This window comes from Gelidibacter salicanalis (assembly GCF_016469035.1).
GTDB classification, from domain to species: domain Bacteria; phylum Bacteroidota; class Bacteroidia; order Flavobacteriales; family Flavobacteriaceae; genus Gelidibacter; species Gelidibacter salicanalis_A.
Genome location: NZ_JAEHJZ010000052.1, coordinates 1 through 57,671 on the forward strand (window position 1 = coordinate 1; position 57,671 = coordinate 57,671).

Sequence of the window (57,671 nt, forward strand, 5' to 3'; positions counted from 1 at the left end):
CCGTGAAAACGGGAATCTAATTACAGAATTTTGATTTTTGACCTTTTTCAGGTCAAAATGAAACCAGCGAAATACCTCTATGATAGTTGGTTTCAAAAAATTCTTTAATATAATGATGTCTCTTAAAAATTACTGTTTTTTATCGCCAAACAAGCCTCCAAGGAGGCCTCCAAGACCACGTTTTTTAGTGTTGCCCAAAACCATTCCTGTTACGTCATCAATAACGCTACCGTCACCATCAGCGTCAAGAATGGATTCTAAAAAGCTTTGTTCATTTTGTGGCGAATTTCCTTTTAAAAGACCACTCAACATGCCTTCTAATCCACTAGGGCTATCCACATTTTGCTGTTTAGCTTGGTTGCTCAACATGCCCATTAAAATGGGGGCAGCAACTTTTAAGATTTGAGCTACAGATCCTGTATCGATTCCTGATTTTGCACTTATAGCATGTTCGACAGTATTTTGTTTGTTACCAAGCACATGGCCTAATATTTTACTGCCGTCATTGATCACTTTATCATCAACGCCACCACTGAATAAACTGCCCAAATCATTTAAAATACTACCATCGTGCTGGCTGTTTATCGCATTTAATAAACCTTGAGCCCCTTCAGGTGAAGCTGCATTGCGTTTCATGGCCGCCATTAAGACTGGCATTGCCATCATTAGTACATCTTGTGTCTTGTTTTTTGGCTGATTGGTTTGACCAGCAACCCCACTGACAATGGATTTACCCATTTCACTATTTAAAAGATCTAAAATTCCAGACATATCTATTTAAGTTTTAAGAGGTTAAAATACAAAAAATGCTTACAACACACATTGGCTATAAGCATTAATAATTATATAAAGTTAATAGTTTTAAGCTTCCTGTGTTTTTAAGATGCTTACTATTTGAGAAGCTAGTTCAGTCCCTATTCTATCTTGCGCTTCGTTAGTGGCAGCACCAATGTGTGGGGTTAATGAGATGCTTCCATTCATTAGCACCTGAACAGCTGGGGTTGGTTCGCTTTCAAAAGTGTCCAATCCGGCAAAAGCAACCTTGCCACTTTCTATAGCTTTAACCAGTGCAACTTCATCAATCACACCACCTCGGGCAGCATTAACAATACCGACTCCATCTTTCATTAATTCAAATTGCTTGTCGCCAATGACGTATTCATCTTGTGCTGGCACGTGTAAAGTGATAAAATCAGAATGTTTAAGAATCTCCTTCATAGGTTCTGTCTCAATTTCGACATTGATAAACTGACCATTGTAAAAATCGACTTTAATGGTTGCTTTACCTACAAATTTATCAGCCGCAACAACTTTCATTCCTACACCCAGTGCAATTTTAGCAACTTCCCGACCAATCCGTCCAAAACCTATGATTCCTAAAGTTTTGCCTCTTAACTCGGATCCTTTGGCGTAACTCTTTTTTAGGTTGTTAAATTTGGAGTCGCCATCCAATGGCATGTTTCTGTTGGCGTCATGTAAAAATCTTACACCACCAAATAAGTGCGCAAATACCAATTCAGCAACAGACTGTGAAGAAGCGGCAGGAGTATTGATAACGTGTAACCCTTTGCTACGTGCATAGTCTACATCAATATTATCCATGCCTACGCCACCGCGTCCAATGATTTTAATACTCGGACAACTATCAATAAGATCTTTCCTGACTGTGGTCGCACTTCTTACCAATAGCACATCAATGGCTTTATCATTGATGTAATTAACTAGTTGTTCTTGTGCCACGGTAGTGGTGATTACTTCGAATCCAGCTTCCTTTAAGGCGTCTATTCCACTTTGAGAAATACCGTCGTTTGCTAATACTTTCATGAAATTGTTTTTTTTATTCCCGTGTTCCGGTTACAATTGTTGGAGGGAAATCTTTATTTTTCAGTTATTTTATGCTTTTGTCTCCAATTCGCTCATGACTTCAACAAGTGCCTTTACACTGTCTAAAGGAAGCGCATTGTACATGGAAGCTCTGTAGCCGCCAACACTTCTGTGACCATTCAATCCGCTTATTCCTGCTTCTTTTATCATGGTTTCAAAAGTTTCTTTTAAATTGTCATTAACCAAAGTAAATGTAGCGTTCATCATTGAACGATCGTCTTTTGCAGCATATCCCTTAAACAAAGGATTGAGGTCTATTTCTGAATAGATGACACGTGATTTCATTTCATTGGCCTTCTCCATTGCTTGAATGCCACCCAGGTTTTTAATCCACTCTAAGGTCAACATAGAAGTGTAAATAGCAAACACAGGAGGCGTATTGAACATGCTACCTTTTGCTATGTGCACCTGATAGTCAAGGATGGAAGGGATTTTTCGAGACACTTTGCCCAAAATATCTTCTTTTACCACCACTAGAGTTGTTCCTGCAGGTCCCATGTTTTTTTGAGCTCCAGCATAAATAAGATCAAATTTGGAGAAATCCAACTGACGCGAAAATATATCGCTACTCATGTCGCAAACCATTGGGATTGGCGATTTCGGGAATTGTTTCATTTGAGTTCCGAAAATCGTATTGTTGGAGGTGCAATGGAAATAATCATAATCTTCAGGAATTGTATAACCTTTAGGAATGTAATTGAATCCTGCTTCTTTTGATGACGCTACTTCGTGAATATCGTCATAAATTCTAGCTTCCTTAATGGCATTATCACTCCACGTACCGGTATTTAAATAGCCAGCACGTTTTTCCAGTAAATTTTGGGCAACCATGATAAACTGCATGCTTGCACCACCTTGTAAAAACAAGGCTTTGTAACCTTTGCCTTCAAGACCTAAAAGCTCTAAAGCCAACGCTCTGGCGTTCTCCATCACATCCACAAAGTGTTTGCTTCTGTGAGAAATCTCTAACAAGGACAAGCCTATATTATTGAATTCCACTACAGCCTCTGAGGCTTTTTGTAAAACCTCTTGAGGTAATATTGATGGACCAGCGCTAAAATTATGTATTTTCATGGGTTTGTGGTTTTGGAAAGTTACAAAGGTGCTAAATTCATAGAGAAAAGAGGTTGATAATTTGATAATTTATCCGCTAAATTTTTGTCAAAAATGCAATAGTGTCTACATTGTCTGCATAGTCCCATAACTGCGGATGTTGGGTTTGTCCGAAGGGTACGGAATTTTCTGTAATGCCCTTAGAGACTACGCACTGGATGTTCTCTTGGTTGTTTTTTAATACTGTTTTTAGAGTGTCTAAATCGTTATAGTACTCATAAAATAGGGTAGCAATTGGAGATCCGTAACTCGCATCTTCCTTAATCATTAAAAAGCCATTTTCTAAAAGGTCAAACTCGCTCATTAAATATACGGCCTTATTGTAGTCATAATTATTGGCGTATTTGTGTTGGTTAATAATAGGGTGCCATTCGTATAATCCGTTAAAAAACGCGTCAAAATTGTAATCTTTTGGCACAAATAATTTGGAAACGTTTCTACAGCCTAATCCATAATATCTAAAAATATCTTCTGATAATGCTTTAAGTTCTTCGTCATTTTCCTCACCGGTTAAAATGGCTACAGAATTTCTGTTTTTTCTTATTATTGAGGCTTTTCCTTTAAAATAATGTTCAAAATAACGTGAAGTATTAGTGCTTCCAGTAGCTATAACCGCATCAAAATGGGTTAATTTTTCTTCGGTAAATGTAATTCTTCCTTTAAATTCAGGCTCCACATGTTCCAAATATTTGGCTAAATAGGGCAGTAGATGCTTGTCATTTGAAGATTGTTTTACAATGACGTGATGACCAGAAATGAGTACAGACATAATATCGTGGAAACCTACCAACGGAATATTGCCAGCCATAATAATAGCTACTTTTTTTGGTGAGATTTCTTTAAAGTTATACTGCTCCACCCATTGGTTAATAACAGTGTCTGTTAATAACTTGGACCATCCTTGTAAAGTGAATGTGATATTCTCTTTTGTAAACCAGCCGTTGTGTTCATGAGCCAGTTTTATTTGATGCTTAAACCCGTCAAAAAAGTGGTCATTGGCACTGTCATTATCATAATTTTGATAGCCTTCTGCAGAGAATTGTCCGATAAATTCTCCCAATTTCACAAAAGCGGTAATTCTTTTCTGTAAATCCATTCTGTATTTGGTTATGAATAGTTTTGGCGTTATTTTTGCATCGCAAAGTTAGAAAAATGAAATGAACGAGATTATTTAAGTCCCACTTTTTATAAAAGGGTTTGAAAATCTGCTAAATCGGTCTTAAATCTATAAAATCTCATCATTTTTTCTATAGTAAAAATTTAAATGTAAACGATGCTATGGCAATTATAATAACAGACGAATGTATCAATTGTGGTGCTTGTGAACCAGAATGTCCAAACACCGCTATATATGAAGGAGCTGACGATTGGAGATATAAAGATGGTACCAGTTTAAAAGGTAAAGTCGTCCTTCCTGACGGAAAGGAAGTTGATGCTGAAGAGTCTCAAGAACCTATTAGTGATGAAATATATTATATCGTTCCTGATAAATGTACGGAGTGTAAAGGCTTCCATGATGAGCCCCAATGTGCAGCAGTATGTCCTGTAGATTGTTGCGTGCCCGATGACGACCATATGGAAACTGAAGAGCAGCTGCTCAGTAAGCAGCGTTTTATGCATCCTGAAGGGTAAATTAAATCCAAAATATAATAAAAAAAACCGAGCAATTTGCTCGGTTTTTTAGTATCAATAACTATTGGAAATTAGAATCTGTAATTCATTTTAGCATAGTAGTATGTGCCTCCAAAGCCCATTTGTACCGCATCCCAATAGCCCCCGCCTTCAGTCCAATCATCTTGCTGGTCTGGGTAAATATTGAATAGATTATTACTTCCAATATTCAATTTAAGGCTTTGAGAGAGTTTGAAACCAAGATTAAGGTCGGTAACCATCTTTGCTCCATAAGTATCTGTAGCCGCAGCAATTTGTTGCGCAAAGCCACCATAATCGGCTGGGTCTTCAAATGTTTGGAAGTCCAACAATTGCACTTCACTAAAACGAGTAAAGGATAAACCAGCATCAAACCAATTTTTGTCGTAGGTGAAGGTTAAACTCAATTTACTATCAGGCGCTGATGCCAATAAAAATGCTTTGTCGCGTTCACCAAAAAAGGTTTGTTCATCTAAATTACCATTAAGTACTTTGTCAATTTTCATATCATTGAAGTTCCCCAAGAAGGTCGCTCCAAATGAACTGTCTTCACCAAGGTCTGTTTTCCAAGATAAGATGATATCCAATCCTGTGGTTTTTGTGTCAACCCCATTTGTAAAGAACTGTGCGGTATCTACACCTTCAATATCGGGGGCATCAAATGTACCTGTTAAAACAATTCGGTCTTGAACATTGATATAGTAACCATCAACAGTTGCTGAAAACTGTCCGAATTTGGCAGTGAAACCTAAGGCCGCATTAAAGGCTTTTTCTTCATGTAATGGGCCTATTCCAAAAGATGCGGTCACCGGACTGTTGTTAGGTGACAACAATTGGTCACTGGCAACACCTCCAATAAAATTGGTAAATCGTAAATTATAATAAATTTGGGCTAAAGATGGAGCCCTGAATCCTGTACTGACAGAGCCACGAATGTTAATGTTGTCTGTCGCTTTTAAGCGGGCAGCCAATTTACCATTGATGGTGCTCCCAAAGTCACTGTAATCTTCAAATCGTGCAGCCAAATTTACTAAAAACTTTTCAGAGATATCGAATTCGCCATCAGCATAAAAACTTATGTTACTTCTACTTCTATCAACTTCATTGGCTGGCGCATACCCAGGAAACCCTTGAGAGCCACCTGGGCGTGGAATAGCGTTTCCATCATCATCTAAAATAAGATCACCATTGTCATCCATATAATTAACGGTCAATGAATCAGGTGTATTGGCATTAAATGGCACACCATTACTATCATAGGTAGCCCAAGAGCCTACTTCACCTGCAAAAATCATAAAGTTTTCGGTTCTATATTCTGCTCCAAAAGCCAAGTTCATGCCACTTAACACCGCATCATAATATTTAGAAATATCAAAATTGACCGTATTTTGGCTTAAACTATGTCCGCCTGCATCAAAGTCGGTTGGAGAAACATCTACCAAGGAGGCGTTGAGCGTTCCTTTAATATAGTAATGAAATTTGTTAAGACCGTAAGTATTACTAACGTCAATTTTCCAACCACCAGCAGTCTCAGTTCGCACACCAGCAACAATGGAATTATCTATAATGATGGATGTGATGCGCGGCGTAAATCCGTTAGGATATATAGATTCCACCACACGTTCCCCGCCATTTCTGGTGAAGGCGTAGGCATTAGTATCTCTATAATTCCGTCCACCAAATGCATAAACTTCTGTATTCTCCGAAACAGGCACGGCAAAATTCCCAAAGAAATTAAAGCCATCAATAGCAGCTTCCCCAAAACCTTTTCTAAAATCGAACGTAGGACGTAAGGTGTGATTTTTGCTTAGATACTCGGTTGTGAAATTAGCAAATCCTCCTTTGTCACCCACTTTAACTCCATAATTGGCAGTTACTTTAAGGGAGCCTCCATCAAAATTTTTGTCTTTTCCAATGGCATTACCATCTCTTTCAGTATCTAAATAGAAACCGTCAGTATTCCAGAGACCATAATTGTCTTCTTGGAAAGCACTCGTATCGACATCAGCGTTGGTACTATAAAAACCATAATTGACGCTACCTGTTGCTACATTTACTTCATCCTTCAACACAATATTGATAACCCCTGCAATGGCATCTGAGCCATATTGGGCGGATGCACCATCACGTAAAATTTCAATACGTTTAATGGAAGATGCTGGAATTGCGTTCAAGTCTGTTCCTGTATTTCCGCGACCACGCGTTCCAAACAGATTGATCAATGACGATTGATGGCGTCGCTTTCCATTAATTAATACGAGCGTTTGGTCAGGTCCCAAACCGCGCAGTGAAGCTGGGTCGATGTGGTCAGCACCGTCACTACCAGATTGCTTGTTGGCATTGAAAGAAGGAGCCGCGTATTGCAACAGCTCATTGATTTCTACCTTTCCAAGCTGTGTGGTTACTTCGGAAACGTCAATAACATCAATGGCCACAGCGGTATCTAGTGAAGTTCGTTTAGGACTTCTGGACCCAACTAAAACAACTTCTTCCAAACTAACGCCACCACCAAGAGAGACATCGATTATCGTTCGGTTATTTACGGGAATTTCTTGGGTGTTGGAGCCTACATAGCTAAATACCAAAGTGGCTGAACCACTGACGGCAATGCTGTAATGGCCTTCAAAATCTGTTTGCACACCATGTGTGGTGCCCTTTTCAATCACATTTACGCCAGCCATTAGATTGCCTTCGGAATCCTTTACGGTCCCAGATACATTCTGTGCTAAACAAAAATGGATGCTAAACGTGGTTAGCATTAATGTAAAGATGTATTTCATATCTGAATTATTATGAGTTAGTTAACATAAATATACAGGAAATTTGTCAAGCTGTTATGTTTGCATAATAAATTGATCAAATATTTAATAATGAAATTTTAGAATAGAAATCATTGTTGTCTGGTAAAGAATTAAGACCCTGCCTCAAGAACGGCAGGCAGGCGCTGCGCTAATAGAATCAACCTGCCTGAGCCGGCAGGCAGGGAACAAAGACTTGAGTGTAACTAAAAGACTTGAGTGTAACTAACTGATAAATAGACATGATTTAAAGGTGAAATTGGTGGCTCAACCTCCATAACATCATTTCCAAAAAGATAGATTTCATTTTAAATAACTTGTGAAATCCTTTATTAAGCTAGGGTTCATTAAATAATAATAATATTTTAACTGGACAATAATGAATAGAAATGAAAAATATAACTGAAAAGTATAATGAAATCAAGTTAGCCTTTGAATTTTTTCATGCAATTTATTCAGATAATTGACTAAATTTGCACTCGCAAAAATCGCGATGTATTTTAATGAGATTCCCTCAATTGTGGGGATTAAAAACAAGTTTTTCAATGAAAGCCGGAATTGTAGGATTGCCAAACGTAGGGAAATCAACCCTTTTTAACTGTTTATCTAACGCCAAAGCGCAAAGTGCCAACTTTCCGTTTTGTACCATTGAGCCAAATATTGGCATTGTCAACGTGCCAGACCCGAGGCTAGAGCGTCTGGAAGCATTGGTGAAGCCTGTGCGTGTACAACCCGCAACTGTAGAGATTGTGGATATTGCCGGCTTGGTAAAAGGAGCGAGTAAAGGTGAAGGCTTGGGAAACCAATTCTTGGCCAATATTAGAGAAACCGATGCTATTTTGCACGTCTTACGTTGTTTTGATAATGACAATATCATACATGTTGATGGCAATGTAAATCCTATTAGAGACAAAGAGACCATTGATATGGAACTTCAGTTAAAAGATTTGGAGACGGTAGATAAAAAACTTGAAAAAGTAAAACGTGCCGCGAAAACCGGCAATAAGGAAGCACAGAAGGAAGAAGCTGTATTGTTGAAAATTAAATCAGCATTAGAAGCAGGAATCTCTGTAAGGACTTTGGAGTTTGATAAGGAAGATTACGAGGAGTTTGTTGATCCTGCACAATTTATCACTGATAAACCAGTGATGTATGTCTGTAATGTAGATGAAGGTTCAGCGGCAACAGGTAATGCATATGTAGACCAAGTAAAAGAGGCTGTTAAAGATGAAGATGCTGAAATTCTAGTATTGGCAGTCGGTACAGAAGCTGATATTAACGAATTGGACAGTTATGAAGAACGGCAAATGTTTCTTCAGGACATTGGTTTGGAAGAACCAGGATCTTCAAAATTAATTAGATCAGCATATAAACTCTTAAAACAACAAACCTATTTTACGGCTGGTGTTAAAGAGGTGCGTGCTTGGACCATTGATGTTGGCGCAACTGCACCACAAGCGGCAGGCGTCATTCATACCGATTTTGAAAAAGGTTTTATTAGAGCAGAAGTTATCGCTTATGAGGATTTTTCGGCTTTAGGTAGTGAAGCTAAAGTAAAAGAAGCGGGCAAAATGCGTGTAGAAGGAAAGAACTATGTGGTTAAAGATGGTGATGTGATGCATTTTCTGTTTAACGTATAAGGATATAAAAAATATAATTGCTGTTGTTTAAAAAAATTACTACATCAGTAATGTTTTTTTAGCATTAATTATTTAGTTGTTAGATAAACATTGTTGTCCGATTAAAATCTTATACAATTTGATTTTGCTAACAGCAGCAAGCTGTCAGGGAAATTTAAAAACATATCACCTTGCTAAAGCCCTAAAGGGCGTTTTAGTTTTTGAGCTTAAAAATGAAAATCAGATGGGCTTAATTTTCAAATGTTTGCGAATCAAGTCTTATGTCTTATGTCTTATGTCTTTCAGCGCAGCGCCTGCCTGCCGTTTTTTAGGCAGGGTCTTAAGTCTTTTGTCGGACACTAATGTTAGATCAATAGTATTGTTGCACCAAATGAGTTTTCAAGAGCATCTGGATTAACAATTTTTGATTTCACATCAATTTTATGCTTATCTTTCAATCGGATAAAAAAAATGAAATTTATGAAAATTATATTATGGCTAGCCGGAGCAATCATCTTCTTTGTGGTGCTTTTTTATGTGTTTAAATTTGTGTTTTTCACCTCATTAATTGTTGCGGCAGCACTTCTTATCATTCCTATTGTGTATTTTGTTATAAAAAGAAAAACTAAGGACTAAAGCTCCAAGATAGTGGTGCTTTTAGCAATGGACACTCCAATTAATAAACATTGTTAATTACTTTAGACCCATGCGGTATTATATTTTATAGCGAAATGTTATATTAGCAACCTATCTAAATTTTTCACGCTTTTATGTCTCAAGAAACCGACTATACCGAAGATAATATACGATCGCTCGATTGGAAAGAGCATATTCGTATGCGTCCTGGGATGTATATTGGTAAACTTGGTGATGGCTCTTCACCTGATGATGGTATTTATATTCTTCTAAAAGAAGTTTTGGATAATTCCATTGATGAATATGTGATGGGTTCTGGCAAAACCATTGAAGTTTCCATCCAAGGTAACAAAGTTATTGTGCGCGATTACGGTCGTGGTATTCCCCTTGGTAAAGTAGTAGATGTGGTTTCTAAAATGAATACTGGTGGTAAGTATGATTCTAGAGCATTTAAAAAATCAGTAGGTCTTAACGGTGTTGGTACGAAAGCAGTCAATGCGCTGTCTCATTTTTTCCGTGTAGAATCTACGCGTGATAATAAGTCCGCTTCCGCAGAATTCTCACAAGGAAATCTCATCAACCAGGAATTATTGGATGATACTTCAAGACGAAAAGGTACCAAGGTTTCTTTTATTCCGGACGAAGCCATCTTTAAAAAATACAAGTACCGTAACGAATATGTTGAGAAAATGCTCAAAAACTATGTGTATCTCAACACAGGTTTGACCATTCTTTTTAACGGCGAAAAATATTATAGTGAGCATGGATTAAAGGATTTGTTAGAAGAAAACATCAACGTATCTGATATGGTGTATCCTATCATCCATCTCAAAGCTGAAGATATTGAAATAGCGCTTACCCATAGTAGAACACAATATAGTGAAGAGTATCATTCTTTTGTAAATGGACAAAACACCACCCAAGGGGGGACGCATTTAGCAGCCTACCGCGAAGCACTGGTTAGAACCATACGCGAATTTTACGGTAAAAATTACGAAGCCTCTGATGTTCGGAAATCTGTAGTTACTGCAGTTGCCGTAAAGGTTATGGAGCCTGTTTTTGAAAGTCAGACCAAAACCAAGTTGGGATCTACTGACATGGGAGGCGATTTACCCACGGTAAGAACTTTTGTTAACGACTTTGTAAAAACGCATTTAGATAATTTTTTACACAAAAACCCTGATACTGCTGATAAAATCCAGCGAAAAATTCTTCAGGCAGAACGCGAGCGTAAGGAATTGTCGGGGATTAGAAAATTGGCAAAAGACAGAGCCAAGAAAGCTAATTTACACAATAAAAAGCTACGTGATTGTCGCGTACATTTTGGAGATACAAAAAATGATCGCTATTTAGAGTCCACCTTATTTATCACCGAGGGAGATTCAGCATCAGGTAGTATTACCAAATCTAGAGATGTTAATACACAAGCAGTTTTTAGTTTAAGAGGTAAACCTTTGAATTCTTACGGCATGAGCAAGAAAATTGTTTATGAAAATGAAGAATTCAATCTGCTGCAAGCCGCTTTAAACATTGAAGAATCTATAGAAGACCTACGTTACAATAATATTGTAATTGCTACAGATGCTGATGTAGATGGAATGCATATTAGGTTATTGTTGATCACATTTTTTTTACAGTTCTTTCCAGAATTAATTAAGGAAGGTCATTTATATATCTTACAAACGCCATTGTTTAGGGTGAGAAATAAAAAGGAAACTATTTATTGTTATTCAGAGCAAGAGCGTCGTGATGCTATTGAAAAATTAAAACCTAAACCAGAAATTACCCGATTTAAAGGTCTTGGTGAGATTTCGCCAGATGAATTTGTCAATTTTATTGGAGAAAGTATCCGTCTGGATCCTATCATGCTTGATAAAGACATGTCCATTGAAGCGCTCCTTGAATTTTACATGGGTAAAAATACACCAGACCGACAAGAGTTTATTATCGACAATCTTAAGGTAGAATTAGATATAGTAGAGGAAGTTCATGAGAACTAATAATGCGAAAGTAAAAAATATCATCGTTTCAGTCTACTTTATACTGATTGTACTCGCCATAGTGTTAGCTACCGTTTTTAGTGCTTTCAGTCATTTAACATCCAATCCATTTCTTACTTTTCTAATTCTTTTGGCGGGATTTTTAATTCTATTCTTTTCCGTGCATGCCATTTCAAAATTTTTTGAATATGATAGTGATGGTGTTAAAGTGGTCGTCCTCAATAAAGGACTTTTGTTGTCAGAACATTTCAATTACAGAGAACATAAGTTGGAATTTGATAAAGACCGATTAATAGCTTTTAAATTCAAAAATTATATTGTTTATAAAAGCCTGACATTTTATATAAAAAACTCTAAAGGACAAATCAAAAAGGAAACCTTTAATGTAACGCTGATTCCGAAAAAGAAAAGACGTTACATTAGTCAATCCTTAAGCAAGATCGTCAAAAACAATATAAAACCTACACCCTAAATACCCGCTAAATTGGAAGAAGATCACCTACATAATGAAGACGAAAACATTCAGGAAAACGCCAGCAATGAAACCATTACAAGGGTTACTGGGATGTTTAAGGATTGGTTTTTAGACTATGCTTCTTATGTTATCCTTGAGCGTGCAGTTCCGGCTATAGAGGACGGATTTAAACCCGTGCAACGACGTATCATGCAATCTATGAAAGATTTGGATGACGGACGTTATAATAAAGTCGCCAATATTGTTGGTCACACCATGCAATACCATCCACATGGTGATGCCAGTATTGCGGATGCCATGGTGCAAATTGGCCAAAAAGACATTTTAATTGACACCCAAGGTAACTGGGGGAATATTCTTACCGGAGATAGTGCCGCCGCCTCGCGTTATATAGAAGCACGTTTGTCGAAATTTGCTTTAGAGGTGGTGTTCAATCCAAAAATCACGGCATGGCAATCGTCATATGACGGCAGACGAAAAGAACCGGTCAATCTTCCGGTCATGTTTCCTTTGTTATTGGCACAAGGAGGCGAAGGTATTGCAGTCGGGCTTTCTACGAAAATCCTACCTCATAATTTTATTGAATTGATTGATGCATCAATCAAACATCTTAACGGCAAGAAATTCACCATTTATCCAGACTTTCCTACCGCAGGTATAATCGATATTACTGATTATAAAGATGGTTTGCGCGGTGGAAAGGTGCGGGTCAGGGCTAAAATTTCTCAGCTCGATAAGAGTACTTTGGTTATTAATGAAATTCCGTTTAGCACTAATACCTCGTCATTAATTGATTCAATTTTGAAGGCTAATGATAAAGGGAAGATAAAAATCAAGAAGATTGAGGATAACACTTCGTCTTCAGTAGAAATTCTAGTGCATTTACCTTCCGGAATTTCACCTGATAAAACTATCGACGCGTTGTACGCATTTACCAATTGTGAGGTATCCATTTCGCCATTAGGTTGTGTAATTGAAGATAACAAGCCGCTTTTTGTAGGGGTTACTGAAATGCTACGTCGTTCAACAGACAATACCGTTGAGCTTTTAAAACAGAATTTAGAAATTAAACTAAATGAGCTTGAAGAGCAATGGCATTTTGCATCATTGGAGCGTATTTTTATCGAGAATAGAATTTACCGTGATATTGAGGAAGAAGAAACTTGGGATGGTGTCATAACCGCTATTGATAAAGGGTTGCAACCTCATATCAAACATTTAAAACGTGCCATAACTACTGAAGATATTGAGCGATTGACGGAAATCCGTATCAAGCGTATTTCTAAATTTGATATTGATAAGGCACAACAAAAAATTGATGCCCTCGAAGATCAAATTGCACGAGTTAAACATGATTTGGCGCATTTGATTGATTATGCCATAGCCTATTTTACTCGGCTTAAAAATGAGTATGGCAAAGGTCGTGAGCGTTTAACAGAAATCCGTTTGTTTGATGATGTAGACGCTACAAAAGTGATTATAAGGAACACCAAACTTTATGTAAATCGTGAAGAAGGATTTGTTGGTACCTCACTTAAAAGAGATGAGTATGTAGGCGAATGCAGCGATATTGATGATATTATCGTTTTTACTAGAGATGGCAAAATGATGGTCACCAAGGTAGATGCCAAAACGTTTATCGGTAAAGATATCATCAATGTAGAGGTATTCAATAAAAAGGACAAACGCACCATTTACAACATGATATACCGCGATGGGGCAAAAGGCCCTTCATACGTGAAGCGTTTTGCCGTAACCGGCGTTACACGCGATAAGGAATACGATTTGACCAACGGGAACAAAGGCTCTACCGTGTGGTACTTTTCATCCAATCCAAATGGTGAGGCTGAAGTTATCAGTATCTTTTTGAGACAGGTGGGAAGTGTTAAAAAGCTGAAATGGGATCTTGATTTTGCTGATATTCTTATAAAAGGCAGAAACTCCAAAGGAAACCTGGTTACAAAATATGCGATCAAAAAAATTGAACTCAAAGAGAAAGGTATTTCTACCTTAAAACCACGTAAAATATGGTTTGATGATACCATCCAACGGTTAAATGTTGATGGTAGGGGCGAGCTGATTGGTGAGTTTAGGGGTGAAGACCGCTTGTTGATCATCAATCAATCCGGTATTGTAAAAACAATTCTGCCAGAATTGACTACTCGTTTTGATAACGACATGATCGTTTTAGAAAAATGGGTTCCTAAAAAGCCAATCTCTGCTATTTATTTTGAAGGTGAAAAAGAACGGTTTTACGTGAAGCGATTTTTTATAGAACACGAAGGCCGAGAAGAGTTGTTTATCTCAGAGCATCCCCAATCGCATCTTGAAATTGTTTCAACCGATTGGAAACCTATTGTAGAAGTGGAATTCACCAAAGAACGGGGCAAAGACAGGAAAGATAATTTGGAAGTCAATTTGGAAGAGTTTATCAGCATCAAAGGAATTACCGCCTTAGGCAACCAATTGACCAAGGAGAAAGTGAACCAAATTAATTTGTTGGAACCATTGCCGTATGAAGCGCCAGAAGAAGTGCCTGCTCAGGAAATTGAAGTGATTGATGAGGACGACGTTTCAGAAGGTAAAGCTTCTAAGGCCGAATTGGATGATGACCAATTGGAAGATAATGGACAAGGAAAGTTATTTTAGTATTTTTTCCTTGTACTGTTGAGATAGATAGGTAGAAAAGGCTTCTGCTCCATTTTTTGTCATATGCGTAGCGTCTTTCCAATAGGCGTTATTCTTTTCGTCTTTATAGAGGTTGGAGAAATCCCAATACGTTAAGCCCAGATTTTGCATTATATTATTCAGTTTGATATTGTCAATATCACAACTGTCATTATATAATGGTGATGTCACAAATAAGAATGTCTTATGGGGTGTTATATCGATAAATGCTGCTATAGATTCTAAGTAGTGTAAAGCCACTTTATTTACTTTATGATCATCTTTGCATTCTTGGGGAGTATCTGCTTTAGATAATACCTGATCCCTCATTGATGCTTGCATTTCACTTACTATAATAGGGTCATAGCCATTGTAATTATGGAAGTTATAGCTTGGTCTTAAAAAATTTTTAATTATGCCAATGGCGTTACCGTTATAATTGATACTGCTGTAAAACTTCTGTAAAACAGATAACTGACCAGATTCTTTAAGTGCTTTGGTAATATCGTCGTTTCTTTGATATTTTGTTTTTAATGCTGTAATATCCGACCCATCATAATCATTATCAAAGAAATTTTTAGTGTCAATATGGACCAGAATAAGCTGCTTACTCTTAATTGGTAATGTGCTTATTAATGCGCTATTGTACGCAATACCAACACCATCAGTTCCCATGTTAAAACCATTAGTGCTGAATAAATCAACATCTATATGTCTGTTGGCTCTCGAATTCCCGAAAACTATAAAATCTGCACTGTCTTTTTTAGATAAGAAATGATTCAACTTGCCAATGGCTTGCCCAGTCATCACTTTATCGCTCATTTTATTAAAACTAAAAAACACAACCTTATCAAGTGCATAACTGAACAATAGTATTAGTGCCACCATTTTAAGAATCTTATATGTAATTTCTGAGTTCATAATCTAGAATTGAAAGTATATAAAATTTTCAGTTGTTGAATAGAATAAACATAGCATTATAATAATAATAGATACGATAATAGATAGTTTTACTGTATTAAAACGAACCCCGTAATCTTCTAACGGAATATCTGATCTGAAAATTTTTAGATCAATTAAAATTCCAATTGAAAGCAGAATTACTGCATTGACGAAAGAATTGATATTTCCAATAAAAAGTGCGCCATAGTTAAAACTAAATATTTCAGTAAAAATGGCTAATGCGGATGTTAGGTCTTTAGCCCTGAAGAAAATCCAAGTAATGAGGACAACAATAAACGTGTAAAGATATCCAAAGGCATTAAAGGTTTTAATTTTAAATGCTGAAAACGCGTATTTCTCTAAGCTCAAGAATATGCCGTGGATACCACCCCAAATGACAAAATTCCAAGAACTACCATGCCACAAACCTCCAATAAGCATTGTTAGCAAAAGATTGCGATAAGTAATAACAATACCTTTTCTGTTACCACCCAATGAAATATATAAATAATCCCTTAACCAAAAAGAAAGCGTCATATGCCATCGTCTCCAGAATTCAGTCAAAGTTCTGGAGAAGTAAGGAAAATTAAAATTCCGATTAAAATTGAAGCCCATGAGTTTTGCACTACCAATTGCGATATCAGAATAGCCAGAAAAATCGAAGTATATTTGAAAAGCGTAAAAAATGGTGGCAACCAAAAGAGTTGAACCGTTGTGAATATCATAATTGCCGTACACAGAATCTACATATACTCCTAAATTATCAGCAATTGCAACTTTTCGAAACAACCCAATAAATATTTGAAAAACCCCAGTTTTTATCAATGTGATATTGAGACGTCTTTTACTTTCAATTTGAGGTATTAAGTTTGAGGCCCGCTCAATTGGACCTGCTACCAATTGAGGAAATAAACTTACAAATGTAAAAAAAGCGACAATGTTTCTGCTCGGTTTAATATGCCCTCTATAGATATCTATACTATAACTGAGCGTCTGGAATGTATAAAAGCTAATACCTACCGGTAGGATAATCTGTAATGTAAGATCATTAACCTCCCATCCTAAGGTAGACATGGAACTAGAAAATGAACTTGCAAAAAAGTTGTAGTATTTAAAGACACCAAGAAGTCCAAGGTTAGAGAATAAACTCACTAGGAGCCAACGGTATTTGTTCTTTTCTCCTTGGGCTTCCTCAATTTTCAAACCCACAAAATAATCGAGGAATGAACTAAATATGATCAGCGATAAAAACCTATAATCCCACCAGCCATAAAAAACATAGCTAGAAATAAGCAATAAAATGTTTTGGCTTTTATATCTATTCTGAAGTAACCAATAGCAGATAAAAACAATTGGAAAAAATACGAGATATTCTATAGAGTTGAAAAGCAATATCTTAGAGTTTTATAAGTGTGAGCCATTGTTGTGATGTTTTCTCTTATTAAGATACTAAATGCAAATGTACAGACACCATAAATATTCTTTTTTTAGGTGTACAGATGAATTTAACGTCCTAATGGTTTTATTAACAATTTTTAAATCTCTTTCAGTTGAACTTAATATTTACAAATGCCAATCATATTGAAAGCCTATGATCAGCACATTTTTAAATAACAAGCCTACTCTATTTTAGTAGCAGTACCTTGTTCTACTCGCTTTTTTTGACTACCTGGCTGAATCGCTAAACTATATTCAAACGTATAAGAGTCCTCTGACGTGGTCAAAATCTTCATGTGGATGGCTTTTTCCTCACTCATGTTTTTTGGATTGATGTGTTTCATGATAAACTCACAGTCGTTGATCCAACGTATAGAAGCGGTATCAATTTTATTTTCATAATAATCGATATTCAAATCTTCGGTTCGTACAAACCGTCCCGTTTTTTCGATACCATCAGTAACGTACGTAAATTCAAATGTACCTGTTTTAAAATCTTTACAATTTCTTTCCTTGTTATAACAGCTGGTTAGAAGAAGTAAAAAGATAAGGGATAAGAACAATTTCATGAATATAGGTTTAATTGCAAAATTAGTCAAAAGAAAGCTAACCTAAGCTTAAATTTAAAAGATGACGCCTTGATTAGCGGCCATAGTCTTTAATCCTTAACAAAATCCTTAAACGTTCCATCCGTGTAAAAAATGACAATTTTTTCGATGCTTTTGTCGGCAGTATCGATTCTTGGAAGTGGTGTTTCTTCAGGTGCCTTTTCCTTGGGTTTTTCCTGCGATTGTAAAATTGGAGTGGAATGAGAGGGGAATTCACCCTTACCATTTAACAGCCAATAGAGTTCAACTTCAGGATAGGAGGACAAAATCTTCAGCACAAAATCCAGGCTAGGTTTGTTTCTTCCAGAAAGAATATGGGAAATACTGGAACGCTGAACACCTATTTTTTCAGAGAATGAAGAGGCACTTTCAGAGTAGTAATCGATGACTTTTTGAAGTCGTTTTGAAAACTCATCACTGTTGATCATTGTAAACTAATATTTAAAAGTTCAGACGTTACAAATGTAACAAATACTGCGTAATCGCCATGCTTATTTGTGGTATATTGTTTTTTTTAGTTAAATTAAAAGATCATGTAATAACATGTATTTATTTGATCATAAGTTTTTTATACTTAAAATTATAAAACCTAAATTACACATCTATTGAGCAGTGTAGTGGATCTTAAGATTTAAAACAAAGTTGTATAACAATGTAAACAATCGAGAGGACTTTTGATGTTTACAATTGTAAATTATCAATTGTTTACATTTGTCATCATAATTATTGAACATGGAAATAGCGCACTTACAACACCCTTATAATTACTATCAGGAGTCCTTACTTTTTGGTCGGTATATCAACGCAGACCACTTGCAGCCTTTACTTAAAAAGCACAGTGGAAATTTTGAGATTGCGGTCATTGGCAAGTCGGTGTTATTGGAGGATATTCATTTTATTAAAATTGGCACTGGTACAATAAAAGTCTTAATGTGGTCTCAGATGCACGGCAATGAAAGCACAACTACCAAAGCACTGTTTGACTTGTTGAATGTGTTTTCTGATCATGAAACACTCAGTGTTCAGGATCTTTTGAGTAAGGTTACTCTGGGTATTATTCCTATGTTGAATCCGGATGGTTCGAGGGGCTATACACGGGTAAATGCTAACCAAGTAGACTTAAATAGGGATGCCCAAATGCTTACACAGCCAGAAAGTAAGGTGCTGAGAACATGTTTTGATAGTTTTAAACCTCATTACTGTTTTAACCTTCACGGTCAGCGCACAATTTTTAGTGCGGGTGCAACTGATAAATCTGCCACTGTATCTTTTCTGTCGCCCGCACAGGATGCCGATTGTACGGTGACCATCACTCGAAAAAAAGCAATGGATGTTATTGTTAAGATGGACCAGGTGCTTCAGGAGTACATTCCGGGACAGGTGGGGACCTATGATGATGCTTTTAACCTAAATTGCGTTGGCGACACTTTTCAGACCTTAAATGTGCCTACGATTTTGTTTGAAGCGGGTCATTATCTTCAGGATTATGACAGAGAGGTTGTAAGAGGCTTCATATTTCTATCGATATGGACGGCTTTGGTCGAAATAGCTTTTGAAGATGTCGCGGGGGTTAGGGAAGAGGAATATTTTGCAATTCCAAAAAACGATAAACTGTTTTATGACATCATTATCAGGAATGCGAAATTAAAAATTGGGGATGTTCATCAAATTATAGACATAGCTGTTCAGTATGTTGAGCGATTAGAGCAAAATGAGGTTATTTTTATCCCTAAAATTGAAAAAATCGCAGACTTAAGAAATTTTTATGGACATAAGGAGATTCAGGCTAATGGACATCTAGTGATTTCAGAAAGTCAGGAGGCGCTAAAAGAGGGTTTCGAAATCGATTTCGTATTTATAAATGACATAAAATACCTGCTTAATGTGTAAAATAAGTAGCATTCTATATATTATCTTCAGTAAATTTCCATTATTTTTGTAAAAAATTTAATAATACACTAAAAATGGGAAAGTTCAAATTAGATGAAATAGATCATCAAATTTTAGACATGTTAATTGATAATACGCGAATTCCGTTTACGGATATTGCTAAAAAATTAGTAATTTCTGCAGGGACAGTTCACGTAAGGGTCAAAAAAATGGAAGAAGCAGGGATTATTCAAGGGTCCTCACTTACTCTAGATTACAAAAAATTAGGCTATTCGTTTATTGCCTACGTGGGCGTTTTTCTAAACAACACCTCTCAAACCAAATTTGTTTTAGAGCGTATCAATGAGATCCCGTTTGTTACAGTAGCGCATATTACTACTGGTAAATTTAATATTTTTTGCAAAGTGAGGGCTAAAAACACCTCTCACGCCAAAGATATTATCTTTATGCTGGATGATATTGAAGGTATTTACAGAACTGAGACCATGATTTCATTGGAAGAAAGTATTAACGACAAAAAGCGTCTCATGCATTCTATTTTTAACGAACTATAATCGTTTTAATAATTATAAGTCTATACCCTTTGTTGAGAAATCAATAAAGGGTATTTTTATAGATGGAATATAAATTGTAACTATGACTATAAATGACTTGAAACCCGATGAATATCATCCGTATTACCAGCCTTATGTCAGCAAGGTGGGGCAGGGAAATGTATTGGATATTCTGAAAAACAATAGCGAACTCGTGTCGTCTTTTTTAAATACTATTGACCAAGGCAAACTGGGTTTTCGATATGCTGAGGGAAAATGGACTATCAAGGAGATTGTGCTGCACTTAATTGACACAGAGCGTATATTTGCTTATCGTGCTTTATGCATCGCCAGAAAGGATAAAACCGACCTGCCTGGATTTGATCAGGATGCCTATGTGGTAAACAGTCAAGCTGACACACGGAGTATCAAAAGCTTATTGTGGGAATACAGTACTGTAAGATCGGCTACAGTCTCTTTATTTGAGAGCTTTGATAATCAGGCTTGGATGCATAGCGGTGTTTCAAGCGAGAATAGGCTTTCTGTCAGAGCTATTGCCTTTATTATTGTTGGTCATGAAAACCATCATCTTGAAATAATAAAAGCGCGCTATCTATGATCTATAATACTCAAAAGCTTTAATTATCAATCCGTTTTCTACCAAGCAATCAATTTTAGGTTTTCCAATCTCTTCTAAGAGCACAAAGTTGATGTTGCCATGTTCATTCTTTTTATCAAACTTCAAAAGATCGATAATGGCATCATGATCCGAATTGTCAATTCTTACTTTTTTGAAAATTTTCAGGAAGGCCTCCTTTATGATTTCTAAGTCAGTTTTAGGGAAACCTAACAATTCAGCTGAGATGTATGCTTCCATGATCATGCCTATGGCAATGGCTTCTCCATGGAGTAATTCCTCTTTATCTGTTTGAAGTAAAAAATAAGACTCGATGGCATGACCTAAAGTGTGTCCGAAATTGAGCGTTTTACGCATTCCATGTTCATAAGGGTCTTCGGTGACGATGGTGTTTTTTATTTCAACAGATTGATGAATTAACTGGTCTAAATCCTCTAAGGTTGAGTTGTCTAAGTCTAAGAGGTTATTCCAATAAGCTGCATCGTAGATAAGTCCGTGTTTTAGCATTTCTGCCAGTCCACTTTTTAAATGATTTTGTGGTAGCGTGTCTAAATAGCTTGTGTCTACCAATACCATGTCGCCGGAAGAAATCACGCCAACCTGATTTTTAAGAGCGCCCAGATCAACACCGGTTTTGCCGCCAACAGAGGCATCTACCATTGCTAAAAGTGAAGTAGGCACATTAATATACTTTAAGCCGCGCTTGAAAGTGCAGGCTACAAAGCCGCCAAGATCAGTTACAACGCCTCCGCCAACGTTAATGATAAGCGCTTTTCTGTCGGCACCTAACTCTGACAAGGCATTCCATACGCCAACACAAGTGTCAATATTCTTATGGACTTCTCCTGCTTCAACTTCAATAATTTCACAGTCCAAATTAGTTTCTAATTTAGACATGAAATTTGGCAAACAATGGGTGTGCGTATTGTTATCTACAATGATAAAAATTTTAGATAAATGATTGTCTTTCAGGTAGTTGTTAAGCTTTTCGTATCCTGTAGTATTGAAGTGAACAGTGTATGTATCGTTGGTAATTGAGGTCATTGTAGATATGGCTTTTAATTAAGGATGAAAATAAGCAGTTTTTAATTAATTAATCAAGAATGAATAATTAAATTTGTGTTTATTTTTCCACAATGGCTATACCTAAAATTTTTGAAAATACAGAAGTCGCTTTTAGTCTTAAAAGTGATTCTGAGCTCGAACGAGCGTACTTTTTATTTAAGATGATATCTTATGAGCCTTTGGTTAAGATAGGCACAGCCGCTACCAATTTTGCTTTAAAGACCAATTTACCGGTAGAGGGCTTAATTCGCTCAACTGTGTTTGACCATTTTTGCGGTGGCGTCAACGAAGAAGATTGTTTGCCCGTTATTGATGGTATGTACGCAAAGAATGTGAGCTCTGTTTTAGACTTTTCTGTTGAAGGCAAAGAAATTGAGTCCCATTTTGACGCAGCAATGCAAAAAACACTCAAAATCATCAATTTTGCCGATGAGAAGAAGTCCATGCCAATTGCTGTGTTTAAGCCCACTGGATTTGGTCGTTTTCATCTCTACCAGAAAAGAGGAGAAGGAACGGCATTTACGCCTGAAGAGCAAGAAGAATGGAATAGGGTGGTAGCTCGTTTTGATACGGTTTGTAAATTAGCTAAAGAAAAGGATGTAGAAATATTAATTGACGCTGAAGAAAGCTGGATGCAAGATGCTGCAGACGAGTTGTGTGAAGCCATGATGCGCAAGTATAATACCGGAATACCAATAGTTTACAACACTTTACAGCTTTACAGATGGGACCGATTGGATTATCTGAAACAACTTCAGGCACGTGGTAAAAAGGAAGGATTTACAGTTGGTATTAAAATTGTTCGAGGTGCTTATATGGAGAAAGAGCGTGAAAGAGCTCAAGAGAAGGGATATGAGTCCCCAATTTGTGCCACGAAAGAGGCCACAGATTTAAATTTTGATGAAACTTTGGACTATATTCTCAAAAATTTGGACACCATTTCTTTATTTATAGGTACCCATAATGAAAGAAGCAGTTATTTGGCCATGGCGAGGATGGAAGATCTTAAAATTCAAAAAAGCGATAATCGTGTGTGGTTCGGTCAGCTCTATGGGATGAGTGATCACATTAGTTTTAATTTGGCTGCCCATGGATACAATGTAGCCAAATATGTACCTTTTGGTCCCGTAAAAGAGGTGATGCCGTATTTAATACGTCGCGCTGAAGAAAACACTTCGGTAGCAGGACAAACCAGTAGAGAGCTCATGTTGCTTAAAACAGAGAAACAAAGAAGAAAGTTATAAAACAAAAAAGCCGTTTCAAAACTAGTTGAAACGGCTTTTTTATAGTATTGTCCCAAACTCTGAGGGTGATCTCCAACTACCTAAACCTCAGAAAAGTTCAGGAAGTATTGCGACCATTTTTTTTATATTAGGTAAATTGATACCATTTTTTATTATTCTCAGGATTATTTCCGTAGCCATAGCCATAACCATAGCCTTTTTTTTCAAAATTAGTACCGTTTAATAATACATGCATTTTTGGTAATCTTTTTTCGGCATATAATGGCGTTGCCACCGCTGCCAGATGCCTTTTGTCCACGTTGGCAGCGCTCACCACATAAATAAACAAATCTGCAAATTTTGATACAAGCAAGGTATCACTTACTAATCCCACCGCAGACGCGTCTACAATAATATAATCGTATTTATTCTCAAAATAATCAAACAATTCCTTTACTCTTGGGCTCATCAATAGTTCAGATGGATTGGGAGGTATAGTGCCTGAAGCAATAACATCCAAAAACTCATTGTTTTTAAGCTTGGTTACAATATCATCAGGTTTTAAATTCTTGTCCACTAAAAAATCTGAGAGACCAACTTGAGTAGATGGTTTCTCTTTAAGATATTGCATAATTTTAGGCACTCGGACATCCATTTCAACCAACAGTACTGATTTTTCTGAAAAGGAAATTGAAGAGGCTAAGTTTGTACTGGTGTGTGATTTTCCTTCTTTAGCTCGGGTAGAAGTTATAAATATTTTTTTGGCACTGTTGTCATGGTCTCTCAGTATAAAATCTATATTCGATCGAATAATTCTAAAAGCTTCGGCTTTTGGAGAATAATCAACTTTATTGATCAGTTTTGTGTTCTTATTAGTCATTGGAACATCCCCAATATATGGGATGTCAAGAACTTGCATTAAATCATCTTTATCATAAATTTTTGTATCGAGCAAGTCAATGGCGTAAATTAAACCAACTGGAAGCATCAACCCTAACACTATAGCTGCTAAATAGATAATCATTTTATTGGGAGAAACCGGTTTGTGTGTGGAATAGGCGGTATCAATCACTTTTGCATTCGGAGAGAACATGCCAAGACTAATTGCTGATTCTTCACGCTTCTCCAATAGGTATAAATATAAGGACTCCTTAATGCTTTGTTGACGTTCAATATCTCTAAGTTGTCTCTGTTTTGTAGGCGCAGTATAGAGTTGACCTCTAATTCTTGAGTCTTCTCTAGTAAGGTTGCTCAGGGTGATTTGACTTGTTTTTTTCATGTTTTCCAACGAATTCTCCAAATTGGCTTTCAAGGAATTGATTTCATTGTTCAAGTTGACCACTACTGGGTTTATATTACTCGAATTTTTTAATATTCGATCACGCTGAGCGACCAATTCGTTATAGCTTTTTGTAACTTGGTTTATGTTTGGATCAGTAATACCAAGGTTAGATGGCAAATAATCGGAACTTTTATTTCCCCCATTTATCTCCTCTTGTAAATAATCAATTAGTTGAATGGTGTTTGCAGTGCTATTAATTTGAATTTCATTCTGTTTTTCACTTTCCAAATAAATATTGGCCTGAGATCCCAACGCGGTCAAATTATTTCTTTTTTGAATCTGTTCTGCAGAAAAATCTACTTCTTCTAATTCTTTAAAAACCAGTTCTAAACGATTGTTTATAAAATCAGAAGTCACCTTCACAACTTCTTCCTTATCCGTAATAACGTCATTATTGTATTCTCTGATGATTTCATTGAGAATATCTACGGCCTTTTCAGGTATATTGTCTTTAAGCTCTAATTTAACAACGCTAGACCCTTCTTCAGTAGAGGTCATTATACCAGTTTGATATTTATTTACAATGGAGTTTACTGGAGATATGGAGACCTTTAGGTTACTTCCAATTTTTGGGGCGTGTTTGTCGATATTGGGAATCATGACCATATCGCCAAATCCCGTTTTAATGCGATCTCCAAAAGAAAACAACTTTCCTTCAGAGTCATCACGATCAATAATGGATTTGCCATCATCTTTAAACATTAAAAACTGGGATGGAGATTTTATCTTAATATAAAGCGTGGTGTCAACATCATGTATAATTGAATCGTTAGCAAAGAAATTTAATTTTATTGAAGGATTTTCATAGCTCTCTTTCTCCTTAATTTTTCCTTGTTCATAATAGCGAACATTCAGTCCTAAGTTTTTGACAATATTAGCAACAATGGTTCTTGATGTCATAACTGCTATTTCATCATTTATTTTATTGGTTCCATCAGAGAAAAGTCCGCCTTTCCCAATATCTGCCATATTTGGTAATTTTTGAGATTGTTTTTCGTCCTTGATTTTGATCGTTGCAGACGCTTTATACTCATAAGTTGTGTACCGAAGATAGCCATATGCCAATGCAAGAGCTGCAATTAAGAAGAAAGAAATAAACTTCCACCGTTTGAGGTAAATGTTTAACGTTTTTTTTATTTCGTTAGTAGATTTGGTCATTTTAGATTTCATGAGACTTTATTGTTGATCTATATATTATTTTATCAAGAACACTGCTAAAATTGTCGTTAAAGTACCAATTGCAGAAATTAAAACAGAGTTGTTCTGATTGTAGGTAGATGAGCGTATTCTGGAATTATTAGGTTCTACAACAATAACATCATTTTGTTGCAAGTAATAGAGTGGCGAACTTACAGAATTCACTGAGGTCAAGTCCATTTTTGCAAACCTCTTTTTACCATCCACCTCACGAATTAATAAAACATTTTTGCGCTGGCCAAAAATTGTTAAATCATTAGCTAGGCCTAAAGCTTCCAATAATGTTATACGTTCATCTTGTATGGTAAATGTCCCCGGATCTGCAACTTCTCCTATAACCGTAACGGTAAAATTAACCAATCTAACGTTTATGATAGGATCTTTTGCATAGGCGCTTATTTTTTCTTTAAGCATGTTGGTAAGTTCTATTCGTGTCATTCCTGCAATATGTAATGTGCCTAAAACAGGAAATTCTATATTGCCATTAAAGTCAATCAAATAGGTCTGCATACGGGTAGATCCAGTTGCTCTAACAAGATCATCGCTTTCTGAAACAACTGATAAATTAAATGGTTTTGCAGCAATTGGATCTGCAGCAGAGACATTAATTGTCAAAATATCGTCTGGTTTGTAAATCAGTTGTTCTGGTGTTGAGTCTATATAACCACCACTGAGAGGTTCATCTTGAAAATATACGAGGTCTTTACGGGATGCGCAGGATGAGGCAAAGGCTAATGCTAATATTGAGATGATAAAGATATGTGTTTTCATTGATATCGTTTTTAGATTTGGTTTAACTATAGGTTATTTGGTCTGATCCAATACTTCGTATGTGGAATTGTTAGATTTGTATTCGGGGATTAAATGTTTTATAGCTGAGACTATCACAAGAGGTTGTGTTGCAGAATTTACAGCCGTAAGTTTATTGATCTGTTCTTCGATATTAAGTACATCGATACGTCTGGATTTAGCTATCATTATTTTTTCATGATAGGTTTTCCTTGTGTTTTCTCCATCTGCTAAAAGTTCTTCGTAAATTTTTTCACCTGGTCTTAGTCCGGTGATTTTAATGTCAATATCTTCAGGATATCGCAGTCCGGAAAGTATGATCATATTTGTGGCAAGGTTAAATATCTTAATAGGTTCTCCCATATCAAACACAAATATTTCTCCACCATTACCCATGGCAGCCGCTTCTAAAACCAGAAGGCAAGCCTCTGGGATAGTCATAAAATATCGGGTAATATCTTTATGGGTTACCGTTAATGGTCCTCCTTTTTCAATTTGCTTTTTAAAAAGTGGAATGACTGACCCATTGGAGCCTAAAACATTACCAAACCTGGTGGTTATAAATTTGGTATGTCCTTTTTCTTCTAGGCAGGTGACATAGAGTTCCGCAATACGCTTAGTGGCTCCCATCACATTTGTTGGATTAACCGCTTTATCCGTTGATATTAAAATAAATTTTCCTACGCTATGCTTAATAGCGGTGTCTACCACATTTTTTGTCCCTCCAATATTTACACTAACAGCCTCGTAGGGACTGCTTTCCATTAGTGGTACATGTTTGTAAGCAGCAGCGTGGAAAACTACCTGTGGTTTATATTGGTTAAATAATTGATCAATTCTGGCTCTATTTCTTACATCAGCCACAATAGTTTCAATATTTTCTAAACCTTGTTGCATAAATTCTTGTTGAACATCATAAAGGGCAGATTCAGCGTTGTCTACAAGAATTAGTCTTTTGTATTTATATAGGCTTACTTTTCTACAGATTTCACTTCCAATAGAGCCTGCAGCTCCGGTAATAAGGATGATCTTATTCTCATATTCGCTAACTAGGGTAGGGTTGATAATTGATATGGGCTCTCTTCCTAAAAGATCTTCAATTTTAATGTCTTTAATCTGCCCAATACTCAAATCGCCATCGATCCAATGCTGTACTGGTGGGACAATTTTTACTTGAAGACCCAAATTAAATAAGTGGCCCGTAACATTAAGTAGACGTGTGGGATCAATATTTTGAATAGATACGATAACCTCTTCAAGATTGTTTTTTGAAACCAATTCAGGGGTTATGTTTTTGATACTATAAACGGGCAGAAGATCTATTTTTTTCCCTACTTTACCCTCATTGTCATCTATAAATCCTGTAACTTTATAGCTGTTTTTAGGATCATTACTAATCGCAGCATAAGTTATCATCCCGTAATTACCTGCACCAAAAATCAAAACGTTTTTAGTGGCAACAAAATCACTGGTTATGGCATTGTATAGCGACTTTATAAAAAGCTTAAACGCAATTAATAGGAAAATATTAAGTAAGAGGTGTATGTATATGATAGACCCAGGAATATCAAATAATTCATTGTAATTATACTTCCGACTAAAGAAGGTGGAAATAATTAATATAGTGGCCAAGATATTGGTGCCAATGATGATATTAATAATGTCTTTATAACCTGTAAATCTAACCACTCCCTTGTGGGATCCCACAGCTAAAAAACTCAAAATTGCCGCTACAATTACAAACGGAATTTGAGACATCATGGATAGAAAATCAAATTCAAATTGGAAATTATATCTTATAAAATACGATAAGAAGAAGGTAAAAGAGACAATTAATAAATCAGATAGAAGCACCAACCATTTGGAGGCGTACTTTTTAGATATTTTATGTAAGATTTTATGTATCATTCACCAAAATACGTTTTAATGGTTGTCAAAACTCTACTGCGTTCAGCATTAGTTAGATTGGATCCACTGGGTAAACACAAACCTTTTTCAAATAATTCGTCCGATACCCCGTTAAGGTAACTTGGTGCATTTTTAAAAATAGGCTGTTGATGCATGGGTTTCCATAATGGCCGAGATTCTATATTTTCTTTTTCGAGAGTTTGTCTAAGTTCTTCCCGTATTGTTTTAGTACTTAGCAATATACAGGATAACCATCGGTTAGAAAAATAACCATCAGGTTCTTTTAGAAATGTGATATCATTATTATTTTTAAATGCGTCTTGGTAGAATTGATGGTTAGATCGTCGTTTGGCAACATGATCATCTAGTATTGTCATTTGACCACGACCTATGCCTGCCAGAATATTTGACATTCTATAGTTATATCCTATATTAGAATGTAAATAATGGGGTGCTTCATCTCTGGCTTGTGTGGCTAAAAAAACCGCCTTTTCTTTCTCTTTTAAGGATCTCGTTACTAAAGCACCACCACCAGAAGTAGTTATAATTTTATTGCCATTAAATGATAAAATAGAATGATCCCCAAATGTTCCGCAGTGTTGACCTTTATATGTGCTCCCTAATGATTCCGCACTATCTTCAATAATTGGAATATTGTATTTCAATGCTATTGCTTTTACCTGATCAACGTTATAGGGCATGCCATATAAATGCACCGCAATAATAGCTTTGGGAGTTTTCCCCTTTTCAATCCTATCTATAATTGCAATTTCCAATTGAACAGGACATATGTTCCAGGTCTCTTTTTCGCTATCCACAAAAACAGGCGTCGCACCAAGATAAACGATAGGATTGGCCGATGCTGAAAACGTTTTACTCTGGCAAATAACTTCGTCTCCGGGTTTGATATTTAGTAAAATGAGTGCGAGATGGATGGCAGCAGTACCAGAACTCAATGCTGCCACATGACGATCTTCGCCAAGATAGTACTGAATGTCGTTTTCAAATCCCGTAACGTTAGGGCCTAGCGGGGCTACCCAGTTAGAATCAAAAGCTTCTTTTATGTAAGATTGCTCATTACCGCTCATGTGTGGTGATGATAGCCAAATTTTCGGTTTCATAAGTAATAACTATTTCGTAATTAGTCAGATTACTGATTTATTCATGTAATGTAGATAGAGGGGTCTGCTACATTTATTAAAAGTAATGCCAAATATGCGTCAATATGTGGAAAATCCCCAATTAAAACGATGAGAAGTAAATATTTACGTTATTATTTAAAATCTTAATTTGAAAAAACTGAATTTATGTCTATCCTAGAATTTAACACTGTTATGCATTTCAACACGTCATTATTCTTATTAAAAAAATGAGGTCTTCCGGTTTTTAAAGAAATGCATTTATGGTATTTGTATGATCGTCCCAGAAATAGACTCCTTTTTAATCTGGATAAGAAGAGATTTGGTCATCTCATTAACTTCCATTTTAATCAAAAATTATATAAGAAGGTGTCTTCATATTACTGGTCTGATTGTTGCCTCTGTAAATCACCAAATATCCAATTCATTTTATTAAAGACGTAAAAATACGTGTTTTTAGGATAATTATTTCTGGTCATATGTGAAAAGCTCTATTATTCTATAGCTTATTTTCAGTTTTATGTAGTTATCTTTGAATTTCCAATTAAATATTTAATAAATTAGATACCTAAATAAGACGAATGAATATTTTAATAACTTCCGCCGGACGCAGAGTTTCTCTTATAAGATCTTTTCAAAAGGAATTAAAAAAAGCGGATTTTAAGTCAAAAGTTTTTGCTTCTGATTCCAATCCAATCCTCTCAGCGGCGTGTCATATTGCCGACGGTTTTTTCAAGGTACCTCAATTAGATGACCCAGATTATATAGAGACTTTAATTACGCTTTGTAAAACGCATAGCATTTGCTTAATTATTCCAACAATAGATACTGAATTACTTGATCTGGCAAATAATAAAGAAAGATTTAGAGATCAAGGGATCACCGTTATCATATCCTCGGTGGACTTTGTTTTTAAATGCAGGGATAAACGATTGACTCATGAGTTTTTTGAAGAACAAAACATAAATATCGCTAAAGAATACACAAAGGATAATTACAGAATGCCACTATTTATAAAACCGGTTGATGGAAGTAGAAGTGTGGATAACTATATCGTAAAATCAGAAGATCAGTTGACGGAATATCATTTCAATAATGAGAAATTGATGTTTCTGGAATATTTGGACCACAACCATTATAATGAGTTTACTTGCGATTTATATTTTGGTAAAGATCATAAATTAAAATGTGCTGTGCCCAGAAAGCGTATAGAAGTGAGAGATGGTGAGGTTTATAAGGCTATGACCATAAGGAACCATTTGGTCTCTAACATTAAAGAGAACTTAAGTTACATCAACGGGGCTGTTGGGTGTTTAACGGCGCAGTTCTTTGTGCATAAAGATGATGACACAAAAATCTACGGAATTGAAATAAATCCGCGATTTGGTGGAGGATACCCGTTAACATATCTGTCCGGCGCTAATTTTTCTCAATGGATTATTGAGGAGTACTTAATGGGAAAAACAATTGCGGATCAATTTGATGTCTGGGAAAAAGATCTCTTAATGATCCGTTATGATGATGAAATATTAGTTCATGGATATACAGGTTGATAAGCATACGGTCGTCGTTTTTGATTTAGACGATACTCTGTATAACGAATTGGATTTTTTAAAATCTGCATATAAATCCATTGCCATATTTTTGGAAAATAAAAATTGGAAGCCATTATATTCAAAGTTGTTTTCATTATATAGGTGTAAGCTTAATGTGTTTGAATTTATTGTCACGACGTATAGCGTCGAAATGGAATTGCTGATTGAAATGTACAAAGATCATCAACCTGATATACACGTGTTTGATGGCGTTATCGAGACGTTTGAAGCGATCAAGTCCAAAAATGGAAAAATTGGAATTATTACCGATGGAAGATCGAAGACACAAAGAACAAAAATAAAATGTCTGGGCATTGCAAAATACATTGATGAACTAATAATCTCTGACGAAATTGGCTCTGAAAAACCAAGTAAAACTAATTTTGAACTGATAGAAAAGTCACTCTTCGGTAAGACCTATTATTATATTGCAGATAATTTAAAAAAGGATTTTCTTGCACCTAATGAATTGGGATGGCAGAGTATTGCACTTGTTGATAACGGGAAGAATATTCATTTTCAATCTCATGAATGCGAGAATGAAAAAAATTTACCTCAAGATTATATTTTAAATTTCAAAGAGATTAATATTATTTGACACTTTGTAAATTCTAGGTTGGCTATAAAACCTAAAAATGATATACGGTAATCACAATTTTAAGGCTTTGGTCATTTCTGTTTTTAACTGAGCTTGTTCTTTACTAGATATTCAAGTTTTACAGTCTGAATTTACGTTTAAAACTTTTAAACATAGTGCATCTTACTTTAGCTTCTAAAACCCAACCTTTCAGATTTATTTAAAAACCTAGGGCACTTCAGTGATTAGTGGTTTTTTCATTAATTTCCTTCAATTTGATAACTCTTGCAGGATTACCAGCCATAACAGCATAATCTGGCACATCCTTGAAAATTACAGAACCGGCACCAATCAATGAATTTACACCAATACGTTGAACTCCCGTCTTAACAATAGAACCAATGCCAAAATAAGCCATGTCATTAATTTCTAAACTTGCACCAATATGAATACCTGAAGACATAAAAACCCCATTCTTAATTTTGACATGATGTCCAATAGTGGTTCCCATATTTACCATAAAATAGTCGCCAATTGTTGTATGTGGCATGATATAATTTCCTGGCAGCATATAATGTGCTTCACCCAAAGTTACGTCCGGACCTACGCAGACTGTTCTATGTACAAAACTGGGCGTGTTGTATCCTTCTTTTTTCAAAGATGAAAGATAATCCTGTCTCACAAAATTATCTCCTATGGGGCAATAGACGTCAGTAATCAGATCTTTTAATTCACTATTGAACAAATCTTCATATTTACCCAGCACCTTAATACCGATGACTTTTTTGTTATAGAAAGAGTCGTCATCGTCTATAAAACCTATTACATCAACGCCGGCTTCCTTTAAATAAGAAGCATATATCTGTCCATGTGTTCCTGCACCAATTATGATTGCTTTTTTCATAGTTTAATCATTACCCATAAATGGAGTCATATTTACATTTTCAGAAAGATTTATATTTTCTTTCAGCACTACTTTTTTTATTGTTAACAACACGATTTTCAAATCCAATGCAAAGGATACATTGTTCACGTACCATACATCCAATTCAAACTTTTTTTTCCAAGTGATCGAATTTCGTCCATTTACCTGTGCCCATCCTGTGATACCCGGTCTAAAGTTATGTCTGCGTTTTTCAAAATCGCTGTATCTTTCTAAATATTCAATAAGTAACGGTCTAGGACCTATAATACTCATATCGCCAATCAACACATTGAAAAGTTGTGGAATTTCATCCAGTGATGTCTTTCTTATAAAATTCCCAACTTTGGTAACTCGGAGATGATAGGGCAAAAGGTAGCCCTCTTTATCTTTCTTATCATTCATGGACTTAAACTTCAAAAGCCTAAATATTTTCTCATTCTTACCAGGTCTTTCATGCACAAAAAAAGGTAAACCATTGTTATTAATGGTCAAAACTATTATTAAAATTAGGATAATAGGAGATAATATAATAAGACCAATGGCGGAAATGATGATATCTATAGGTCTTTTAAAATATGATTTGTACATATTTACTATGTTTCTACGATGATTTTTTTTTTAAATTCTGAAATAGGGCTAGGGCACAGTTAATGGGAATATTTCATGTAAGTAATGCACCACATTTTAACCTTTTCAAATATAAGTGAATTTCAACGAATAATGTGACTGATTAAATGGTGCTTGTCGTGTTTTTTTTACATAGGTCGATTATTATGGGAGTTTTATGAATCATGGCGATAGAAAACAGAATGAAATCAATTTGTTTTCTATATTTGTTTAGAGTGAGATTTAAATTTTAGATCCTTTACTACCTAAAAGATAATTAATATAATAAATTTTTATGACCAATAACGACATTCTTTTAAAGGCATTTGTCACAATTTTAGAAATCGAAGCGTCAAAAATAGATGATGATTTAAAATATCAAAGTATAGCCGAATGGGATTCTATCAACCACATGTTTTTGATTAATGAAATTGAAAGCGTATTTAATATTGAGATTGATTCTGAAGATATCCTATATTTTAAGAGCTTTAAAGAAACAAAAGTAGCGCTGTCCAAGTATAATGTAACGTTCTAATTTATTATAAGAGAATGAATGTTTTCGAATAAACACAATAACTTAATCAATTTAATAAAAGACAGTCAAAGTCTCAAGTTTATAGATGTTGAATCTAACAAGATCTATTATTTGAACGATATGCTATTTGATTTAGATACGATGGATTTACCCAGAAGCTTGGGTTTTTTGTATTTAGACACTAGTCTAATTTCCTTAAAAGTGTATCTTACTTTTTTGAACTCACCGCATGCTTTGGTCTTGCTCAGTGATTCAATTGACCTAAAACTCAAGGAAAATCTTGAAGATTCTTACCTGCCAACCTTTATAATAGATAGCAAAAGAGCTAAAATACCAAAATATACAACTGATAAAATCACAGGTAATGCCTCCATTATTGATCTTCACATCAATACATCTTACACAACAAAACTGCACGAAAATATTAAGATCCTATTGTCAACATCAGGGACAACGGGCTCGCCAAAATTGGTAAAGTTATCTGAAGATAACATTCTGAAAAATGCACTGTCCATTTGCGAATATCTTCCAATTGCCACAACCGACGTTACACCTCTCAATTTACCATTGCATTATTCTTATGGCCTATCGGTCCTACATTCCAATGCCATATCCGGAACTACAATAGTTTGTGGTTTGCCAGACATTCTCAACAAAGATTTTTGGAACTATTTAGAAGAACATAAATTTACATCTATTGCAGGTGTGCCTTTTATCTATGAAATGTTAAAACGGATCGGTTTTATGAAAAAATCATATCCATCGTTAAAATATATAACGCAGGCCGGAGGCAATCTCAGCCAAAATATTAAAATGGAATTTTATGAGTATTGTAATGATAATGCCATTGAATTTTTTGTCATGTACGGACAGACGGAAGCAACGGCAAGGATTTCTTACGTTCCACCAGCCGATTTGAAAAATAAAATAACTTCAATAGGAAAACCGATAAAAAATGGTAAGATAACAATCGATGATAAAACAGGCGAATTGTTGTATTCCGGACCCAATGTGTTCGGCGGTTATGCCAATGAAATAGAAAATTTGGCATGTTGGGAGGATATCGTGCATTTAAGAACAGGAGATTTGGCAGACAAGGACGAACATGGTTTTTACTACATCAAAGGACGATTAAAACGCATTGTAAAAGTCTTTGGCAACAGAATCAATCTTGACGAAATCGAAGCCTATTTAAAATCTAGATTGAACATGAGTTTGCTGGCTTGCACAGGTATCGATGATAAAATTTTATTGATTGCGCATAGCAATGAAGCACTCAATGAATCTGAACTCAAAAAAGCAATATTTGCAAGCTATAAAATTCAAGGTTCAGCTATAAAATTTAAGTATTTTGAAGAATTGCCCAAGAATAAAAGTGATAAAATTGATTACAATAAAATAATTTTACAATATTTAGATAATTAGTAACCAACAACAATCTTGACCTTTAAAACATAGAATTTTCTATTTAAGCCAACCATTTAGAGATGATTCAGTTAAAGAAAAAACTCCAAGAAAAAAAAGTCGAAGTGCTTTTTACGGATTACTACGACACTCTTGTCCACAGGCGTGTGCACCCCAATCAAGTATTAAGGATCTGCTCCAAAATATTGATCAAGGAATTGGGTTTGATTGCCTCTATTGACGATCTATATTTCACGTTAAAAGATGCTGTGAACCATTTGGTGGAAAAGTTGAAAATCGACCGTAATGAACTTGCCTATAAAAAACTTATAGACGAAGTTTTCACACGACTGAATAACGCCAATATAGTTGATGATTCCCAAAAACACGTTTTTGCCACGCTATTCGAAAAAGCTCAATTGAAAGCGGAGCAGAGTGTGCAATATCTCAACAAGAACACAGTCCAAATCATTCAGGATTTTAAGAATGAAGGTGGAAAGGTTTATCTGGTATCCGATTTTTACGGGCCATCATCACTTTTTAATGCCCTTTTGAAACATCATAATATTGACCATTTGTTTGATGCAATCTACATCTCTTCAGATGTGGGAAAGAGCAAGCATAAAGGTTCAATATATCAATTTATACTTTCCGATCTCGCTGTTGAGCCACACAAGGTTTTAATGATAGGCGATAATTTAAGAAGTGATTCGATTCATGCTGAAAAGGCAGGATTACATTCGTTTTTGATGCCACATAAAAATCATTTGAGAAAGAACAAAATGAACAGCTTTGGAAGTGATGGCAATCAATTGAGGAATTGTGTCAGCGACATTTATGATTATTGCAATCAAAAGGACAACCTTCCATACACAGAATACGTCATTTATTATCACTTTTTTGTTGAAAGGCTGTACAAGATTTGTAAAGTACAGGGTATTGATAGTCTTTTCTTTTTATCTCGTGAAGGATTGTTTTTAAAACGTTTATTTGATTCTTATCAAACCTTCCATCAAATTGATTCTGATAAAAACATTAGGACTCATTACATAAAAGTTTCGCGGCAGGCGGCGCTTCAAATAAGTTTAAAGTCAATTGATGATGAAGAATTCAGCTATTTGAGAAAAAAATACGACTCGATGAGCCTAAACGAGTTTTTTAAGTTTCTAAACCTTAAAGAAACTGATAAAAAATCAATATATGATACCTTGGATGTGGAATATGATACATTGGAGTTAGATTTATTTGAATCAAAACAATTTAAAAAGCTCAAGAAGAACGCGCATTTTTTAAAAATTTATGAAGCTCATTGCAAAAGCAATAGAGCCGTTTTTAAAGAATATATTCAATCTTTTGGAGAGGACATAGAAGGAGATGGGATTAACGTTGTTGATATCGGCTGGGGAGGAACGATGCAAGAAGCCATATATAAATTCTTTGATGAAAAAGTAAAAGTTACTGGATTCTATCTCGGTATAAATACAATCTACAGCCCAAACAATAACACTAAAAGACACGGTCTTAATTTCTCCATTTTACCCTATGTGGATTATGATTCAAATATTCTAAGGGCAAATGCCCAACAATATGAGCAATTTGCAAGTGCAAGTCATGGCACTTGTATAGAATACAGTAAAGTCGATGGTGGTTACACTGTTGAATTCCACGATGAAAATGAAAAATATCTTTATGACAATTATCTGAAAGAGCATCAGGATAAAATGTTTGAAGTGCATCAAAAACTGTTGAAAAATCTTGAAATGATATGCTATTCTCAAGAAATGGTAAGCACCGAATTAAATAATGTCGCTTTAAAAAGTGGTATTCTACAAAACATAAGAAAAATAAAATTCCTTAAAATACTGAATGCCGGTTATTATCAGAATTTGAGCAATAAAAAAACAGGAATTGATTACGAGATCCCAAAAAATTTATTAAATCCAAAGGAGTTTATCAAATTTTTGATGAAACCCGAAGAGTATTTTAGATATATAGTGAAGCTCAAACAAAAACTATACAATTCCAATAGGGTTTTGTATTATATATTCCCCGGTTATTTAGTACTTGGTTATTATCGATTGAATCGATTTTTGAGGTTCAGGGCCTTGAGGAATGTTTCACTATTGAAATATAATTATTTTAGATGAAGAGCAGATGATTCCTGTTCTTGTTGATTAAAAACATTATTTATAATTTTTAGCAAATTACGGTTGATAATGTGAACATCAAAGCGTTCTTCTGCATACGCTCTACTGTTGTTCCCCATTTCCTCAATTCTCTCGGGATTTAATATAAAAAATTCCATTGCATCAACAAGTTCTTTCAAACTTTGGGGAGGAATGAGAAAACCATTTTTATTAGGAATCACAGTTTCCCTACAACCAGGAGAATCTGTCGTTATTATTGGCAAGCCCACTGATAAAGCTTCCAATATTGATCTAGGCACACCTTCTCTATAATAGGATGGCAATACAAAAACATCAACCTTGGTTAGATTCTCTACAATATTATATTGATGGCCATGCCATATCAAAATACCCTGCTCATTTAAACTAATCAATTCTTCCAACTTTATTGCAGAAGGTGACATCTGAGCAGGACCGATGACATGAAACTCTGCACTGGGATATTTTGTTTTTAGTGTCTTTGCAGCTTCAATATACAAACCTATACCTTTTTCCTTTATCAATCTAGCCGTTAAAAGAAAACGTACGGGATTTCGAGCTTGACCATTGTCCTTGAATTTAAAACGCTCTAAATTCACACCAGAACCACTGACGATTTTAGCTTTACTTTTATCCCTTAAGATATTCCGTTCAAAAAACAAGTCGCGATCATCCGCATTTTGAAAAACAACGGTCTTATTCTTTCTGATCGTGCGCTTATAAAGAAATTCGTTGAGATGCTGTAACGCTCTAGCTTTAGCCGATAAACCGGTAAATGTAAATCCTAAACCTGTAATGAGCGAAATGACGGGAACATTCAGTGAATTTGCTGCTATCGTACTATAAATAACTGGCTTTACGGTATACGGGAAGACGAGTTGAATCTGATGCTCGGCTATTATTTTTTTCAAGTCAGAAATAGTCTGTAGATCCATGAAAGGATTTACCCCAGTTCTTTGGATTCTATATGTCAAAGCGGTAACGCCATAATCTTCTGTAAGTTTTGATAACGTTTCTTCATCGGCGTATCCTGCTGCCGTAAAAACTTCGTAACCATTGTCCGTTAGACTTTGAATGAAGTCGCCTCTAAAATTTATAAGCGATGTTGCCGTAGAGCCAACCACCAAAATTCTCTTTTTGTTCATAAAGTAGGTTTATTTTTTGAGATAGATATTTGAGTACCATTTCTGAAAGCAATAGAACGCCCAAACCCTAAATGTGTTGTCGCGTTTACTCTCTAAATGATTTTTTACTAAAGGGATGATTTTATCCAATTGAAATATTCCTTGGTCGGAAAGATATGTTTCATCAATATAACCTTCCAACTCTGGCTTCAGGCTTGATTTAAGCCAATCACCAACCGGAGAGCCAAAACCTTGTTTGCTCTTTTCCAAGAACGCCTCTGGGAACTGGTCTTTAAACGATTCTTTCAAGATATATTTTTTGTTCCAACCGTTCATTAAGAAATTTTCAGGCAACGTATTGGTATAGTCCCATAGTTTCTTGTTCAAAAATGGGGCACGACACTCCAAGGAATTTTGCATACTTGTTCGGTCCACTTTGGCCAACATACCGCCTTCGAGACTCAAGATTTTATCTACGTGCCTGAAATCGGTCAAGGTTTCTATTTTTTGGTTTCCTAAAATATCTTTGTACTCGCCAAATAAATCAGTTTCATAATAAGATGAAGACAAAATTTCAGAAAGTTCAGTTTCAGTATTTGCCAAGGATATGATATCCCAATAATACTCGCCGTCATAGTCAATGGCCTTTAGCATTTTTTTTATCCTAAAGCGCTTGCCTCTCCTGTCACTTTTATCAGCCAATAATGCTGAGGACGATTTTAGTATGACGTTATGTAAGGGTTTTGGTATGAAGTTGGTGTATCGGCTGTTCATTTTACCAACATAATACTTATTGTAGCCACCAAATACCTCATCTCCACCATCACCGGTGAGCGCAACCTTTACGTAATCTTTCGTTTTATTGGAAACAAAATAGGTGGGTAGGGCAGCGGTATCTGAAAAGGGCTCATCAAAATTCATGAGTATTTGGTGGATATTGTCTTTTAAATCATCTTCACCAATGATAAATTCATGGTGGTTACTGTCAATGAGCTTTGCGACTGTCCTCGCCTTACTCGATTCGTCGGAAGAATCTTTAAAGCCAATGGAAAACGTTTCAATTTTCTTTCCGGTCAGTTGCGATAGACAAAGTGACACGATTGAAGAATCCACTCCTCCGGAAAGAAATGTTCCCAATGGTACATCGGCAATCGATCTGCTCTCAACACTTTCATAAACCAGATCTTTCACATGTTTTTTAGCATCAACGAATGAAATTGAAGCCACTTCCGGTTTAATTTCTTGGTTGATTTTTTTAATACTGAAATTATGGTCAATTAAATCATAGACCATATAATGATTGGCCTCCAATTTTTTGATCCCATCATAGATTGTGTGAGGTGCAGGAATATAGGTTAACCTAAAAAAAAGATTTAATCCTTTCTTTGAAATTTCAGGTTTAAAATCCAAGGTGTTTACAATTGATTTTAATTCTGATGACCATAAAAATTCCTTTTCCGTTTGAAGGTAGTACAGAGGTTTTTCCCCAAAAAAATCTCGGGCAACGAAAAGTTTATTGATGTTTTTATCATAAATACTAAACCCAAACATACCATCCAACCATTGGAACGATTCCACGCCATATTTTTCATAAGCTTTCAAGATAACTTCAGTATCACTAGTAGTAATGAACTTAACACCTTCTGCTTCCAATCTGGATTTGATAGTTTTGTAATTATAGATTTCACCATTAAAAACGATAACTATCTGCTTGTCTTCTGAAAAGATAGGTTGTTCACCTGACGTCAAATCAATAATGGACAACCGTCGCATTCCCATCCCTATAGAAAAATCATTATTTTCTTCTGAAAATATACCATCATCATCGGGTCCTCTGTGAATGATGAGATCGTTCATTGTATCAATGATAGAAGATATGTTCTCTTTATTATAATGAGTTTTTGTAATAATCCCGTTAATTCCGCACATGCAGTTTAAGCTTTAGTTTGTAATATAATTTTTGAATTTTGAATAAATACTGCTGATATGATATTCTTTGGAGCGTTCCAAACTCAAGGTACTGTATTTTTTGCGTATTTGAGGATTTTGTCTAAAATGTTCAAGTGCCTTGCTCATTCCTATATGATCATCGTTATTTACCAATAGTCCGTATTTAGCATTAAAGAATTCCCCATCCTTTATCTCCACAGGGTCGTTATTATTCAAAAGTTCCAACGGGCCTGATAGACAATTTGTCGAAATGGAAGGCAGACCTATAGCCATAGCTTCTAGCAGCGCATTGGGGAAACCTTCAGTAAATGAGGATAGCACAAAACAATCGCTGGTAATTAAATGTTCATTGACATGCTTTACCTGTCCCTTTAAAATAACTTTGTCCTTGAGGTTATAGTTGTCAATCTCTTGAGACAGGTAATCTTCCAAATTACCACCGCCTAAAATAGTGAATAGATAATCATTATCGGCTTCATGAATAGCTCTGATGACCATAATCTGATTCTTACGCTTATTTAATGTGCCTGCAGTTATGATTTTGAGAGGTTTTGAAATTCTATCCAATGTTTTTGGCACTATCTGGTTTATAGGTACTTCAATAGGGTTGTATATCACTTCCATAGGGATCTTAATCCCAAAATTTTCTTTCAAGTCCTTATTTATGTGCTCAGAATTAGAGAACAACTTATCACATTTATTGTACAGAATTGGGTAGAAGAGTTTAGAAATATAAAATGAGATCCTACTCGACGTATTGTCAGAAGGAAAACCACGTTCGCTGATAATAGTTTTGAGTTTATTTTTGTTTAGCATGGCGGTGACACCGTTAACAAGATTTGGATATGCTAAAAAAGAAACTGAAATTGAAATGTTTTCTTTCTTTATAAAACGGTTGTAACGTTTAATATAGATTAAAGGATCAAATATTTTGAGAAAAGATGGTCTGTTAATTTTGTCATCGCTTAAAAACACAACTTTAACTTCATCGGGAATAGGGAAATGGATTTCATTAGAAAATAATACCAAGGAGACATTAAAATCATCTTTCAATTTCTTTAGCAACAAGCTTATCACTTTTTCTGCACCACCACTAGCCAGAGAGGTGCAGAGTATGCTAATCTTTTGTTTGGGGATATTCACTTTTATCTATTTTGTTGAAAGCTCTACAATTAACTCTTCGTACTGACCGACGATTCTTTCTTTATTAAATTTACGATAAACAGACTCTCTAATTTGCTCTTTATCCCAATGGTGTGATTGTTGCAATTTTTCTAAATATTCAGATTCATTATCCACCAGATATCCATTAACACCATCTTCAATTATTTCATTTAGACCGCCAGGAGCTCTAAATGCCAAAGCAGGTGTTCCTACAGAACAGCTTTCTATTAAACTGTTGGGCAATCCTTCAGAATAGGAACCCATAAGATAAATGTCACTTTCAGCGAGGTGTTTTGGAACCTCGTGTGTAAAGGGGATGTAAACTACGCTATTTTCTAAACCTAATTTACGAATGAGCTTTAGAACATTGTCTTTCTCTATACCATCACCAATTATGGTATATTGAAATGGATAGTCCAATTTGGAAAGGACATTTAGTATTCTTTTATGACCTTTGTTTTTTGAAATTCGTGCTACTGTTATAAACTTTACTAGTTCATCCTGTTTAGTGGCGTCTGTTTTTAGGATGAAATTATCTGTAATTGGATTGTTAATTATTTTTAGTTTGTGCTCGGGTACCTTCGATTTAAATTTCATCTGGTTGTACATATCCGTAGATTGACATAAAATAATATCAAGAAACTTATAACCAAACCCTAATGGCCGTCTTAGTTTTTTACTAATTCTTTTTTTAATGGGTTTTTTATTTTCAGCTTTAAATTTCTTATCAACAATACTAACAATGGTATGCCTTCCCACAAACTTTATATTTGGAAATAGAAGTGAGATATACCCCATAAAAATATTTAAATGCGAAATTGCGCTAATAACAACCTTAGGTTTTTGTTCTCTAAGAATTTTAATTAGTGCCATGAAGGAGTGTAAAACCCTTTCTTTATTTAAATATAGGACGGGAATTTTAGCAATATTATACTTGTTATCTTTCTTAAAACCAATTACTATTAGGGTAACGTCAAATCTGTCTGGATCTAAATTTTGAGAGACGAAAGACATTACTCTTTCTGCCCCACCAGCACATAAATTGGGTATTATAAAAAATACTTTAATTTTACTTTTCATGATTTTTTAATCTTAACCATACTTTTTTATATAGTTTATGGAGTCAATACTGAGATCTAATAGTAACGACTTGTTGGGTTATAAATTTTAATATTTAACAGTATATGACACTGTTTAAATTAGGAGTTTAAGTTCATTTCCCTTTTCTGCTATTTAAGTAAATGTAATTTTTCCCAATTTAGACCTTTAAAACATGGACCGTGTATCATCTCATTAAATTTAATACCATTATGACCTCCATTCAATTCAATGATTTTAACTTGATTGTTTTTATCTAATATAAGATCCCAACCAACACATCTCACAAATGGAATCCGACTGTGCAGTTTTGTAATTTCTGATAGGCAATAATCAAACGAAGGTAATGTTTTGCCTGCAAAAGTAACATTAGAATTGGGCAGATATTTAGTTGTTTTTGAATCTGGATAATAGGCCATGTCGTATAATTGTCCAGTTTTAATATTTATTGGTGTTCTTAATTGACGATCTGATATTACATGGGTGTCATTATCCCTCCCAATTCTAAAATAACCTGCTTTTGCTTCAATGTGTCCATTATCGTCACAAACTGATGTAATACGGATTGTTGCTACTGATGAGTCATTAAATTGTGAAAAAAACGGGTGCTGCTCTATATATCTTTGAAAAACACCAGTTCCCAACTTTTTTATAATCTCTATATCAAAAGATTTTTCATCAAAAAAGTAGATCCCTTTTCCTTGTCGAGAATCTTCAACTTTGTAAACGATCGTTTTATTGTCGGTGAAAAGTAGTTTTCTTAATTTCTCTTCATTCAGCACCTCAAAACTTGTGCTCAAAAATAGTCTATTTAAATAATAACCAACATCCAAAGAATCAAATTCTCCTAACAGTTTGTTTATTGCCGCATTTCTGTTACATATTCTACCGTACTCTCCATTGAGTTGCGGCACAACAACCTCTCCATAATAATTGTCAGGAATCCACCCTTCTTTAAAGTCTTTAGAAAAGGCAGAATAAACTAATAACCAAGGCGCATATTTGATATCGCCCAATATGTCCTTTGCATATTCCCTACATGATCGCTCGTTTTTGGGATCTAATTTCCCTTTTTCGGCTTCAATTCTTTTTAGAAATTTGGTTGCTGAGTTTTTATGTTCTAAATGATAGACATAATTTTTACCTTTTACTAATACATCCTTAACTTTGTTTTTAATTGCTTTCATATATTTATTTTAAAATTTGAATATGTTAATTCCGATAAAAATCAGTGCCGTTCTAGTTGATTTCGGAATACACTGCTTCTCATTTTTCAAATAAACTTAACATCAAAAAAGATCTTGATTGAAATTTTAGATGCCTTTGCCACGATGAGATGAGTTTGTAAAATATGCAAACCTATCAATTTACCGTGTTCTATAATAGTACGAGATAAAAAAGCTAAACTATAAAGACGGCGTACTTTTGTTTTTAATATCCGTTATATCCAATAGTTTTCCTAATTTTTCATCACATTCATGCTGCCAAAATTTTCTGAATCCAGACGATTGGTGTAATGTCAATTCGCCAAAATAAGTTTTGCCCTTAACAGAATAAAAATCAACTCTGAGATATATAAAACCCTCTGCAAGTTTTTCAGCAAGCATTATCATTTCTTCAAAATTTGATGGTCTTGGCAGATCCTTGCCATTTGGTCTACCCCAATTGCAGGGCATTAAATTCCAATGGATATCATACAAATTTCTTGCTCTATTGTCTTTATGTCTGTCTAAATCGACTCCAATAAATTGCACTTTTCCATTAAAACAATGAAGCTTATAATCATCAGGAATACTGCCGTCTTCATTGGTCAATAATTTCTCGACTACAATTCTTGGCACAATATTTTTGTATTGCCATTCTCTGGTGCTATAGAAATTGTTTTCTTTTAATAGCTTTTTAAATCTTTTCCTAGTTTTTGGCCAATCAACTACCAATTTATCTCTGACTATTACGCCACCGGAACTATCGTGATTGGTCTTAATTATAAATTCAGTATTGGGTAAGTTTTCCGGTGTAATATCATCAGAGTTATCAGTATCATATAATAAAGGAATTAAGTACTGCTCGCCAATTTTTTCTTTTATATAAGATCTTACCTTGTATTTATCAGCTATGAGTGTGTGTATGTCCTCTTTATTATAAAGTTTTAACCAATTTATCTTTTCGTTTAAGGTTTGTGGGTTGTTTAAATCCAGATCATAGCCCATATGCTTTTTAAAGCTGGATTTTACTATGACCTCATCAGGTATTACCATTAAAATTGATTCATAAATTTTATAAAAGGGACGCACCAAGTGATACCCCAATTCTGAATGTCTGTATAAGTTTGATGCTTTCTTTCTGAAACTTTCTTTTCTTAAATCTGAAGCCATTTTATTTTTAATTAATGTGAAAAAAATTAAATGTGTTTAATTATATTTTTAATATCAACTTCGCCAATTTGTTTCGCCGGAATTCCGCCAATAACAATGTTCTCTTGGTCAAAAGATTTATTGACAACAGCATTGGCACCAATTGCTATATTATTGGCTATGGTGATATTACCGTATATTTTTGCTCCTGGAGCTATATATACATTATCTCCAATTTGAGGTGCACCTCTGTTTCCTCCTGAAGCACCAATATTGACGCAAGCGTGAATTCTGCAGTTACTTCCTACTTTTGCATTTCTGTTGATGACAATGGTTCCATAATGGACAATACATAAGCCTGGACCAAAGACATTGATTGGTATTGAAAAACCGAGTTTTATGGAGATTTTCCTAAACTTATATTTTAAATAATATATATAGAGTTTACCTAGTCCTCTGTTTTTACAATTACTGTAGTACTCTAGTTTCCGCATTGTTTTTTGAAATTTCCAAATAGAATTTGGAAACAACGTCGTGGTTAGTTTAGTTATTGCGGAATTTGATTTAATCCTTAGCGCTACCTTGTCCCTTTCTAAGTAGTGGTGATAATTAGCTTTAGATGTTATCATGTTTTAAGTTTTTTATTTAAAGTGATTCTCTGATCCTAGTTATGATCGCGAATACTAAAGTTTTACTTTCTATTCTCAATTGAATGTAAGCTAATACTATTTAACCAGTTTTTTAATAATTAACGATTTTATTCTGAGACAAAAAACTCTAAATCCTGGAATTAAAAAAAACAGTAAAACACCATAGATCACAAGTGCTGTAACAGTTATTTGAAAAGCATAAACAGCCCAGTTCCATAGATTTAAATTGTCTTTATCGTAATTAAAAAAACTGGAAATCCAGGTTACTAAAAGTGCTGATGCACAAAAGACCACTATCATAGGTGTTAACCCTTTCCAATACAACCAAACACTTTTATTAAATCCATGTTTGTATAAAAAATAAGGTTTCCAAAGAATTACCATAAAAAACATACTCACTAAGGTGCCTAACATAATACCCGCTATGCCATAAATACTTCCAAACAACAATGAAACACCCAAATTAATTATTGCTTCAGCCGCTGCCGCCCATGTATCTGCATATAATCCATAGGCATTTTTAAAACGCTCAATAGGAGAGTTGATCTCATTCAAGAAAAAATTGGCAATCATTAATAATAAAATGCTTTGAGAAAGAATATATTTTTCGCCTAACCATAATAAAATAAAGGAGTCCATGAGATGGTAAATTGTAATACTAAAAAACCCCGCTATAAAAAACTGTACGGCAATGAGCTCCCAAAGGACCTTTTTGATATTTTTTTCATCATTTTCTGCAATGAGGTTGCCCACTGCAGATCCTGTACCAGCAAAAGACATTTTAACTAACCCGCCAAGTTTTACAAATATCAATTGATAATTCCCAAAGAAAGTAACACTCTGAAGATTTATTAAAGCATAGATGAGTAGATTGTCTGTTCCGTTTTTTACAAAAGAGCTCATCTTATGAAAAAACACCTGTTTGATCTTCTTAAGTATATCTGGATATTCTTTTATGATTTCGGCTTTCTCGGCTGAGTTGATAATAAGCCAAGGATATTCTTTTTTTATTTTGTGCCTTACTAGCAAACTATATAAAATGCTAAATACCAGTTCTAGCGTTATGTATAAATAAAAGTTTTTGAGATAGAGAGCAACAATAACTTGTAACCCTATCCTAATGATATTAAAGGTCTGAAAGTATTGCTGAATAATATACCCTTTTTGGTCTGCCCCAAGCAAGCTGATGTGATAGTTAACAAAGTAGCTCAACAAGGTTGATGTTAACAAGGCATAAAACACAAAATAGATTAACGGTAACGAAAAGGGAACGTCATCAAATATTAAAGGAAAAAAAAGTGAAACAATAAAGCCAATACCAAATATGAAATAGCCTATTCTTTTATAAAGTACACCAAGAAGTGCAATGATTTTATTAATTTCTTTATAGTCTTTATCAAAAATTGGTTTATAGAGTGTAAAACCAATAGCGGTACCTATTCCCAATTCAGCTAAATTCAGAAAGCTTAAAACACTCCTCAAAGTTGTTTCCAAGCCCATAAATGAATCGCCGAGAGTATCTAAAAAAATCTTTCTCGTGAAGAATTGCACAAAAATTGAAAGTATGAAGAAAAACACACCAATTTTCGCATTTTTTAAAGACTTGGAGACTCTTGACATTTTATGCTTAATATTTGTTTTAATAACATGGGAATACAACCTCTTTCCTGGTTACACAGTTAATCTAATGTATATTCTAGGGGAACTTTAGAGTGGACAGTCTGAGGTTATTAATCACACATTTAATTATAAAGGTGTAAATATTATAAAATGAAAATTATAATTATGCATTCTGGTGATAAAAAGCAGTTTAATCCCTATAAAATGCAGTAGGATATAGCTTACCTCTTTCGATCCCTATTTTTTCTTCTTACCACTTTCCAAGTTAATCACCAATCTTCTGATTAAAGCATCAATTACTCTTTCGTTTGTCAGGGTTAATGGTTTCAAAGCAATGTTTTTATTACAAAATTTAGGAAATCTAATTTAGGTTTTTTTTAAGTGATTTTTTAATATACCTGAATGTATTTCCAGTTCAAAGTTATTTGTTCGTGTTGAGCTAATTGTTGGATATTTTCTTACACAATATACAGTAAACGTCTCGGTTTTTGTAAGAAAAGATGATAGTTGTGTTAAAAAAAAAATATTATGATCCAAAAGATGTATTTGGACGTATTTATTTATGTTTAGTCGATCAATATCATTTGTCGAATGATTTTTCTTACAAAAAAACTCCTTTCGTCTAATAATTAAACGTTTTGACTGTTAAGCACTGTAAATTATATAATTTCGCATACCCCCCCCCAAAAAAAAAGTTAATAGCAAAAAATTACATTTATGAAGTTCCTACTTGCCCAATTCAATTCACCACAAAAATTAAATCCATTTCCAATAATTATTCTTCTATTCTTCTTTTCTTATAGTTTAATTGCACAACAATTAGCATTCCCAAATGCGTATGGTGCCGGAGCCTATGCAAAAGGCGGTCGAGGAGGTAAAGTTGTTCATGTCACTAGTTTACTTGATGTTAAAGAATCAGATTCTAGATATGTAGGTACGTTGAGATGGGCTCTGAAAGGCGCTGAGAATAAAAGCGTTAGTAGAACAATAGTATTTGATGTCAGTGGAATAATTGACTTATATAGTGATATGTATATAAGTAATGCTCCCGGAGATGAAGGCGGTTATGCTGATGGCGTAACCATTGCAGGTCAATCTGCTCCCTTAGGAGGCATAACCATTACTGGAGGAAAAATAAAAATTAAAGGAATCAATGATTTTGTCATTAGATATGTCAAGTTTAGGTCTACCGGAAATTATGATGGGTGTTTGAGTATAGGCTATGCAGACAATTTAATACTTGACCACCTTTCCGGTTCTCACACGCCTGACATTGTTTTTTCAGTTACCTCTAATGGTGGTACGTATTCTACCAATCATACAATTCAGAATTGCTTAATGTCCAATTCTAAAAATGGACTTATTATTGGCGACAGTCATTTTGTAAATGGCGTTCCAGAGATCCCTTATGGTAGCGTTTCCATATATAGAAATGCGTATTATAATGTTGGATGGAGAATACCGGCTAAATTTGGAGGTTCAGGTTCTTTTGATGTGATTAATAATGTAGCCCATAATTGGAGTGCTAGATTGATGAGGTTTGACCCCTATAATTATAAATTAAACCACATCGGTAACTATTATCAAAGTGGTTATTCAAGTATATCCAGTAAATTTAATAAATTACAAAAAACGTGGGTAGGTTATTTTAACATGTCTCCTAAAATCTATCAAGAGGATAATTATTATAGTGAAGATGTTAGGCCTCCTGGCTATAAAGACAACAAAAGTTTAGACTGGACCGTTTTTTATTCAAAAAATGATACCGATAAAATAGACTTTGACAAATGGTTTGTCTCTAAAAAACTTCCTATTCAGGGGAGACAAATGCCAATTTTAAGTTCTCAGTCAGTAAAAGATGATGTTCTTAATCTGGTTGGTAGTTCACAATATATAAAGGATGATGGTACAGTTGGGTTTCATCGTGATAAATATGATTTACATTCTGTAAACGGGATAGCTATCAAAGACGTTTCTACAAGCAGAGGCGAGACCATTGAAAAACCAGTCATCTCTCAATCAACCAAAAGACCAAAAAACTTCTATGTAAACAATCCACATATTCCTGAGGTTTGGTTTAGTGCTCACGTGCCAAAAGGCCAAGACCATAATGATATTGCACCAACTGGATACACTTGGTTGGAGATGTATCTCAACCAAGTTGATGGGGCAGTAGATGATACAAAAGTATCAGCAAAAGATATAGAGGTTATTGTGCCAAAAGATTTTTCAGGGCTTTATGTTTCTGAAACTGTAAAATTAGATGTCGTTTTTACACCAGCCAATACGACAAATAAAAATGGAGTTTGGAGCAGTAAGGATGATACCATTGCAACGGTAGATAGTAACGGCCTTGTGACGGGAGTGGCACCAGGGAAAGTGAGCATAACCTTTACCGCAGCTGATGGTGGTCATGAAGATGCCACGAACATAACAGTTTTTCCGAAAGCGCTCCAAGCGAGCGCAGGTATTGACCAACAGATTTGTAAAGGCGAAAGCACCACACTTACAGCAAGTGGAGGCACAAATTATGTATGGAGTACAGGTGAAACTACAACGAGTATCGAAGTAACCCCTAAAAAGACAACAACTTATACGGTTAAGGTTTCAGATAAAAATGGTCAGTCAGAAGACGCCAAGGTTACTGTTACAGTCAATCCGATTCCTGTAGTTGATGCCGGTAATGATATGACAATCAATTCAGGAGAGGTCATTTCGTTATCTGCTACCGGAGCCAAAACTTATCAATGGAGTACAGGAGATAATGGTGCGACCATTACCGTGAGTCCTAAATCATCCCAAACTTACACTGTAACGGGAATGATTGATGGTTGTGAGGCGACAGACACCGTTAAGGTAATTGTTGTGAAATCTACTAAAGTTGTAGCTGATGTAGGTAAAGATCAAAACATCTGTAAAGGAACAACCACCACTTTAACGGCTACAGGTGGTTCCACCTACCTCTGGAATACAGGGGCCACTGCAGCAAGTATTGATGTGGCGCCAGAAGATACCACTACTTATACCGTTACGGCGTTTGATAGCACCGGAGATAATTCAGATACTGATAAAGTGACAATAACTGTCAATAGTTTGACTGTAGATGCCGGGAACGATATAACCATCACTGCAGGTGAGAGCGTTAAATTAACGGCAGAAGGTGCCGAAACTTATAAATGGAGCACAGGAGACAAAAACGCAAGTATTACCGTGAGTCCTACCGTAACAAAAACTTACACTGTAACAGGAACCTCAAATAGTTGTAAAGCGACGGACACTGTAAAGGTTACCGTTCTAAATACTGTTGAGGTTGTTGCCAATGCAGGTGCCGATCAGAGTCTATGTGAAGGCGCCAGCACAACTTTAACCGCAACAGGAGGTTCTACATATTTATGGAGTACTGGAGAAACAACTTCCAGTATAAAAGTAGCTCCAAATGAAACTACGGTATATGAAGTTACAGTTTATGACAGCGCAGGAAATAATTCAGATACGGATGAAGTGACCATAACAGTCAATCCATTGCCATCAATAGATGCAGGAAGCGATAAAACAATTACTGCAGGAGAAAGCATTTTATTAACTGCTACAGGCGCAAAAATTTATAAATGGAGCACAGGAGGGACAAGCGCGAGCATTACCGTGAGTCCTACTGCAACAACAACTTACACTGTAACAGGGAGCTTGAATGGTTGTGAAGTGACAGACACTGTAAAGGTTAAAGTTTTAAATACTACTGCAGTTGTTGCCGATGCGGGAGAGGACCAGAGCATCTGTGAAGGGTCCAGCGTCACCCTTACGGCCACAGGCGGTTCAACCTACCTATGGAGCACTGGGGATAAAACCCAAAGTATTACTTTCGACCCAGGACAGACCGCAACATATACAGTTACGGCCTATGACGGTACGGGCAAAAAATCTGACCGTGATGATGTTATCGTAACGGTAAACCCCTCTGCCAAGGTAAATGCAGGCAACGACGTCACCATCAATGCGGGAGATAAAGTTACCTTAACTGCTACAGGTGCCAAATACTTTATGTGGAGCACCGGAGACAAGAAGTCCAGTACCACGGTTCGGCCAACGGTCACCACCACTTACAGTGTGCGGGGCAAGAATGATGGCGGTTGCGAGGGCACGGATACGGTGAAGGTCATCGTAAAAAAGGAAGAGTCTGCGGGCATTACAGCGGATGCGGGAGAAGACCAGAGCATGTGCGAAGGGTCCAGCGTCACCCTTACTGCCACAGGCGGTTCTACCTACCTATGGAGCACGGGAGATAAAACCCAAAGTATTACTGTAGGTCCGGAAAAGAACACAACATATACAGTTACGGCCTATAACGGCACGGGCAAAAAATCTGACCGCGATGATGTTACGGTAACGGTAAACCCGATTGCCAAGGTAAATGCAGGCAAGGATGTCACCATCAATGCGGGAGACAAGGTTACCTTATCTGCTACAGGGGCGAAATATTTTATGTGGAGCACTGGAGACAAGAAGTCCAGTACCACGGTTCGGCCAACGGTCACTACGATTTACAGTGTACGGGGCAAGAATGATGATGAGTGCGAGGGCACGGATACGGTGAGGGTCATCGTAAAAAAGGAAGAGTCTGCTGGCGTTACGGCCGATGCGGGAGAGGACCAGAGCATGTGCGAAGGGTCCAGTGTCACCCTTACGGCCACTGGCGGTTCTACCTACCTATGGAGCACTGGCGCTAAAACCCAAAGTATTACTGTAGGTCCAGAAAAGAACACAACATATACAGTTACGGCCTATAACGGCACGGGCAAAAAATCTGACCGCGATGATGTTACGGTAACGGTTAACCCCTCTGCCAAGGTAAATGCAGGCAACGATGTCACCATCAATGCGGGAGACAAGGTTACCTTATCTGCTACAGGGGCGAAATATTTTATGTGGAGCACTGGAGACAAGAAGTCCAGTACCACGGTTCGGCCAACGGTCACTACGATTTACAGTGTACGGGGCAAGAATGATGATGAGTGCGAGGGCACGGATACGGTGAGGGTCATCGTAAAAAAGGAAGAGTCTGCTGGCGTTACGGCCGATGCGGGTGAGGACCAGAGCGTCTGCGAGGGGTCCAGCGTCACCCTTACGGCCACAGGCGGTTCTACCTACCTATGGAGCACGGGGGCTAAAACCCAAAGTATTACTTTCGACCCAGGACAGACCGCAACATATACAGTTACGGCCTATGACGGTAAGGGCAAAATATCTGACCGCGATGACGTTACGGTAACGGTAAACCCCATTGCCAAGGTAAATGCAGGAAAGGATGTCACCATCAATGCGGGAGAGGAGGTTACCTTATCAGCTACGGGGGCCAAATACTTTATTTGGAGCACTGGCGACAAGAAGTCCAGTATCAGGGTTCAGCCAACGGTCACTACGACTTACAGTGTGCGCGGCAAGAATGACGATGAGTGCGAAGGTAAGGATAAGGTGACTGTTACTGTGATAAGTAATGAAAGGGCGGTGGCTGATGCAGGTTCAGATCATACTATTTGTGGAGGATCGACCGTAGCACTTACTGCAACAGGGGGAGATGCCTACTTATGGAGTACAGGAGAAACGACACCTACCATTGTGGTAAGTCCTACAACTACATCAAAGTATTCAGTTACAGCCTATGTTGGTAAAACTGCAGATACAGATGAGGTCATGGTTTATGTAGACTCAAAACCTAATGTGAATATTACAAATGGTACAGAGACTTCAATCCTTGAAGGTGAGTTTATAACTCTCTCGGCTACTGGAGCAAAAAGATATAAATGGAGTAATGGTGTCACTGACCCTAATATAGCAGTTAGTCCGGAGGCCACTAAATCTTATAATGTTGTTGGTAGCGTTGATCAATGTTTTGCGAAAAAATCAATTACAGTTAATGTTTATGATAAAGTGGTGGCTAATGCAGGTAATGATGTTACTATATGTAAAAATGAAACCACAATTCTAACCGCTGAAGGTCCTGAAAACAGTGACTATTTATGGAGCACTGGTGAGACAACTAAAAGTATTACCGTAGACCCAAAAGAGGATACCGAATACTCTGTAATGGTTTACCATGATTTAGATTCTGACACGGACAGTGTTGTGGTCAAAGTTGAAGACTGTAAAACTTCCCAACAAATCACTAATCAATCTATTGCTGTTCTAGAGGGATCAACAGAACTAAAGTTGTTAATTCACCCTAATCCTACGCATGGACTAGTAAACATCAACATTTCAGGTCTCACCAATCAATCATCAAGTATTCATTTGTATGATCTTTCAGGTAAGTCGTTGTATAATGAAACGATTAATAACGGTAAAACAAAGAGTTACGTAAAAAAACTCAACCTGTCAGATTACGCAGCGGGTATTTACCTATTGCAATTGGTAGATAACCAACGCGTCATCACTAAAAAAATAGTGGTGAGGTAAAGTCTTCAATAGAATTTACATGATGTAAAAAGCCGTCTCAAAACCTGAGACGGCTTTTTCTATTAGACAAATAGTGCATAGCGCGCACAACGGCCAGAGCTGTCCACTGTATGATGCCTGTTTCAAATCGAGGGGCAATAGAATTGTAGAAAGAAACCATGCTATGGAAAGATATAGTGAAAAAGTAAGGAAAAACCTGCTGAACGAAATAGATCAAATAAAACTCTAACAGCGCAGCGCTGGCATAGAATCAGTATTAGCACACTTAAAATCCAATAGAGATTTCAAGAGGTTTATTCATAAAACGAATAGAAAAAGCGGCACTAGAGTTCGGATTGCATGCAGTTGCGCAAGATCTAAGAAAGAAAATTGTCTAAGAAGGTTAACGTTTACATTAAACTATAAATCCTAATAAAATTAGTGGAAAAGGGAATAAAAAAACCATCCCAATTTAGTTATTGAGACGGCTCCTTCATTTTATAAGGTATGGGTTTGTTAAAAATTAATTCAGTATGGGTTATTTAGTTTTCGTAGAGGCCCGTTGTGATGTGATTTCTATCAGATTAAGGAACGCAGCAATTGATGATCCAATTTTTAGACGTTACAAATGGTGATTTAAAAATGTGGATATGTAAGACTCAAACAATTTCTTTTAACTTATCTTCAGTCTTTAACTTATAGATTTGATATTGAACCCACATAGCTGCAAATGTGACATAGTAAAATCCAAAAAAGTTATGGTTTGCCATTAAAAATAGTGATAATGCAATTATTTGCATAATTAAATTTGGCGCCCTATGGAAGTAAATGAAGCTCATATAAAGTAAGTACATGATATATATTACAAAAACAATAAAGGGTATAATTCCTGCCTCACCAATTATTCTTAAATACGTATTATGAACACCCAAGTTCATATTGCCCTTTCCTGAAAATGTTCCGTATCCGTTACCTATTAACGGAGAATCATAAATTTGATCATAAAATAATGCCCATGTATCAGCTCTAGAATCAGAAGTTATTTCTTGGTTTGATACGTCTTCATTGTTTACAATACTTTTTAATTGGTTAAAACGCGGGTTATTTAGACCTATCAGTTCATCTATAAAAAATAATGTTCCCAAGATCAAAACACCACTACCTAAAATACGGAGGTTTTTGATACTTATTTTTAAAGAAATTAGATTAATAAAAAGCCAGATAACGATAAATGTTCTGGAGAATGTAAGAAGACCTGTAAGTGTAAATACAAATTGCCCAATATATTTTAAACTCGATCTTTTCAGGCCATAGGTTAAGGCAAACCCAGTAATGCAGATAAACCCTGCTACATTTGGGTTTATATAAAATCCAGAATAACGCCCAAAACGCGTTGGAAAAAATATAGATTCGACCCCAATACTCAAAGCTCCAATTAACAAAAATACATAGAGTTCTGTAATGGTAATATGTTTTGAGAGTTCATAACCACATATTATAAAGACAATGTATTTTATGAATTCCATTAAAAAAGTGGCCGTATCGCCTGAGTACTGCAAGCCAGAAATTGAATAAAATAGTAATGCAATAATCAGTAGCCACCAGTTGGGTGCAGACTTTTTTTCTAAAAAATAGTATATGGCTAATAAAACTATGGTTGCATAACTTAACACACTTCCAAGTGCACCACCGTAGATAGACAAAGCTATTGAGGGCAAGTTCAATATCACTAAGGCAAAAATTATATATTTTAAAATTTTCATTGGTTTAGTGTCATTAAAACGCTTATTTAATGTGTGTTTTTATAATAGCATCCCATTGGGCCGTAACTTTCTTACTGGTATATTGTTCTGAAGTTTCTCTAGCTTTTTCTGAAAATTGTGTCCTTAATTTTTCTTCATAAATTAATTCAGACATTTTTGAGGTCAGTAAATTTTGGTCATCAACAGGCACTAAAAACCCATTAACGCCATCATTTATTAAATCTGAAGGTCCGAAATCGCAATCCGTTGATATGCATGGTAAACTAAAATGCATTGCCTCTAATAACGCGTTGGGAAAACCTTCTGATTTAGAAGTAAATACAAAAAGTGATGCTTTGTTGTAATAATTATGAATGTCCTTTATATGTGACAAAATTTCAATTTTATCTCCTAGGTCATGAGACTTTATAAGTTCTATTAAACTTTCCTTTTTAGGACCCGCTCCAATAATCATAACTTTCCAACCCTCTGGCTCTAAGGTATGAAATGCATTGATTAATTTATGATGTTGCTTATCGTTAGTTAGTCTCCCTACTGAAAGAATGATGTTTTCTCGTGGATGAGTTTCATTTCTTAATAGAGATAGTTCTGAAGATAGTGGATTGGGAAGAATAGAAATGTCTCGCGATTTAACTAAGGGTACATAAATCTGTTTCACATTTTTTGTCTGCACAATTAAATGATTGGCCATTGGATAGACATGTTTTCTCAAAATCAACCAGAATTTTGGTATGGAATTGCTTAATGGATTATTGCGCTCACTTATTAAACAAGGGATGTTATTTAATTTTGCAGCAATTGTAGCAATTATATTTGCTGAAGTTATAAATCCTATAAGCAAATCAATCTGTTCATTTCTGGTGATTTTGGATACTCTCCTAGTCAATTCAAAATTCAATCTTATAGATCCAATTGCTGATGTTGGTTTATCAATGTCGTCAAAGCATGATACAACTTTAATTCTACTGTCTAGAGGATAGAAAGGGTCAGATTTTGTAAATGTAATAATCGTGACCTGATATTTTTCAACAAGTTCATTGCTTAGAGTAGATATGACGCGTTCTGCACCACCCGGCCTTAAAGCCCCAATGACAAAGGCTATTTTTTTTTTATTTGTTTTCAGAACAGTAACTAAATTAGTATTTAAACTATTAAATTTAACTTAAACAGATGGTCTCTAAAAAAAACGATCTTATGTTTTAAAAGAGTTAAGGAACATATGAGTACCTCTATAAACTTCTGTTAAACATTTGAATTATTTTATGTATTTCAAGATTTAAGTATTGATTGTTGAAATCGGCCACAATATACTCAAATAATAATTCCGTTTGGATAGTCCTTAAATATATTTGGAATCTTCCTTAACATGACAGAAGGGTTTTTTATTAGCTATTTAAAGTTCTTGAGAAGGTAAAATCGAAACCTATCCGTCTTTTTTATCCAAAACAATAGTTTCAATAGTTGCTAAAGAATCGCAGTTTTTAATCTGTAATTTAAAATCTTGATTTTTAAAGCTATTTTCTATGATGTACGTTTTACAGGTTTCAGTTTTAGTATCGCTTTCAGAAAAATTGACAGAGCCATATTTTATCATGTCTGAAACGGTGGCAGAATCCATTTGAAAAGTGCGCATGGTCTGTAAAGCCTCTTCTGAATATGATTTCTTTTTTTGAGAGATCGTTTTTGTGGTTCTGGCATTAGGGCCATAGGCACAAGAGGTTTTTTTGCCGCTTAAAAAAAACGCAAGAATAATTAAACCTATAGAGAAGCCACCCAAATAGTAGCCCAATCGATGAATGAATTTCATTTTAAAAAATTAAGAGATTGACGTCACTGTATTTTAAATCGAACCAATTGGCAACCGATTTGTTAGTTAAAATACCGTGGTAAAAGTACAATCCATTTTTTAAACCTCTATCAAAACGCAGTGCATTTTCAATTCCGCCATCCTCACCAATCTTTAAAAGGTAAGGGGTAAACATGTTACTTATTGTTACAGAGGCTGATCGGGAGTAGCGCGCGGGAATATTGGGAACACAATAATGAACAACCCCATTGTGTTCAAACGTAGGTTTGTCGTGCGTGGTTACTTCACTGGTTTCAAAACAGCCGCCCATATCAATACTGACATCAATAATAACTGCACCAGATTTCATGCAG

At 35.6% G+C, this 57,671-nt stretch carries 44 protein-coding genes (1 of these 44 running past the window's edge); 16 read left to right on the forward strand and 28 right to left on the reverse strand.

The features are described from left to right. Nucleotides 1-129: 129 nt before the first annotated feature. The 4 genes from JEM65_RS18750 to JEM65_RS18765 form a co-directional block, all read right to left on the reverse strand. Nucleotides 130-771 carry a DUF937 domain-containing protein gene (locus JEM65_RS18750; RefSeq protein WP_199602929.1) on the reverse strand — a complete coding sequence of 214 codons (642 nt, stop codon included), beginning with the start codon at nt 769-771 and terminating at the stop codon, nt 130-132. 90 nt (nt 772-861) lie between these two features. Then, on the reverse strand, nt 862-1,824 hold the full coding sequence (locus JEM65_RS18755; protein WP_199602930.1) for a D-2-hydroxyacid dehydrogenase: 963 nt from the start codon (nt 1,822-1,824) through the stop codon (nt 862-864). A gap of 69 nt (nt 1,825-1,893) precedes the next feature. Next, on the reverse strand, nt 1,894-2,958 hold the full coding sequence (gene serC, locus JEM65_RS18760; RefSeq protein ID WP_199602932.1) for a 3-phosphoserine/phosphohydroxythreonine transaminase: 1,065 nt from the start codon (nt 2,956-2,958) through the stop codon (nt 1,894-1,896). 76 nt (nt 2,959-3,034) lie between these two features. Then, on the reverse strand, nt 3,035-4,093 hold the full coding sequence (locus tag JEM65_RS18765) for an acyl-CoA reductase (RefSeq protein ID WP_199602933.1): 1,059 nt from the start codon (nt 4,091-4,093) through the stop codon (nt 3,035-3,037). A gap of 182 nt (nt 4,094-4,275) precedes the next feature. Here JEM65_RS18765 and JEM65_RS18770 point away from each other — a divergent pair, with 182 nt between their 5' ends. Further along, nucleotides 4,276-4,629 carry a 4Fe-4S dicluster domain-containing protein gene (locus JEM65_RS18770; RefSeq protein WP_199602934.1) on the forward strand — a complete coding sequence of 118 codons (354 nt, stop codon included), beginning with the start codon at nt 4,276-4,278 and terminating at the stop codon, nt 4,627-4,629. Between the two features lie 71 nt (nt 4,630-4,700). Here JEM65_RS18770 and JEM65_RS18775 read toward each other — a convergent pair whose 3' ends face one another. Next, complete coding sequence (locus JEM65_RS18775) at nt 4,701-7,427, reverse strand: TonB-dependent receptor (protein WP_199602935.1); 2,727 nt, start codon at nt 7,425-7,427, stop codon at nt 4,701-4,703. A gap of 563 nt (nt 7,428-7,990) precedes the next feature. Between JEM65_RS18775 and ychF the strand changes: the two genes are divergently transcribed. The 5 genes from ychF to JEM65_RS18800 all read left to right on the forward strand — a co-directional run bounded on the left by ychF (nt 7,991) and on the right by JEM65_RS18800 (nt 14,824). Continuing rightward, complete coding sequence (gene ychF, locus JEM65_RS18780; protein ID WP_199602936.1) at nt 7,991-9,085, forward strand: redox-regulated ATPase YchF; 1,095 nt, start codon at nt 7,991-7,993, stop codon at nt 9,083-9,085. Between the two features lie 459 nt (nt 9,086-9,544). After that, complete coding sequence (locus tag JEM65_RS18785; protein ID WP_199602937.1) at nt 9,545-9,700, forward strand: hypothetical protein; 156 nt, start codon at nt 9,545-9,547, stop codon at nt 9,698-9,700. Nucleotides 9,701-9,834: 134 nt separating this feature from the next. Beyond that, complete coding sequence (locus tag JEM65_RS18790) at nt 9,835-11,700, forward strand: DNA topoisomerase IV subunit B (RefSeq protein ID WP_199602938.1); 1,866 nt, start codon at nt 9,835-9,837, stop codon at nt 11,698-11,700. Beyond that, nucleotides 11,690-12,172 (forward strand): hypothetical protein, encoded by a 483-nt coding sequence (locus JEM65_RS18795; RefSeq protein ID WP_199602940.1) that lies wholly within the window; start codon nt 11,690-11,692, stop codon nt 12,170-12,172. Before JEM65_RS18790 ends, JEM65_RS18795 begins: the two co-directional genes overlap by 11 nt. A gap of 12 nt (nt 12,173-12,184) precedes the next feature. Further along, entirely contained in the window at nt 12,185-14,824 is a 2,640-nt protein-coding gene (locus JEM65_RS18800) for a DNA gyrase/topoisomerase IV subunit A (RefSeq protein ID WP_199602942.1), read from the forward strand. Here the strand turns inward: JEM65_RS18800 and JEM65_RS18805 are convergent. The 4 genes from JEM65_RS18805 to JEM65_RS18820 all read right to left on the reverse strand — a co-directional run bounded on the left by JEM65_RS18805 (nt 14,816) and on the right by JEM65_RS18820 (nt 18,257). Further along, nucleotides 14,816-15,763 carry a hypothetical protein gene (locus tag JEM65_RS18805; protein WP_199602944.1) on the reverse strand — a complete coding sequence of 316 codons (948 nt, stop codon included), beginning with the start codon at nt 15,761-15,763 and terminating at the stop codon, nt 14,816-14,818. The genes JEM65_RS18800 and JEM65_RS18805 overlap by 9 nt on opposite strands. Nucleotides 15,764-15,766: 3 nt before the next feature. Next, the gene (locus tag JEM65_RS18810; protein WP_368856070.1) at nt 15,767-16,993 is read right to left on the reverse strand and encodes an MBOAT family protein; all 1,227 of its coding nucleotides are present in this window, start codon (nt 16,991-16,993) and stop codon (nt 15,767-15,769) included. Nucleotides 16,994-17,403: 410 nt separating this feature from the next. Then, nucleotides 17,404-17,790, reverse strand: coding sequence for a hypothetical protein (locus tag JEM65_RS18815; RefSeq protein ID WP_199602947.1), 387 nt, complete (start codon nt 17,788-17,790; stop codon nt 17,404-17,406). Between the two features lie 89 nt (nt 17,791-17,879). Then, on the reverse strand, nt 17,880-18,257 hold the full coding sequence (locus JEM65_RS18820) for a helix-turn-helix domain-containing protein (RefSeq protein WP_199602949.1): 378 nt from the start codon (nt 18,255-18,257) through the stop codon (nt 17,880-17,882). 304 nt (nt 18,258-18,561) lie between these two features. On the opposite strand from JEM65_RS18820, the gene JEM65_RS18825 reads away from it, so the two are divergent. The 3 genes from JEM65_RS18825 (at nt 18,562) to JEM65_RS18835 (ending at nt 20,871) form a co-directional block, all read left to right on the forward strand. Continuing rightward, a complete protein-coding gene (locus tag JEM65_RS18825) occupies nt 18,562-19,719 on the forward strand; it encodes a M14 family zinc carboxypeptidase (RefSeq protein ID WP_199602951.1) in 1,158 nt (385 codons plus the stop codon). A gap of 74 nt (nt 19,720-19,793) precedes the next feature. Next, complete coding sequence (locus tag JEM65_RS18830) at nt 19,794-20,273, forward strand: Lrp/AsnC family transcriptional regulator (RefSeq protein WP_027126983.1); 480 nt, start codon at nt 19,794-19,796, stop codon at nt 20,271-20,273. Between the two features lie 82 nt (nt 20,274-20,355). Then, nucleotides 20,356-20,871: a DinB family protein gene (locus JEM65_RS18835; protein ID WP_199602953.1), complete on the forward strand. Its 516-nt coding sequence runs from the start codon at nt 20,356-20,358 to the stop codon at nt 20,869-20,871. Here JEM65_RS18835 and aroB read toward each other — a convergent pair. Continuing rightward, entirely contained in the window at nt 20,866-21,933 is a 1,068-nt protein-coding gene (gene aroB / locus JEM65_RS18840; RefSeq protein ID WP_199602954.1) for a 3-dehydroquinate synthase, read from the reverse strand. The genes JEM65_RS18835 and aroB overlap by 6 nt on opposite strands. 98 nt (nt 21,934-22,031) lie before the next feature. On the opposite strand from aroB, the gene JEM65_RS18845 reads away from it, so the two are divergent. Continuing rightward, the gene (locus JEM65_RS18845) at nt 22,032-23,198 is read left to right on the forward strand and encodes a proline dehydrogenase family protein (protein WP_199603053.1); all 1,167 of its coding nucleotides are present in this window, start codon (nt 22,032-22,034) and stop codon (nt 23,196-23,198) included. 127 nt (nt 23,199-23,325) lie between these two features. Here JEM65_RS18845 and JEM65_RS18850 read toward each other — a convergent pair whose 3' ends face one another. From JEM65_RS18850 to JEM65_RS18865, 4 genes are read right to left on the reverse strand one after another with little or no spacing between them, the layout of a single operon-like run. Then, nucleotides 23,326-25,689: a GumC family protein gene (locus JEM65_RS18850; protein WP_199602955.1), complete on the reverse strand. Its 2,364-nt coding sequence runs from the start codon at nt 25,687-25,689 to the stop codon at nt 23,326-23,328. 24 nt (nt 25,690-25,713) lie between these two features. Continuing rightward, on the reverse strand, nt 25,714-26,487 hold the full coding sequence (locus tag JEM65_RS18855; protein WP_199602956.1) for a polysaccharide biosynthesis/export family protein: 774 nt from the start codon (nt 26,485-26,487) through the stop codon (nt 25,714-25,716). Nucleotides 26,488-26,520: 33 nt separating this feature from the next. Next, nucleotides 26,521-28,413 carry a polysaccharide biosynthesis protein gene (locus JEM65_RS18860; RefSeq protein ID WP_199602957.1) on the reverse strand — a complete coding sequence of 631 codons (1,893 nt, stop codon included), beginning with the start codon at nt 28,411-28,413 and terminating at the stop codon, nt 26,521-26,523. Further along, nucleotides 28,410-29,534 carry a DegT/DnrJ/EryC1/StrS family aminotransferase gene (locus JEM65_RS18865; RefSeq protein ID WP_199602958.1) on the reverse strand — a complete coding sequence of 375 codons (1,125 nt, stop codon included), beginning with the start codon at nt 29,532-29,534 and terminating at the stop codon, nt 28,410-28,412. Before JEM65_RS18865 ends, JEM65_RS18860 begins: the two co-directional genes overlap by 4 nt. 599 nt (nt 29,535-30,133) lie before the next feature. Here JEM65_RS18865 and JEM65_RS18870 point away from each other — a divergent pair. Both JEM65_RS18870 and JEM65_RS18875 read left to right on the forward strand, forming a co-directional pair. Continuing rightward, nucleotides 30,134-31,105, forward strand: coding sequence for an ATP-grasp domain-containing protein (locus tag JEM65_RS18870; protein WP_199602959.1), 972 nt, complete (start codon nt 30,134-30,136; stop codon nt 31,103-31,105). After that, a complete protein-coding gene (locus tag JEM65_RS18875; protein WP_199602960.1) occupies nt 31,089-31,745 on the forward strand; it encodes an HAD family hydrolase in 657 nt (218 codons plus the stop codon). Before JEM65_RS18870 ends, JEM65_RS18875 begins: the two co-directional genes overlap by 17 nt. 217 nt (nt 31,746-31,962) lie before the next feature. On the opposite strand, the gene JEM65_RS18880 is transcribed toward JEM65_RS18875, so the two are convergent. Together JEM65_RS18880 and JEM65_RS18885 are read right to left on the reverse strand one after the other, a co-directional pair. Further along, complete coding sequence (locus tag JEM65_RS18880; RefSeq protein WP_199602965.1) at nt 31,963-32,628, reverse strand: NeuD/PglB/VioB family sugar acetyltransferase; 666 nt, start codon at nt 32,626-32,628, stop codon at nt 31,963-31,965. Between the two features lie 3 nt (nt 32,629-32,631). Then, nucleotides 32,632-33,237: a sugar transferase gene (locus JEM65_RS18885; protein ID WP_199602967.1), complete on the reverse strand. Its 606-nt coding sequence runs from the start codon at nt 33,235-33,237 to the stop codon at nt 32,632-32,634. A 313-nt stretch (nt 33,238-33,550) separates the two neighbouring features. On the opposite strand from JEM65_RS18885, the gene JEM65_RS18890 reads away from it, so the two are divergent. The 3 genes from JEM65_RS18890 to JEM65_RS18900 all read left to right on the forward strand — a co-directional run bounded on the left by JEM65_RS18890 (nt 33,551) and on the right by JEM65_RS18900 (nt 37,341). Further along, entirely contained in the window at nt 33,551-33,790 is a 240-nt protein-coding gene (locus tag JEM65_RS18890; RefSeq protein ID WP_199602968.1) for an acyl carrier protein, read from the forward strand. Between the two features lie 18 nt (nt 33,791-33,808). Next, a complete protein-coding gene (locus JEM65_RS18895; protein ID WP_199602969.1) occupies nt 33,809-35,215 on the forward strand; it encodes an AMP-binding protein in 1,407 nt (468 codons plus the stop codon). 62 nt (nt 35,216-35,277) lie between these two features. Continuing rightward, nucleotides 35,278-37,341 (forward strand): HAD family hydrolase, encoded by a 2,064-nt coding sequence (locus tag JEM65_RS18900; RefSeq protein ID WP_199602970.1) that lies wholly within the window; start codon nt 35,278-35,280, stop codon nt 37,339-37,341. Here the strand turns inward: JEM65_RS18900 and JEM65_RS18905 are convergent. The 8 genes from JEM65_RS18905 to JEM65_RS18940 form a co-directional block, all read right to left on the reverse strand. Continuing rightward, nucleotides 37,329-38,504 carry a glycosyltransferase family 4 protein gene (locus tag JEM65_RS18905; RefSeq protein ID WP_199602971.1) on the reverse strand — a complete coding sequence of 392 codons (1,176 nt, stop codon included), beginning with the start codon at nt 38,502-38,504 and terminating at the stop codon, nt 37,329-37,331. The genes JEM65_RS18900 and JEM65_RS18905 overlap by 13 nt on opposite strands. A gap of 9 nt (nt 38,505-38,513) precedes the next feature. Beyond that, nucleotides 38,514-40,412: an asparagine synthase (glutamine-hydrolyzing) gene (asnB, locus tag JEM65_RS18910; protein ID WP_199602972.1), complete on the reverse strand. Its 1,899-nt coding sequence runs from the start codon at nt 40,410-40,412 to the stop codon at nt 38,514-38,516. A 12-nt stretch (nt 40,413-40,424) separates the two neighbouring features. After that, the gene (locus JEM65_RS18915; protein WP_199602973.1) at nt 40,425-41,576 is read right to left on the reverse strand and encodes a glycosyltransferase; all 1,152 of its coding nucleotides are present in this window, start codon (nt 41,574-41,576) and stop codon (nt 40,425-40,427) included. Between the two features lie 6 nt (nt 41,577-41,582). Further along, nucleotides 41,583-42,677, reverse strand: a complete 1,095-nt coding sequence (locus tag JEM65_RS18920) for a glycosyltransferase (protein ID WP_199602975.1) — start codon at nt 42,675-42,677, stop codon at nt 41,583-41,585. A gap of 149 nt (nt 42,678-42,826) precedes the next feature. Next, on the reverse strand, nt 42,827-43,882 hold the full coding sequence (locus tag JEM65_RS18925) for a sugar-transfer associated ATP-grasp domain-containing protein (protein ID WP_199602977.1): 1,056 nt from the start codon (nt 43,880-43,882) through the stop codon (nt 42,827-42,829). Nucleotides 43,883-44,101: 219 nt separating this feature from the next. Continuing rightward, nucleotides 44,102-45,070: an ATP-grasp fold amidoligase family protein gene (locus JEM65_RS18930; protein ID WP_199602979.1), complete on the reverse strand. Its 969-nt coding sequence runs from the start codon at nt 45,068-45,070 to the stop codon at nt 44,102-44,104. A gap of 26 nt (nt 45,071-45,096) precedes the next feature. Next, complete coding sequence (locus JEM65_RS18935) at nt 45,097-45,678, reverse strand: serine O-acetyltransferase (RefSeq protein ID WP_199602981.1); 582 nt, start codon at nt 45,676-45,678, stop codon at nt 45,097-45,099. 96 nt (nt 45,679-45,774) lie between these two features. After that, nucleotides 45,775-47,193 (reverse strand): hypothetical protein, encoded by a 1,419-nt coding sequence (locus JEM65_RS18940; RefSeq protein WP_199602983.1) that lies wholly within the window; start codon nt 47,191-47,193, stop codon nt 45,775-45,777. 843 nt (nt 47,194-48,036) lie between these two features. On the opposite strand from JEM65_RS18940, the gene JEM65_RS18945 reads away from it, so the two are divergent. Then, nucleotides 48,037-53,769, forward strand: coding sequence for an Ig-like domain-containing protein (locus JEM65_RS18945; protein ID WP_199602985.1), 5,733 nt, complete (start codon nt 48,037-48,039; stop codon nt 53,767-53,769). Between the two features lie 638 nt (nt 53,770-54,407). Here JEM65_RS18945 and JEM65_RS18950 read toward each other — a convergent pair. The 4 genes from JEM65_RS18950 to JEM65_RS18965 form a co-directional block, all read right to left on the reverse strand. Beyond that, nucleotides 54,408-55,511, reverse strand: a complete 1,104-nt coding sequence (locus JEM65_RS18950) for an O-antigen ligase family protein (RefSeq protein ID WP_199602987.1) — start codon at nt 55,509-55,511, stop codon at nt 54,408-54,410. A 22-nt stretch (nt 55,512-55,533) separates the two neighbouring features. Next, nucleotides 55,534-56,634: a glycosyltransferase family 4 protein gene (locus JEM65_RS18955; protein ID WP_233530743.1), complete on the reverse strand. Its 1,101-nt coding sequence runs from the start codon at nt 56,632-56,634 to the stop codon at nt 55,534-55,536. A 300-nt stretch (nt 56,635-56,934) separates the two neighbouring features. Continuing rightward, on the reverse strand, nt 56,935-57,318 hold the full coding sequence (locus tag JEM65_RS18960; protein ID WP_199602992.1) for a DUF4258 domain-containing protein: 384 nt from the start codon (nt 57,316-57,318) through the stop codon (nt 56,935-56,937). A gap of 1 nt (nt 57,319) precedes the next feature. Further along, nucleotides 57,320-57,671: the end of an alanine dehydrogenase gene (locus JEM65_RS18965; protein WP_199602993.1), read on the reverse strand. 848 nt of this gene lie beyond the right edge of the window; 352 of the gene's 1,200 nt are visible here — the last part of the coding sequence; its start codon lies off the right edge, out of view; it ends in the stop codon at nt 57,320-57,322.

What these genes read in the sequence shown, in the direction of transcription:
- JEM65_RS18750 (WP_199602929.1), bottom strand. Translation starts at nt 771, where the DNA reads ATGTCTGGAATTTTAGATCTTTTAAATAGTGAAATGGGTAAATCCATT.
- JEM65_RS18755 (WP_199602930.1), bottom strand. Translation starts at nt 1,824, where the DNA reads ATGAAAGTATTAGCAAACGACGGTATTTCTCAAAGTGGAATAGACGCC.
- serC (WP_199602932.1), bottom strand. Translation starts at nt 2,958, where the DNA reads ATGAAAATACATAATTTTAGCGCTGGTCCATCAATATTACCTCAAGAG.
- JEM65_RS18765 (WP_199602933.1), bottom strand. Translation starts at nt 4,093, where the DNA reads ATGGATTTACAGAAAAGAATTACCGCTTTTGTGAAATTGGGAGAATTT.
- JEM65_RS18770 (WP_199602934.1), top strand. Translation starts at nt 4,276, where the DNA reads ATGGCAATTATAATAACAGACGAATGTATCAATTGTGGTGCTTGTGAA.
- JEM65_RS18775 (WP_199602935.1), bottom strand. Translation starts at nt 7,427, where the DNA reads ATGAAATACATCTTTACATTAATGCTAACCACGTTTAGCATCCATTTT.
- ychF (WP_199602936.1), top strand. Translation starts at nt 7,991, where the DNA reads ATGAAAGCCGGAATTGTAGGATTGCCAAACGTAGGGAAATCAACCCTT.
- JEM65_RS18785 (WP_199602937.1), top strand. Translation starts at nt 9,545, where the DNA reads ATGAAAATTATATTATGGCTAGCCGGAGCAATCATCTTCTTTGTGGTG.
- JEM65_RS18790 (WP_199602938.1), top strand. Translation starts at nt 9,835, where the DNA reads ATGTCTCAAGAAACCGACTATACCGAAGATAATATACGATCGCTCGAT.
- JEM65_RS18795 (WP_199602940.1), top strand. Translation starts at nt 11,690, where the DNA reads ATGAGAACTAATAATGCGAAAGTAAAAAATATCATCGTTTCAGTCTAC.
- JEM65_RS18805 (WP_199602944.1), bottom strand. Translation starts at nt 15,763, where the DNA reads ATGAACTCAGAAATTACATATAAGATTCTTAAAATGGTGGCACTAATA.
- JEM65_RS18815 (WP_199602947.1), bottom strand. Translation starts at nt 17,790, where the DNA reads ATGAAATTGTTCTTATCCCTTATCTTTTTACTTCTTCTAACCAGCTGT.
- JEM65_RS18820 (WP_199602949.1), bottom strand. Translation starts at nt 18,257, where the DNA reads ATGATCAACAGTGATGAGTTTTCAAAACGACTTCAAAAAGTCATCGAT.
- JEM65_RS18825 (WP_199602951.1), top strand. Translation starts at nt 18,562, where the DNA reads ATGGAAATAGCGCACTTACAACACCCTTATAATTACTATCAGGAGTCC.
- JEM65_RS18830 (WP_027126983.1), top strand. Translation starts at nt 19,794, where the DNA reads ATGGGAAAGTTCAAATTAGATGAAATAGATCATCAAATTTTAGACATG.
- JEM65_RS18835 (WP_199602953.1), top strand. Translation starts at nt 20,356, where the DNA reads ATGACTATAAATGACTTGAAACCCGATGAATATCATCCGTATTACCAG.
- aroB (WP_199602954.1), bottom strand. Translation starts at nt 21,933, where the DNA reads ATGACCTCAATTACCAACGATACATACACTGTTCACTTCAATACTACA.
- JEM65_RS18850 (WP_199602955.1), bottom strand. Translation starts at nt 25,689, where the DNA reads ATGAAATCTAAAATGACCAAATCTACTAACGAAATAAAAAAAACGTTA.
- JEM65_RS18855 (WP_199602956.1), bottom strand. Translation starts at nt 26,487, where the DNA reads ATGAAAACACATATCTTTATCATCTCAATATTAGCATTAGCCTTTGCC.
- JEM65_RS18860 (WP_199602957.1), bottom strand. Translation starts at nt 28,413, where the DNA reads ATGATACATAAAATCTTACATAAAATATCTAAAAAGTACGCCTCCAAA.
- JEM65_RS18865 (WP_199602958.1), bottom strand. Translation starts at nt 29,534, where the DNA reads ATGAAACCGAAAATTTGGCTATCATCACCACACATGAGCGGTAATGAG.
- JEM65_RS18870 (WP_199602959.1), top strand. Translation starts at nt 30,134, where the DNA reads ATGAATATTTTAATAACTTCCGCCGGACGCAGAGTTTCTCTTATAAGA.
- JEM65_RS18875 (WP_199602960.1), top strand. Translation starts at nt 31,089, where the DNA reads ATGGATATACAGGTTGATAAGCATACGGTCGTCGTTTTTGATTTAGAC.
- JEM65_RS18880 (WP_199602965.1), bottom strand. Translation starts at nt 32,628, where the DNA reads ATGAAAAAAGCAATCATAATTGGTGCAGGAACACATGGACAGATATAT.
- JEM65_RS18885 (WP_199602967.1), bottom strand. Translation starts at nt 33,237, where the DNA reads ATGTACAAATCATATTTTAAAAGACCTATAGATATCATCATTTCCGCC.
- JEM65_RS18890 (WP_199602968.1), top strand. Translation starts at nt 33,551, where the DNA reads ATGACCAATAACGACATTCTTTTAAAGGCATTTGTCACAATTTTAGAA.
- JEM65_RS18895 (WP_199602969.1), top strand. Translation starts at nt 33,809, where the DNA reads ATGTTTTCGAATAAACACAATAACTTAATCAATTTAATAAAAGACAGT.
- JEM65_RS18900 (WP_199602970.1), top strand. Translation starts at nt 35,278, where the DNA reads ATGATTCAGTTAAAGAAAAAACTCCAAGAAAAAAAAGTCGAAGTGCTT.
- JEM65_RS18905 (WP_199602971.1), bottom strand. Translation starts at nt 38,504, where the DNA reads ATGAACAAAAAGAGAATTTTGGTGGTTGGCTCTACGGCAACATCGCTT.
- asnB (WP_199602972.1), bottom strand. Translation starts at nt 40,412, where the DNA reads ATGTGCGGAATTAACGGGATTATTACAAAAACTCATTATAATAAAGAG.
- JEM65_RS18920 (WP_199602975.1), bottom strand. Translation starts at nt 42,677, where the DNA reads ATGAAAAGTAAAATTAAAGTATTTTTTATAATACCCAATTTATGTGCT.
- JEM65_RS18925 (WP_199602977.1), bottom strand. Translation starts at nt 43,882, where the DNA reads ATGAAAGCAATTAAAAACAAAGTTAAGGATGTATTAGTAAAAGGTAAA.
- JEM65_RS18930 (WP_199602979.1), bottom strand. Translation starts at nt 45,070, where the DNA reads ATGGCTTCAGATTTAAGAAAAGAAAGTTTCAGAAAGAAAGCATCAAAC.
- JEM65_RS18935 (WP_199602981.1), bottom strand. Translation starts at nt 45,678, where the DNA reads ATGATAACATCTAAAGCTAATTATCACCACTACTTAGAAAGGGACAAG.
- JEM65_RS18945 (WP_199602985.1), top strand. Translation starts at nt 48,037, where the DNA reads ATGAAGTTCCTACTTGCCCAATTCAATTCACCACAAAAATTAAATCCA.
- JEM65_RS18950 (WP_199602987.1), bottom strand. Translation starts at nt 55,511, where the DNA reads ATGAAAATTTTAAAATATATAATTTTTGCCTTAGTGATATTGAACTTG.
- JEM65_RS18960 (WP_199602992.1), bottom strand. Translation starts at nt 57,318, where the DNA reads ATGAAATTCATTCATCGATTGGGCTACTATTTGGGTGGCTTCTCTATA.